24 protein-coding genes are annotated in these 41,769 nt (G+C 42.5%); 9 read left to right on the top strand and 15 right to left on the bottom strand.

Annotated features, from left to right (window positions below):
• Positions 1-182: 182 nt before the first annotated feature.
• From Q0954_RS16750 to Q0954_RS16740, 3 genes are all read right to left on the bottom strand, one after another.
• Positions 183-1,031 (bottom strand): ADP-ribosylglycohydrolase family protein, encoded by an 849-nt coding sequence (locus Q0954_RS16750; protein WP_299458645.1) that lies wholly within the window; start codon positions 1,029-1,031, stop codon positions 183-185.
• A gap of 69 nt (positions 1,032-1,100) precedes the next feature.
• Complete coding sequence (locus Q0954_RS16745; RefSeq protein ID WP_299458644.1) at positions 1,101-1,628, bottom strand: hypothetical protein; 528 nt, start codon at positions 1,626-1,628, stop codon at positions 1,101-1,103.
• Positions 1,629-1,729: 101 nt separating this feature from the next.
• Positions 1,730-4,738: a PAS domain-containing protein gene (locus Q0954_RS16740; protein ID WP_299458643.1), complete on the bottom strand. Its 3,009-nt coding sequence runs from the start codon at positions 4,736-4,738 to the stop codon at positions 1,730-1,732.
• A gap of 1,276 nt (positions 4,739-6,014) precedes the next feature.
• Between Q0954_RS16740 and Q0954_RS16735 the strand changes: the two genes are divergently transcribed.
• The 5 genes from Q0954_RS16735 (at position 6,015) to Q0954_RS16715 (ending at position 19,872) form a co-directional block, all read left to right on the top strand.
• A complete protein-coding gene (locus Q0954_RS16735; protein ID WP_299458642.1) occupies positions 6,015-10,301 on the top strand; it encodes a WG repeat-containing protein in 4,287 nt (1,428 codons plus the stop codon).
• Positions 10,302-10,881: 580 nt separating this feature from the next.
• Complete coding sequence (locus Q0954_RS16730; RefSeq protein WP_299458641.1) at positions 10,882-11,925, top strand: proline racemase family protein; 1,044 nt, start codon at positions 10,882-10,884, stop codon at positions 11,923-11,925.
• A 213-nt stretch (positions 11,926-12,138) separates the two neighbouring features.
• Positions 12,139-13,122 (top strand): ornithine cyclodeaminase family protein, encoded by a 984-nt coding sequence (locus Q0954_RS16725; protein WP_299458640.1) that lies wholly within the window; start codon positions 12,139-12,141, stop codon positions 13,120-13,122.
• Between the two features lie 67 nt (positions 13,123-13,189).
• Positions 13,190-14,326 carry a leucine-rich repeat domain-containing protein gene (locus Q0954_RS16720; RefSeq protein WP_299458639.1) on the top strand — a complete coding sequence of 379 codons (1,137 nt, stop codon included), beginning with the start codon at positions 13,190-13,192 and terminating at the stop codon, positions 14,324-14,326.
• A gap of 344 nt (positions 14,327-14,670) precedes the next feature.
• Entirely contained in the window at positions 14,671-19,872 is a 5,202-nt protein-coding gene (locus Q0954_RS16715; protein WP_299458638.1) for a GEVED domain-containing protein, read from the top strand.
• A 181-nt stretch (positions 19,873-20,053) separates the two neighbouring features.
• Here the strand turns inward: Q0954_RS16715 and Q0954_RS16710 are convergent, their stop codons facing one another.
• The gene (locus Q0954_RS16710) at positions 20,054-20,548 is read right to left on the bottom strand and encodes a hypothetical protein (RefSeq protein WP_299458637.1); all 495 of its coding nucleotides are present in this window, start codon (positions 20,546-20,548) and stop codon (positions 20,054-20,056) included.
• 300 nt (positions 20,549-20,848) lie between these two features.
• On the opposite strand from Q0954_RS16710, the gene Q0954_RS16705 reads away from it, so the two are divergent.
• Entirely contained in the window at positions 20,849-22,120 is a 1,272-nt protein-coding gene (locus tag Q0954_RS16705) for a hypothetical protein (RefSeq protein WP_299458636.1), read from the top strand.
• Between the two features lie 88 nt (positions 22,121-22,208).
• On the opposite strand, the gene Q0954_RS16700 is transcribed toward Q0954_RS16705, so the two are convergent.
• Complete coding sequence (locus Q0954_RS16700; RefSeq protein ID WP_299458635.1) at positions 22,209-22,844, bottom strand: protein-tyrosine-phosphatase; 636 nt, start codon at positions 22,842-22,844, stop codon at positions 22,209-22,211.
• A 106-nt stretch (positions 22,845-22,950) separates the two neighbouring features.
• Positions 22,951-24,582 (bottom strand): NADP-dependent glyceraldehyde-3-phosphate dehydrogenase, encoded by a 1,632-nt coding sequence (locus Q0954_RS16695; protein WP_299458634.1) that lies wholly within the window; start codon positions 24,580-24,582, stop codon positions 22,951-22,953.
• A gap of 1,096 nt (positions 24,583-25,678) precedes the next feature.
• Between Q0954_RS16695 and Q0954_RS16690 the strand changes: the two genes are divergently transcribed.
• Positions 25,679-27,049: a cystathionine beta-synthase gene (locus Q0954_RS16690; RefSeq protein WP_299458633.1), complete on the top strand. Its 1,371-nt coding sequence runs from the start codon at positions 25,679-25,681 to the stop codon at positions 27,047-27,049.
• 121 nt (positions 27,050-27,170) lie between these two features.
• Here Q0954_RS16690 and Q0954_RS16685 read toward each other — a convergent pair whose 3' ends face one another.
• The 6 genes from Q0954_RS16685 to Q0954_RS16660 all read right to left on the bottom strand — a co-directional run bounded on the left by Q0954_RS16685 (position 27,171) and on the right by Q0954_RS16660 (position 36,506).
• Positions 27,171-27,428, bottom strand: a complete 258-nt coding sequence (locus Q0954_RS16685; protein WP_299458632.1) for a hypothetical protein — start codon at positions 27,426-27,428, stop codon at positions 27,171-27,173.
• 152 nt (positions 27,429-27,580) lie between these two features.
• Positions 27,581-28,825 (bottom strand): phospho-N-acetylmuramoyl-pentapeptide-transferase, encoded by a 1,245-nt coding sequence (gene mraY / locus Q0954_RS16680; protein ID WP_299458631.1) that lies wholly within the window; start codon positions 28,823-28,825, stop codon positions 27,581-27,583.
• A 216-nt stretch (positions 28,826-29,041) separates the two neighbouring features.
• Positions 29,042-30,496: a UDP-N-acetylmuramoyl-L-alanyl-D-glutamate--2,6-diaminopimelate ligase gene (locus Q0954_RS16675; protein ID WP_299458630.1), complete on the bottom strand. Its 1,455-nt coding sequence runs from the start codon at positions 30,494-30,496 to the stop codon at positions 29,042-29,044.
• A 274-nt stretch (positions 30,497-30,770) separates the two neighbouring features.
• Complete coding sequence (locus Q0954_RS16670; protein ID WP_299458629.1) at positions 30,771-31,490, bottom strand: 2-phosphosulfolactate phosphatase; 720 nt, start codon at positions 31,488-31,490, stop codon at positions 30,771-30,773.
• Positions 31,491-31,651: 161 nt separating this feature from the next.
• Positions 31,652-32,749, bottom strand: coding sequence for a glycine cleavage system aminomethyltransferase GcvT (gene gcvT, locus Q0954_RS16665; protein ID WP_299458628.1), 1,098 nt, complete (start codon positions 32,747-32,749; stop codon positions 31,652-31,654).
• Between the two features lie 604 nt (positions 32,750-33,353).
• On the bottom strand, positions 33,354-36,506 hold the full coding sequence (locus Q0954_RS16660) for a glycosyl hydrolase (protein ID WP_299458627.1): 3,153 nt from the start codon (positions 36,504-36,506) through the stop codon (positions 33,354-33,356).
• 379 nt (positions 36,507-36,885) lie between these two features.
• Here Q0954_RS16660 and Q0954_RS16655 point away from each other — a divergent pair, with 379 nt between their 5' ends.
• Positions 36,886-37,434: an HD domain-containing protein gene (locus Q0954_RS16655; RefSeq protein WP_299458626.1), complete on the top strand. Its 549-nt coding sequence runs from the start codon at positions 36,886-36,888 to the stop codon at positions 37,432-37,434.
• A 620-nt stretch (positions 37,435-38,054) separates the two neighbouring features.
• On the opposite strand, the gene Q0954_RS16650 is transcribed toward Q0954_RS16655, so the two are convergent.
• From Q0954_RS16650 to Q0954_RS16640, 3 genes are all read right to left on the bottom strand, one after another.
• Positions 38,055-38,663: a Crp/Fnr family transcriptional regulator gene (locus Q0954_RS16650; RefSeq protein WP_299458625.1), complete on the bottom strand. Its 609-nt coding sequence runs from the start codon at positions 38,661-38,663 to the stop codon at positions 38,055-38,057.
• Between the two features lie 84 nt (positions 38,664-38,747).
• On the bottom strand, positions 38,748-39,350 hold the full coding sequence (recR, locus tag Q0954_RS16645) for a recombination mediator RecR (protein ID WP_299458624.1): 603 nt from the start codon (positions 39,348-39,350) through the stop codon (positions 38,748-38,750).
• Between the two features lie 254 nt (positions 39,351-39,604).
• Positions 39,605-39,877: an ATP-dependent Clp protease adaptor ClpS gene (locus Q0954_RS16640; protein WP_002695523.1), complete on the bottom strand. Its 273-nt coding sequence runs from the start codon at positions 39,875-39,877 to the stop codon at positions 39,605-39,607.
• Between the two features lie 157 nt (positions 39,878-40,034).
• On the opposite strand from Q0954_RS16640, the gene Q0954_RS16635 reads away from it, so the two are divergent.
• Positions 40,035-41,492 (top strand): sodium:solute symporter, encoded by a 1,458-nt coding sequence (locus tag Q0954_RS16635; protein WP_299458623.1) that lies wholly within the window; start codon positions 40,035-40,037, stop codon positions 41,490-41,492.
• Positions 41,493-41,769 lie beyond the last annotated feature (277 nt).

Genomic DNA, 41,769 nt, shown 5'->3' with positions numbered 1-41,769 from the left:
TAACCTTTTGCAATGAATTATGGGTATAATTAATTGAAATTCAATTTTTTATGCCCTTTTTAATTTCTACAACTTAATATACTTCAAATGGAACAAAAAATCGAGTTTTAGCCTCACTGTAATACAAAAACCGTAGAAGCTTGTTTCGTTATTGAAAAGCGAGCGTATGATTGCCCCCATATTTATAAGTTAGGTACTACTTTAAGCTCAAGCCAACGTTCGTTCAATGCCTGTAGGTACTCCAGCCCATACCTGCTCGATTCCAGGTTTTGATAAAGACAATCAGGCAGGTTTTTTTCTACCTGAGCAGTGTTTGACGCGGCTCCTAAGGCAATAGTGGCTACCGTGTCTACATCGCCCGTAAAAGCAACACAAGCCTTGAGCATATCGGCTAAATTATTGTATTTGCTGAGCGCTGTCAGGGCAGCCCTTACACTCATCCAGCCTTTTTGCCCTACAAACTCATCATACGCCACATTCCAATCGCCAGGTACCTGACTTACAATAAATTCACCCAAATCACTGAGATCGCCTATTTCATAAATACAATAATGGGTAGCCAATGCAGTAGCCAGGGCAGCTTGTATGCCCAATGGGGTATTGTGAGAAACTTTTGCTTGAATAGTTACTCGTTCTACCAATTCGGGCAAGTCATGGATAATCCCTAAAGGACAAGCACGCATGGCTGCCCCACTGGTATCGCTGTCAGGGTCAATATTTTTGAGAAACTCTGCCCCGTTAGCCGAAGCATTCAACGCGATTTTTACCCGCCTTGAGTATCCCTTGCGAGGATCACGGTGATACACTTCTACCAGTTTGCCAGCAATATTTTCAGGTGTCCATTCTGTTCCTTCTACCAATAACTCAGCAATGGCAATTGTTTGCTGGGTATCGTCGGTATAACTTCCCGGAGATATGGCGTCGTCTCTTACTGCTATATACTGCAAATGATTGTGCTGCTCTACCAATTCAGGGTCAGCAAATTCAAACTGTGCTCCGTAGGCATCCCCTATAGCTAATTCTACTAACATAAAACATGGGCTAAATGAGTGGTTTACAAATGCCTTAAGATATGCATTTACCATCATTATTCCTATTTTTCAATGCGATTCCTGCTTGTCTAAAGCCACCAGTATTTTATTTGCCCGCGATTTAAACCCTGCCGAAGCATAGGGAAGCTGGTGCTTGATTAGCAACTTGAGTTCGTTTGCCAGTGCAGGTTCTTTTTGAGTGATGTTGTGTAAGTTGGTCATAGCAAATACCTTGACCGCAATGGCTGCTTTAGGGTCTTCCATATATTTAAAACATACCTCGGCAAGCGTGCCTAGCAATGTGTCTGGCACTTCTACATTTTGGAGCACCCGCAAGGTATTACGCTGCACGGCTACGGGTACCTCCTCTTCTTGTAGGTTTTCTATCATAGACTTTAGGTGTGGGGTAAGCAACTCAGGGCGTTGGTCGGCACATTTAGACAGTACCCAGGCAGCCCTTTGCACCACCAGGTATTCACCTTGTAAAAACAGAGCCATCAATTGAGCAAAACGGCGAGTGTCTGCCCCAATGTAACTGGCTATAGCCAAAGCATTTTCTTTGGAGTTTTCTCTAATCAATTCGTCTTCGATGTTCATTGTTTTTTTAACTTTCTTTCGGTACAAACAGCGTTGAATGGGTGATAATGGCTGTTTTTTTCAGTGCCAAAAAGAAGCTACGTGGCATCCATCAACGTAGTCTACTCACCCGCCCCAATCCTTTGCTTGCTATCGGTGGTAATGTCAAGCGTGAGGTGAAGAATCTTAAATACTTTTCCTTCTTGATTTTTGACAGGAAAAAAGCTGCCCTGAAGTTTTATTTTTGATTGATCTTTTGCCACATACTCATAAATACCCTCAATGTGTTCGCCTTTGCCCAAGGTTTCCCAAAGCTTTTTGTATGCCTTAGTCTGGGCAAAACCAGCATCCACCAACACTTGGTGGTGTTGTCCGGCAAGCTCTTCTACACCATCGTATTTGGCAAATTCAAGAAACAATTCATTGACGCTTAATATTTCGCCGGTAGGCGCCAACTCCACTACTCCTGCAATCAGGTTTACTACCTCTAGTTGGGCGCTCATCTCATTGGTTTTAACCTCAAGTTCTTCGCGTACTTTTTCAAGGTCGGCAATATTTTGTTTAATCTGAGCAGCTTGCTCCCGTTCTTTGGTAATGTCATACGCCAATACCAAAATCTTAGACAAATTGTTGCGGGCATCGGTGATGGGGTAATAACTTCCCCTGAGCCACACTACTTTTTCATCCCTGGTCATTCCTTTGAACTCCCCTTCTACAAACTCGTTTTTATACAACTGTTGCCATAGTTTTCGGTAAGGTTTACTTTTGGCATAACCATCTCTTACCAATACCTCGTGGTGTTGTCCAACCAAATCGTTTTTAGCATAATTAAATATCTCGGCAAACTTGTCATTCATGGACAAAATAACCCCATCTCTATCCATATTAATCATGGCAATAGACAGGTTAATTGCCTGAAGCTGCCCTTGATACTCTTTTGCCCTGGTTTCCAGTTCATCCTGCAGTTTTTGCATCTGCTTAATGCTTTGTTGACTTTCCAACTCGCGGGTTTGTAGTTCTTCCAGGTTTTGTTTGATTTGCTGCTCTTGCAATTTTTGCAAGCTAATGTCCCAGCCAATCATCATAATGGTTTGAGCCATAGAGTGCGCACCGCTCACATCACGGGCAACACTAGGGGGGGCACTGTGGGTAGTAGTAGTCAGGGCTCCCTCCGATTGATGTGAAGTAGTGGGGAGTTGTTTGGTACCAGAGGCATATATTGGCTTCGTTGATGGTTTTTTCTTTTGTTCGGTGGCAAGGCAATAATAGTTTGCCCGTAGCCAAAATGTAGCCCCATCTTTAGTCACCAGTTTGTGCTCGGTTTCGTGGTAAGCTTCTTCGTGCACCTTGCGCCAAAACTGTTTATAGTCTTCAGACTCTGCCACTTTTACCGGCAACAAAGAGCTGTGGTGTTGCCCAACGAGTTCGTCTTTGGTATATTTAGATAGTTTAAGAAACTTTTTATTTACTTGAGTGATCTCTCCTTCTTCGGTATATTCTACTACCAACATAGAGAGGTTAATGGCATTAAACTGCGCCTGAAACTCGGCCGCCCTGCGCTCTATTTCCAATTGGGTTTGTTCTATTTGGGCGGTATTGCGTTGCAACTCATCGGTCATTTCACGCGATTGTTTCAAGAGTTTTTGGGTGCGCAACATGCTACGAATGTTTTGTAACATAGACGCAATATTTTTGCCCAACCGCTCTAAAAAATGGCGGTGCAACTCGCTCATCGCATTTAGGCTGGCAAGCTCCAGCACTCCCTGAATTTTTTCATTGTAAAGCAATGGCACCACAATCAGGCTTTTATTGCTTATTTTTGACAAGGCAGACTCCACCGTTGCCGAATCAATGGGTAAGTCTTCGAGGTAGTGGGTTTTCTTGGTTTTTACAATTTGCCCCAGCACCCCTTCGCCTATATAAAAGCTTGATTTTTTTACTGTTTTAGGCGTGCAGGCATAGCCACCCTTTATTTCTATCCGGTCTTTGTCTTCGTCATACACATACAGTGCTGCCTGAGAACCATTCAGTAAATCGGCAAGATTCAGCAAAACTACATCGGCGAATTCTTCCAGGCTTTTGTCGTAGTTTAAGCGCATCAAGTCGTCAAACTTAGACAAGTTGGACTCCAGCCATTGGGTGCGTTCCATGTCTTGTTGGCGTTGTCGCAACTCTTGCTCTACCTTTTTCATCGCCTCCTGGCTGTCTCTGATTTTGCGCGACTGTACGTTCATTTCGTCTTGAGTGGCTTGTAACTCTTCCATGTTTTGCCGAAGCTCTTCCTCGGTGGTTTGTGAGGTTTCGAGCGCACGCTGCAGATCTTCAGTCTTCTTTTTTACATTGTTTTCAAGCTCCTCGTTGGCTTGGGCTATTTGTTTTTGCTGTTCTATCAGGCTACGTTTCGACAACATCTCCTTGATGGTTTGAAGCTGCATAAAATACGCCCAGCTACTGCACAAAACCACCTGAATGCTCAAAATACCAAAATAAGCGATGAGGCGATCATATAAAATCACTTGTTGCTTTCCTTCGGTGGCAAAAAACAATTCACGGGTAGCTTTTACAAACTCGGTTTCCATTACAAAGTCGAGAAAACTACCTACGTTGGCTCCCGTAAAAAGCTCCACGTAACTCAGTACAATAGGAAGGGTAATGACCCCAAACAAAAAAATAGCTCCTGGCCAAATTGCCCTCCAGTCCTGGTACACGATCATAATGGTAAAGGCAATAAAAAAGAAAAAACGCCCTTCGTCTATTTTCTGCCCCTGTACCTGAAGCTGGTAAAACAATAAAAATGCAAACATCTGCAAACATATCCCTGCTATTACCCTGGTAAAAAACTTACGGGGGCGAAAGGTGACACTTAACCCAAACAACCCTACTGCAGTAAGCCCAGCAGTGAGGGTTTCTGCCCATACATTCTGAAAGATAAGGGCTATGATCAATGCAACTACCAGGTGCAAACCGATGAACACGGTCATCATTTTATCACCACGCTTATAGACCTCCTGCAAAGCATCTTGCACATCTTTTTTGGCAACTTTACCCTTCGGCAAACCGTCCTGATTGCCATAGAGGTTTTTTTTTATGTTCAGTTTTTGAGTAATTTTAGAAGTAATAGATGCCAACATTGTAAACCAAGTTCATTTTATAAAGGAATCGTTTAGGCGTTTTATAGTCTTATTCATTTCTGGTAACTAAGTAGCAGCAAGCAATTAGCTACAAGTAAAGATAACTCTCTCATAATATAATAGTTATACTTGCATATTAGGTATATTTAATTTTGTCTTGGTACATACTTATGAGAAATTTATTTTCACACCATTCCTAAGACCAATACTCCGCAGTGATTTTAGTCAAAATTGATTATTGATTACCTTCGGTGAGCACCGATATACATCGGTATCTAAGGACTCGCCAAAAGCTCGGTTATCAAATGGTTATAAGTTTAAAAACTATTTAATTTAGACGTAAACCTGAAACCCTTTGAAAAATAAAGCAAGTACGCAAATTTAATATACGCCATTGGTTTATAATGATTCATAGGGTAAACATTTACTCGAATCAGCTATGGACTACGGACTAAATGCTATGGACTATTGTAAGACAAGATCATAAGAATAATCATTCTCTAAAATACTTTTTTTGCTAAGAGAACTCATCTCGTCTCAGAATAATGAGTAGTTTTCACAAGTATTTAAAAAGACCAGATCAGTTATTATGCTATATACCTAATTATCAAATATTTAACAACTCATTTTTTATTTTTTTACTTAAGAGCTTGTTTGGACTTCATCCTTTGGAACTCTTGCGCGACTTTGACTGTCAGTATTTTGTTAAATTTAGCTTCGCAGAGCTCGGCACAGCAAAGCTGTAGCCATCGGTTATCCCCAATAGCGCTGCCCCGAATCAAGTTCGCATGCGTCAAAGCTTAATTTTACGAACACTTAAAATACCATCAAAATCATCAAAAATGACTCTTTTAGGCGCAACTCCTACGGAGCTGTGTCCCGCTTCGTTTATTTTTTCTACCAAGGTTTCGCCCCACTGGGGCTAATATTCGTAAAAAATGGCATAAAAACGAGCAAAGAGTTTTGAACGATTCCATAAAAATTGTGATTCAACACAACTTGAAGCTGGTTTTTACAGGCGGAATTTTAAGCCCTGACCAATGCGAATCAAGTTCGGGATTCCAGAACTATTGGCTCAAAATTAGTTTAAATGCTAATTTTCAAAGGTGAAACAGAGCTCGCTAAAGCTCGGTTTAACGCATCCTGACAGCAAACAAGCTCTAAGCTGTTTTCACGATCAGTATAAACCGCTCACTCTATTAAAGTTTACAGTTAAATGAAACACTTCGTATTAAAAAGTTTAGTTATTTCAAGCTTGTTGTTATTTGGCAACCTTATGGCTGCTCAAGCACAACCTCCCGCCCGCGAATATGGGTTTATCAACAAAAAAGGGAAAGTCATTGTCAAAATGAAATATGCCTATGCCGGCAACTTCTCCGAAGGCAGGGCGGTGATCAAAGTAGGCAAAAAATATGGATTTATTGACAAGAAAGGGAGAGAAGTGATCAAACCCCAGTTCGATAAAGCCCTGGATTTTAGCGAAGGACTGGCCGCAGTAAAAAAAGATGGCAAGTATGGTTTTATTGATAAAAAAGGGAAAATAAAAATAGATTTTCAATTCGAAAAAGCAGGTAAATTTTCGGAAGGACTTGCCGCCACCCGCATGGACTACCGCTGGGGTTTTATAGACAAACGTGGGCGAAAAATAATTGACTATCAGTATACTTATGTCCGCCCTTTTAAAGAAGGACTTTCAGCCATTAGCCAAAGCGGGAAAAGCGGATTTATAGACCGTGGGGGGCGCATTGTTATAGGGCGCTTGTATCGTTCGGTGAGCGATTTTAATCAAGGGCTGGCTTTGGTAGAAAAAGGATATAAAAAATACGGATTTATCGACAAAACCGGCACCGAGGTAATTCCGCCTACCTACCGCCGCGCCAAAAAATTTACCGAGGGGCTTGCCGCAGTCCAGAAAGATTTTAAATATGGTTACATAGACCTGACTGGTAACCTTACTATCAAAAACGACTATGCCAGGGCACAATCATTTAGCGAAGGACTGGCTTGGGTAAAAAAATCGTATAAGGCCAATTATGGTGCCATCGACAAAAACGGCAAAACCATTATTGAACCCCTCTACAAAAAAGCGAAGCTTTTTAGAGAAGGATACGCCATAGTAAGCAAAAACAAAAAATACGGGGTAATTGACCGCAAGGGAAAAGTAATTGTTGACTTTAAGTATGACCTCATCCTCCACTTTCACGAAGGTATGGCTCGTATTGTAAAAATAAATGAAGAATACGAGACAACCATTGAGACGCCTGTTGCTACTACTCGTAAGGTAAGGAAAAAACCACGAGTAATCACATCTTATCAATATGGGGTGATCAATAAAAAGGGGCAAACGCTCATACCCACCAATTATGCCAGGCTAGGCAGGGTATCGGAAGGGTTGATGATAGCCAAAAAAAACAAAAAAGGCTTGTACGGGTATATCAACCTTAAAAACGAAACAGTCATTCCTTTTAAATTCAAAAGAGCCTATTCATTCTCAGACGGGCTTGCCGCAGTAAGTACCAATAACTCTTTGTATGGCTATATAGACAAGAAGGGCAAGCTCACGATACCCGCCACCTATGATCGTGCCTATCCATTTTCGGAAGGACTTGCCGATGTGAAAGTCAACGGCAAGTATGGCTATATCAACAAACAAGGCAAACTGGTGATTCCTGCCGTTTACAGTTTTTCCTATAGCTTTAAAAAAGGAGTGGCAAGAGTAAAAAACAATGGCAAGTATGGCTTGATTGACAAAAAAGGCAAGCTTTTATTACCTATGGAGTATGACTATATAGGCTATGTGGCTGATAATTCATTGATGAAACTCAAAAAAGATGAAAAGTATGGTTTTGCCAATACCCAAGGTAAAATAGTAGTACCATTGCAATACAAAAAGGCGGGCAATTTTAGCCAAGGACTAGTGAATGTAAACAAAGATGGCAAATGGGGCTTTATTGATGCTACTGGCAGAACTGTAGCCTCGTTTCAATACGACTACGCCCATGAGTTTAAGGAAGGGCTGGCCGCAGTAAAAAAGGACGGAAAAGTAGGCTACATTGATACTAAAGGTAAGTTGGTGATTCCGATCAGGTATTACAACTATGGCAATAGGTTTCATGAGGGGTTGGTTTGGGTAAAGAAAACACTTTTGGGAAAGTATGGTGCCATTGACAAAAACGGCAAAGTAGTAGTGGACTTTGGCTACGCCGTAGGTTACCGCTTTAATAATGGGATAGCCATTGTAAAAAGAGCAAAGCTAAAAACGGGCAAATATGGCACTATAGATAAAAAAGGTAAGTTAGTAGTGGGTCTTAAGTATGACAGGTTATACTATCACGGCGAAAAAGGCCTGCTAAAGGTCTCTAAGATTACCCGTATAGTCTCTAAACCCACCCCTACTACCTCCACCAAAAGGTATGTGACTACTTCAACACAAGGCATGCTTAGTCCCAAGGGCAAACTACTGGTTCCAACAAAATACTACCGTTTGGGTACCCCTTCTAAAGGGCTGATAGCAGCCCGAAAAAAAAGCGGCGGAAAATATGGCTTTGTTAACCTAAAAAACGAAGTAGCGATCCCGTTTGAATATGACTGGGCAGGCGACTTTGGCAAAGAAGGGTTGGCACCTGTGCGTAAAAATGGCGAGTGGGGGTATATCAACACCAAAGAACAATGGGTGATTCGTGGAGGCTATACTTCGGTAAGCGAATTTTCGGAAGGACTTGCCAGAGTGAGGAAAGATGGTAAATACTATTTTATAGACAAAAACGGCAAAAATGTTTTAAGCGTTAATTATAGTTATGTTACTACCTTTGAAAACGGCTACGCCAAAGTAGTAGAAAACAAAAAATATGGCTGTATTGACAAAAAAGGTAAGCTCATAGTGCCCTGCGAGTATAACTATGTGATAGGAGCAAAAGAGGGCATTATAAGGGTAAAAAAAGACAAGAAATATGGAGCTGTCAATACCCAAGGCAAGCTCATAGTACCTTGCGAGTACGACTACATAGCAGCAGCCAAAGAAGGCATTATTAGAATTAAAAAAGACAGAAAATACGGCTATGCCAACCAAAAAGGCATTATTGTACCCACTCAGTATGACCTCAATCTGAGCTTTTCGGAAGGGCTCGGCAGGGTAGAGAAAGACGGAAAGTATGGCTACGTCAACAAAACGGGCAAAATAGTGATTCCTCTCCAATACGACTACGCCACCAAGTATAGCCAAGGGCTTGCCGCAGTAAAAAAAGAGGGTAGGTATGGCTACATCAATAAAGCAGGTAAAACAATCTTGCCTTTTAAGTACCCTACTGCATTTGAGTTTTCAGAAGGACTTGCCTGGGTAAAAGACCTTGGCAGTAATAGGTATGGCGCCATCAATACCCAAGGCAAAATGGTCATTTCTCCTGCTTTTCGTTACACCGAAAACTTTAAAAATGGAACCGCTATAGTGAGCAAGGGCAGTTATAGTTCGGGGTATGATGTGGTAGATACTAAAGGAAAAACACTCACCACTCAAGCCTACAAGCAGATACGGAGACTGGACAATGGTTTCTTTAAGATTACCCAAAGAACAAAAAAAGCCATTGAAGATCAACCAATTGTAAAAAAGCGGGTCAAAAGACCCAATATACGCTATGGGTTGATTGATATGAAGGGCAAGGTGGTCATTCCGGCAAAGCACTATTACTTGGGGCTATACAAGGAAGGACTCTTAAGGTTAAAAGTCAAACGTCATGGCGAATATGGCTACCTCGACAAACAAGGCAAAGTAGTGGTAGAGCCTCAATACCAATATGGTACTGACTTTTCGGAGGGGCTTGCGGCAGTACTACAAAATAAAAAATACGGTTTTATCGACAAAAAAGGCAAGCTAGTCATTCCTATCCAACACGAATTTGCTTCTAGTTTTAAAGAAGGGTTCGCCAGAATAAAGAAAGACGGCAAATATGGGTTTATTAACAAAAAGAATAAGTTGGTGATTCCAGCTACTTATGATTATGCAGCTGATTTTATCGAGGGGCTTGCCAAGGTACGAAAGAACAAAAAATATGGGTTTATCAATAAAAAGGGCAAGCTAGTCATTCCTATTCAATACGATTTTGCGTACTCTTTTTCCGAGGGGAAAGCTGCCGTACGCAAAGGTAAATATTATGGTTATATCAACACCAAAGGGGAAGAAATCATCCCTATAGTGCAGTCTTACTACCCCAGACGGTTTTCGGAAGGGTTGGCTTTGGTAAAGCAAGCGCGTAGGTATGGGTTTATCAACGCCAAAGGTGTGCTCACGATTCCGATGCAATACGAAGGAGGCAGTTCTTTTAAAAATGGGGTAGCCCTCATGAAAAAAAATGACAAATGGGGAGGGATCAACACTAAAGGTAAAGTAGTGATTCCGTTTGAATATGAAGATTACTATTCTTCTACTCAAAAACTATCTATCCTACAAAAGAATAACCAATGGGGAGCCGTTAATGCCAAGGGTAAAGTAGTTGTTCCTTTTAAGTACGACAAACTTAAGCCATTCTCCAATGGGTTTGCTGTAATGGGTGAAGCCGCCAAAGAATAATCAACGATAACCAATGCCCCCTAAACACCCAATCTGGCAAATGCTGGTTTGGGTGTTTTTTTATGGTGCATGGTACCTTTGGCTAGTGCATTGGGGATTAAATAAATGCACTAGTTGTAGACAGTATTATATAAGTTGTTTATTATCAAATAGTTTACTAATCTATGTTTTGACTTTAGCCTTCACTCACTCTATATTAACTGCTAAGGTGAAAGTTGATCGAACCACCGGGCATATGTCTGGTGGTGTGCGCAGGATAAAGTAGGGTAGAATGAACCCCTACTCTGCTCGATTGGTATCGAAAAAATTACACCAATTACCCTAAATAAATCATCCACTGTATATCTTTGGTTAATTATATACCAGCTTATAAGGTAATTTACCCTGATATTGCGATAAGTAAACCTACAAAAATAATCTGAGCCATAAAACGGTATCTTTGCCGAGTGGACTTCCTCAAAAAACAGTTCCATAGCTTTGGCTATGCAAAGGTTTTTTGACTCGCCCACTCAACAAATATTTTGTTTTATTGGCACATCTTATTTTTTCCGCTTTACTAACTTTATTTTTTCGAAAAACTATGAAACAATTTACCCCTCAAACAACCTGGCAACCACCCAGCCACTGGCAACAGATAAGTACCATAGATGCCCACACTGGTGGCGAACCTTTACGTATTATTATAGATGGTTTTCCTGAACTACTAGGCAACACTATTTTGGAGAAAAGGCGGTTTGCCCGCGAAAACTTAGACCACTTGCGTACTGCGCTTATATTTGAGCCACGCGGACACGCCGACATGTATGGTTGTATACTTACCCCTCCTGTATCGCCCGAAGCAGATTTTGGGGTGTTGTTTATCCACAACGAAGGCTATAGTACCATGTGCGGACACGCCATCATTGCCCTTACCAAAGTAGCGTTACAAACCGGCATGTTGCCTCAACAGCCCCCTGTAACTACTATAAAAATTGACACACCCGCCGGACTTATTACTGCTTTTGCTACTATAGAAAACGATGAGGTGACAGAGGTGCACTTCCAAAATGTGCCCTCGTTTGTGCTAGAGTTAGATGCCGAAGTAGAAGTGCCCGGACTGGGCACCATAGTGTATGACTTGGCTTTTGGCGGAGCTTTTTATGCTTACGTACAAGCTGACCAACTGGGACTCAATTGTACCCCAGACGAATACAAGGAATTGATAGACAAAGGGATGGAGATAAAACACGCCATTATGAAAAGTCGTAAGATTGAACATCCTTTTGAGCAAGACCTTGGTTTTTTGTATGGAACCATTTTTATTGCTCCACCATTGGGTGGAAGTGCTGACAGTCGTAATGTGTGCATTTTTGCCAACGGCGAAGTAGACCGTAGTCCTACGGGTACAGGGGTAAGTGGCAGGGCGGCTATTCATCATGCCCGCCAGGAGCTTGCTGTAGGCGAAAAAATGTATATCGAGAGTATTTTAGACTCACAGTTTTCGGTAAAAATAGCCCGCGAAACTACTTTTGGCACTTACAAAGCCATTATTCCCGAAGTATCAGGTACGGCATACCTTACGGGCAGTCACCAGTTTTGGGTAGACCCAGAGGATGCACACAAAGAAGGGTTTATTTTTAATTAATTGAAGTTGCAAGGAACAAACGACAAACATCAAGTGCCAGTTATATTCGCACCTGAAATACATAAACAACTGAAAATCAACCTTTTACACCTCAAACACTACAACTTGGGTTAATTAACTAAAGTAGTGCTCAAAGAAGTTAATATCTACTTTAGCTACTTGAAAACTAATACTGAAATAAGGCTAAACGACACAAAAGACAAGCTGAATACAATGCAAAAAATCAGAATATTATCCCGCCACGATGTACAGACAGCTTTGCCTATGGCAGATGCCATCAAAGCCATGCGCGAATCTTTTACCTGGCTGTATCAACAACGGGCACAACTCCCACCCAGAACCGAAATGACAATCAAAGATGCCAATGCTGATGTGTTGATGATGCCTGTATACATACCCGATTATCAGCAAATGGGGCTCAAAATAGCCAACGTGTTTCGAGAAAACCCTGCCCAAAACCTTCCATTGATCCAAGGCTTAATGCTGTTGATAAACACCCAAAACGGACAAGCAGAGGCCATCATGGATTCTACTTATTTGACCGCTATGCGCACTGCAGCAGGTTCGGCACTTGCCACCGATGTATTGGCAAACCCAGATGCCCAAACCCTGGCAATTTTTGGTACAGGTGCCAATGCCATTACCCACCTTGAAGCTTTGTGCCTGGTACGTGACATCAATAAAGTGTATATTTTTGGCAGGTCATTGGCAAAAGCCCAAGCATTTGTGCAAGCCCAACAAGCCCACTGTAGCGCCCTGCTGGAAGCCACTGATGACCTGGCTGCATTGGCCGAAGCAAGCATTGTTTGTACAACAACCAGTGCCTCTGCTCCCTTGTTTGATGCTGACTATATACAACCTGGCACCCACATAAGTGCCATTGGCACCTATAAGCCTCACCTACGCGAAATACCGGGCAAACTGGTGGCAAAAAGTAAAATAGTAGTAGATTACCGTGAAGCATGCATGAAGGAAGCGGGCGATATTTTAATACCTTTGCAAGAGGGCTTGATTGACGAGCAAGATGTGCTCGCTGAGTTGGGCGAAGTACTCGCTACAGGTTTAACCATCCGCAAAAGCGCTCAAGACATTACTTTTTATAAATCGGTGGGGGTGGGTACTCAAGACCTGACTGCAGCACATTATATTTTACAAAAAGCCAATGAGTTAAGTTTAGGTACATTATTAACACTCTAACTTCTAAGTAGCTGGTAAGCAGTAACATAGTGACCTAATAGCCAATAATAACCAACAACCAGTAAAAATGACCAACGCTGACGAAAACAAAATCATTGCTTTGCTCAACAGCAACAATGAAGTAAATGTTACACTTGCTTTTCAGTTGTGCCAGGGGGCAGGTGGGCACTACAGTCCCAAATTAGCGGCTTATTTGCAAAAATACCCTTTGCTTTGTGTACAGTATGGTTTTGAGCAAACCTATACTCAACACTTGACCCAACTAAAAATGGAGCAACATACCTGGAGTACTTTGCCCGAAGAAATACTCCAGCTTAGCCGATTGCAGGAGCTTAAGCTACGCAACAACCAACTACAGGCCTTACCCCATACCATAGACCAGTTGGGGCACCTTACCTCTTTAAATTTAAGTAAAAACCGTTTGAGAAAGTTGCCCGAAAGTATAGGGCATTTGCAACGCCTGCAACATTTGTGGCTATGGGGCAATCGTTTATCGGCATTACCACAGCGTTTTGCCCAGCTTACCGCCCTTAAGGTACTCTATCTCGACAATAACCTCTTAACCACCTTTCCTCAAGAAGTGACGCAGCTTATTCATCTCGAAAAATTATTTTTGGGGGGCAACGATATACAACACCTCTCTCCTGCTATAGGCAAACTTACACAACTCAACACTTTGTCGTTGGCAGATACCCTCATCAAAAAGTTACCCAACGAAATAGGCAAGTTGAAGCAACTTCAGCAACTCAACTTTGAAAATAGCAAGCTCGAAGCTTTACCCAAAACATTCGGTCAATTGGCTCAATTATCAGAGGTGTTTTTGGCGTACAATCAGCTGGAAGCCCTTCCAGAAACTATAGGAGACTTGTGGCAACTCAAAGAACTTCACTTGCAAGTAAACCACCTGACTAACTTTCCTAAAAGCATAGGAAAATTAACCTCTTTAGAAGTACTCGTGGCAGACGACAATCAGCTGGAAGTATTGCCCGTCGAAATAAACGGAATGAAAAACCTGCGAAGCCTGTCGCTCAGCGGCAACCAACTCAAAACACTCCCTATAGAGTTGACCCAAATGGAGCACTTGCACCAACTCAATGTACACAATAATCCTTTTGAATATATTGACCCTGAAATGATTCCCTGGCTGGAAGCAAGAAGTTTCGGGAATTCAGAAGAGTTACGACAACTAGCAGCTCAGGCATAGTTTCTTTTAGCCCTATTTTTCCCATGTTTTCAATACATGTTGGATCATTTTTAGCCTGTCATCTTGTTTTTTTATCGGTACATTTTCTTTTTTTAAAATAATAGTTTGTTAGATAAATCAAGGGTTATTTCACCTTTGATTTATACTATCATAGCATAGATTTGTACTAACTTAACCCTGTCTTATGAAAATATTTTTACCTGTATTACTTTGTTTATAGTTGGTAAGCCCAACAGGTAACCATCCAATCATACTACACAACTAAAATAAAGACAATGCTAACTTTAAATCAATCAAAAAAACACCACACTGGTAGGCAACGAGCACAACTTTTTACAATGCTAATGAAGCAAAATTCAAGAAAAGAATGGATAAAAACTGCCACTAAAAAATTAACAATGCTCTTATTGTTAATGATAGGTATTCTATGCCAGAGCCACGCACAACTAAAGGTACAACCCAAAACACTTCCCCCTCCCCAGCAACCTTATAAAGTTGATGATCATCAATGTTCCAGGATGCACGCCCACAAACAGCATGTACGGGAAAATCTGAAAAAAAAGGCAATAAAAATGCGTGCCAGCCAACATTTGCAAAAAATGAGTCGGGCAAATAGCCATAAGCGCCCATTTCACTTGTCTAGCATAGCTCCAGCAGGTGCCAACAATCATGAAATAACAGCAACTGGCTGCCAATATACCGCCACCCAATTGGCTGGCTTGAGTGCCACCCAATTGGTTGCCTTTTTGAAATCAAATAGCGATTATGATTGTATGGGAATGCCACTGTTTGAAATTGGAGGTCATTTGCCAAGCCTGTTTTCCAATAATAAAGTTCAAGCGGTTTTTCAGGAAATATACAATTTAGGAACTAGTTATGATGGTACCTTTGCCAGCGGCATATATGGTTTGCTCGTGTATATGCATGCAGCCACTTATCAAGAGTTTTATAATCCCAACTATGTTACCCTTAGTGCTGCTTCTAAAGCTTTATACAGCCAGGCATTAGGTGCGTTGTCGTCTAACAATCATTTGTTTGACCTCACCGATGAGGCTTTGACGGTATTGAAAGAATACTTTACTAATTGTGATTATGCAGGAGTTCGCCACCAACCATTTGTTTTGAGTGTAGTAAAACAAACCATGCGCAACCTGACCATCAACGATAACTGGAAACAGATCTCCGATGATCAACTACTGAGAACTTATGCTGGAGCATACAATGGTTTTTTCTTTGTGATGTTTCGTGGCAGTGGCGCACCTGATGATGGTGATAGCCAGTTTTGGACAGCCCTGGACAACGACCCAGAACTAACTTCTTTGCTGGCCAGTATTGGTAAAGACGCGGAACTATTGGCCAACCCCAACCTTAGTTTTATGGTAAAAAATGCCGTACAGGAATTGAGCCGAATGGCACACATCCCTGGGGTGATTAATCAGATAGAGGGCGAGCTTGCAGCCATTATCAACCTTTACCCCCGGCTAGATATCAAGTGGTTTAAAGCGACGCTTGCCTTGAACCAATACGGCAATTGTGCTACTTATGGGCTTTGTGAAGGCGAAGAAGCACTTAAAGAAGAGCTGAACCGTCACCTTTTTCCAAATGAGTACTCGCTGGACGATGGCAAGTTATTGGTAAAAACCCCCTTAAGTCATAAAGAAGTGCAGAAGCTTTACCACGCTGCCAAAGAGGTACAGGCACAGTTTTTTAAAATGTTGCAAACCGATCAACCTGTGGAAGGTGATGTAAACGAAACATTGAACATGGTAGTGTTTGGCTCTAAGAGCCAGTACGAAGACTATGCCTCTTATTTGTATGGCATTGATACAAATAATGGGGGCATATACATAGAGCGTCGGGCTACTTTTTATACCTGGGACCGTACCGTAGGTGTAGAAAGTTCGCTTTCGCTGGAATCGCTTTTTCGTCACGAATATTGTCATTATTTGCAAGGGCGTTATCTGGTACCAGGCTATTGGGGCGAAAACGAAATTTATGATAACAACCGCCTGGTGTGGTATGAAGAAGGAATGGCTGAGTTTTTTTCTGGGTCTACTGCTACTGATGGTATAAAGTTGCTTGCATCTAACGCAAATGTAGTGCGTGGTTTGGGTGGTGACTGGCCGAGCCTTACCGACTTGTTTAACACTAGCTATACCAGTGGCAACTTTCACCATTATCATTATGGCAACATGGCTTGGTACTATTGGTATACCAATGATTTTAGTAAATTGAAAACCTTTTTTGAGCTGACCCGAAGCAATGACGTGGCAGGGTTCGACAACCTGGTAAACTCACTTAAGTCATCAGGCGAAAGCCAATATCAAACCTTTTTGGGGCAAGTAAATACCAAGGCTGTCAATGGCAAAGAACCCAGCACCAGATGGTTGAACGACCTTCAGTTGATATTGGGCAAGCCAGCCGAAGTAAAGGCTGAGTTTAGCCGGATAACTGGAATCCAGGATGTAACAGCAAGCCTGGAGGCAAGCCTAATCAATAAAAGATTTAAAATTACCGGAAGCATTACTGGTAATGGTACTGCCAACAACAACACCACTGCTGCCCAAAGCACAGGTGAAGCCCTGAATGAGTTATTGAAGAACCTACGCAACAATAGCAAATTTAATAACTTCGACTACACCGTTGGCTACATTACCAATGTAAGCTTTGCTGGAGGAATACCTAAAGCTAATTTTGTAGTCACAGGGCCTTTGCGCAATCCTAACATAAGCAAAGATGCTGCTGCCAACTTCAAGGCAACCACCAGGGCAATATTAGTCGGCACAGAGCTACAGCTTGTTGATCAATCGAAAGGGCAGATAAATAACTGGACCTGGAGCCTGGTTGGAGGAGCACCTGGCATAAGTAATGTGCCTAACCCTACGGTATCGTATAACAACGCTGGCAAATACGATGTGGCTTTGACCGCTAACAGCCAAAACGGTACGACCAACACCACCAGTCGCAATGAGTACATTAGGGTATATGCCAAAAACAACGCAAACTATTGTACTCCTGCTACTCAAAATGACTTCACCTCTATTCACCGGGTGCAACTGGCAAACATCGACCACGCTACTGAGGGCTTTCCTGCCAATGGGTATGCCGATCATACTTCGGTACTAACTGAGCTTACTCAAGGGCAGAGTTTCCAGCTAACCGTTACTCCGGGTCATACCCGTTCAGACAACATAGGGGTGGGTGTCTGGATAGACTGGAACCAGGACGGTGATTTTGACGATGCCGGAGAACAAGTAATGATGCAAAAAGGGCGGTTTAATCAGGTAAAGGCAATGATACAAGTGCCCACCAACGCAGTGCGCGATATTGCTACCCGAATGCGGGTAAGGCTTAATTACCGGGTAGGCGAAAATCCTCAAGCTTGTGGTAATGATAATTTTATTGGTGAAACCGAAGATTACTCGGTGGTGGTGATTGATAAAGCTATAGTTGAACAAGCGCCTGTGGCATCGTTTACGTCTGAGGTAAATTATACTATTCGAGGCGAAGCACTCAAATTTAAAAATACATCATTGGGCAACCCTACCGATATCTTGTGGGAGTTCCCTAATGGTAACCCTGCCACCAGTACAGCAAACACCCCTACTGTAACTTATACTAATGCGGGGGTTTATCCTGTAATTTTGACGGTAAGCAATACCAGCGGACGCAACCAGACCATTGCTTATGTGACAGTGCGCCAAGGTGGTGGAGTCGATGGCGACTATTGTACTGCTTCTCACAACCGCGATGATGTGCATATCAACAACGTACAATTCAATACCATTAATAACAACTCAGGCTATGGCACCAACGGCTACGAAGACTACACTGCGCAAAGCACTACCTTGTTACGTAACAATCAATATGCATTGTCGATAGGTGCCACCAAAGACTGGGACCTCAATAGAGTAAGGGTGTGGATAGATTGGAATCAGGATGGAGATTTTAATGATGCCAACGAGCGAGTGTTAGATGTAAGCGGAACAGGTGCTCCTTATAATACATTAGTTGCTGTACCTACCAATGCCAAAGAAGGCGGCACCCGTATGAGGGTAAGACTAGCCTATGCCGACCATGCGGCACCATGTGGAGCGGATGGCATAGGCGAAACCGAAGACTATACAGTATATGTAGCGCCTACACTCAAGGCTCAGTTTACGGCAAATAAAACAACCATTGCTGCAGGTGAAAGCATCAGTTTTTCGGATGCCTCTACGGGTAACCCTACTGCCTGGAACTGGACATTTGCGGGAGGTTCATCTACCAGTAGCACATTGCAAAACCCCGTGATTACTTACAATACTCCAGGAGTATATGAAGTGAGTCTGACAGTAAGCAATGCCACAGGTGATCATACTCAAACTATAGCTGCAATGATTACGGTAACTGGTGACACTACTTGTACTTATTGCGCAGCTACAAGTAACAATTCTAACTATGAACACATTGCCAGGGTAAAATTGGGGGATTTTGACAATACTTCTGGTGCGGCTAACTATACCGACTTTACCGATAAAACGATTGTGCTCTATTCGGGCGTTACCCAAACCATAGCGCTTACACCAGGCTATTCGGGTGTTGCTTATGACGAATACTTCAAGGTATGGATTGATTTTAACGGAGATTGTGATTTTGACGATGCCGGAGAACTTGTGTATGTTTCTGGAGCTACTAAAACTACCGTTACTGGCAATATTGAAGTACCTGCTGGAATAGTTAAAAAGACCCGTATGCGTATAGCCCTAAAGTACAATGGCGCTGCCAGTGCTGCCTGTGGAAGCTTTGCCCATGGTGAGGTAGAAGACTATACGGTGCATATTATAAGTGATGGGGTTAATCCTTTCCCTGATTATTGCAAGGCAAGTGCACAGCAAACCAACACAGAGCACATTACACGGGTGCAAATGGGCGACATAGATAATGCGTCTGTTTCTAGTGGATATGCCAATTACCTGGATCAGGTAAACAACATCAGACCTGGCTCAAGTCAGGATATTACAGTAACTCCAAGTGTTAGTTGGACAGACAGCAAACTAAGTATATGGGTAGACTGGAACCAAGACGGTGATTTTGACGATGCCAACGAGAGTACAGTAGTAAATGGAGTTGGTCCTTATACAGTGAGCTTGACTGCCCCCAATAATGCGACTGTAGGCACCACCTGTATGCGCATTCGCCTTTCTTACGGTAGCTCGTTAAGTACTGCCTGTGGAGATGGTTGGACAGGAGAAGTAGAAGATTATAGCCTCAATGTAAGCACTCAAATGGCGCGAACGACTCAGGCAAGCTATCAGAAAAAGCAAGTAAAGGTATATCCTAACCCAACAACGGATGGACGTTTTGAAGTGGTATTGCCTGAGCGTTTACCTTTGGATGATGTCGTAAAGGTAAAAGTGTTAGATTTAAGTGGTCATTTGAAGCAAAGCTTTACTATGCATCAAGCCAAGGCTAATTTGCGTTTAAATAACCTGACCAAGGGAATATATATGCTACAAATTATCACAAAACAACGGACATACACGCAGCAACTGGTTGTGAAGTGATGATTTTTGATAAATAGATAGATGAAGTCCACTGATTGATATCTGATTTAAATCAAAAGTCACCTCTAGTTTGAGGTGACTTTTTTCGATTATAAGTACAAGGTTACCCAAGTAGATGCTCAAATTGGCTAATCGCCGAGGTTGGGCAAACGTTATAAAAAAAAACTCCCGCACTTAACGCTCACCTTTTTACATCTTTGGCTACCCCTTGCATTAGCTGAAACCCCTGTGTAAGCACTTCAGAAAGCCTTTTAAGCTCAGTTACTGTCCAATGAGGATCATAAGCTGAGGCAGGTCGGTTGTTACCTCCAAACAACTTATCATACACTTGATTGGTAAGCATATCCTTTTGTTGGTTGCCCAAAAAAAACTTGTTTATGCTACGGGCAATGTCGCCAAAGAGGTGCCACGCCGCCAAAAACTGTAAACGGTTGAAGTCTGCCTGCGGGTCTGACAACCAACCAAAGACAAGGTCTAGGTGGTGCAATACGGGAGGATCGGTTTCTAGTTGAATTTGCTTCGTGTGGGCATATTGTTTCAACGCTTCTTTACTGGAAAAAGTGGGCAGGTAAGACGGGGTTTCAAGATAAACCAAGTTTTGATCGGCTTGCACCCAAATAAGGTATTGGTCGGTTTGGTACAGGCGAAACCAAAGAAAGTAATAGCTTCTTTTCATTTTAAATTGAATGAATTTTAAATACACTCTAAAAACTTTATCGAATAACCCAAGGGTGGCTTTAGATGTTTTTGAGCCTTGGCAAATTGGGTGACCGTTTGAACGCAATAGCTGTCAAGCGATTGGGTTTTCTATCAAAATTACTGCCATTTGTATCATTTATCAACTTACCTAAAGCGCATAAAAACAAATAGTTACGTCCTTTCACCAAAAATAATTACTCCCTCAAGCAACCTTTGCATCCGGGCGGGGTGTCTTCAAAGCAAATACATTGAACCATATAAAAATACCATAAAAACCATGAATAAATTTAAACAACTGCACCACACCCAAGTAGTGGCAGGCTACCTGATTGTGCTCTTTTCTTTACTCTCCATGACCACCCTGTCGGTGTTGGCACAAGATGCCGGAGGCGGTTTCAACCTTGCGGTCAAGCATACCGGCATAGGCTTTGGCAATTCTAAAAAGTTTAACGGCATTAGACTAAATTATCGTGACTACCGCCTACAAAAAGTCAATGGGCTCAATGCCACTATTTGGACACCCTATGATATGGAGCAGGGCGAAGGAGGCAATGTCAATGGCGTAGCGTTAGGCGTGCCACTCACTGGCGCCCGCAACATTAGAGGCGTTGCCGTGGGAGTTGGTGTAGGTGCCACCGAATCGATATACGGAGCAACTATAGGTGTGCTGGGTGCCGGAGCCGGACGCCATGTAGTGGGCTTGGTCAACCTGGGTGGACTGGGGCTAGGGGCCGGGTACAATGTAAGTGGCTTGCTGAATATAGGAGGACTGGGGCTGGGCGCTGGCAAAAACCTGACTGGAATAAATGTGGGTGGTTTGGCAGCAGGTGCCGGAAAAAAAGTACAAGGCATCAATATAGGCGGGCTTGCTGTAGGGGCAGGCAAAGAAATCACCGGGTTCAACCTGGGCGGTTTAGCTGTAGGCTCAGGGGGCAATGTCAGTGGAATCAATGCCAGTTTTGGAGTAATAGGTGCGGGCAGCAAAGCAAGGGGACTCAATATTGGTGGTTTAGCCGTAGGCGCGGGCGACAATATTGCAGGCATCAACCTGGGTGGGCTTGCCGTTGGAGCAGGCAAAAACGTATATGGTGTCTCAGCTTCGGCCATTGCAGTAGCCTCGGGCGAAAGAACCGTGGGGATAAACGTGGCTGGAGTAGCCGTAGCTGCGGGTAGCCAGGTATACGGGCTCAACCTTGCCGGAATAGCCATAGGAGCAGGCGACGAGGTAAAGGGAATAAACGTAGCTGGGGTAGCCGTAGGTGCCAAAAAACTTAGTGGGCTGTCGGCAGCATTGGTAGTAGGCGGCAAATATGTACGTGGCGTTCACATAGCTCCTGCTTACCTCAACGTTGTAGATGGAGGCACTATGAAGGGGCTCGCCATTAGTGCATTTAACCACATCAAGGGTGAGCAAAAAGGAGTAACCATTGGTATCTTTAACTACGCCCGTAAACTCAAAGGTTTTCAGTTTGGTTTGCTCAATTACGTCAGAGACAATCCCTTATTGCTTCGTTTAATGCCTATTATGAATTTTAGTTTCAAAGATTGAGCATGACCTTGTGGCAACCACAGGCTGGTTTTGGCTAATCTTTTGGTTATGGGTATTTTGAGGCATTGCTGAAAAAGTTGTGAAAAAATCAAGCCTCCACAGCTTGACTCATCACAAAAAACATTTCCCGGGCAATTTGACGACACCTTTCGTTGTACTGCTTACTCTGTTGTGGGGTATTGTCATACGCTTTTGGGTCTTGATAAGGCAGCGAAAAACGCGCCTCAGCACCTATTACGACCGGACACCCCTCATCTGCTTGGGTACATACCATGAGGGCAGCAAAATTTTGGGTAGGGTTACTGGCATGTGCATACACTTTAGAGAAAGCTTCTATTGCCGGAAAATGGTCGCTATAACGACATTGATACAATGGATTTTTGACTTCAGTTTGACGACTTATTTCTATGCCAGCCGCTTGCAAAGCAGTCACTACATTGGGGTGAAGGGCGGTGGATTCGGTGCCTCCCGAAAAAGAGGTGAATTTACTGAGATGGTAATAAGCCGCTGCTATTTGTAGCCAAATTTGTCCCAAATGGCTCCGGCGCGAATTGTGAGTACAAATCACTATTACCTGCACAGGTTGATCTGTCTCCAGTTTTTGACGAATGTATTGGCTCACTTCTTTGAGCTGTTGTTGGCGATTGGTAGATATTTGCTCAAACTCTTGAGTAACCTCTGCCAAATAGACCGCCAAACGAGGGTAAAAAATGGGGGGGGGCATTGCTATAGTTATTTTAAAGTTGTGCAGGCAAGGTAGCAATAAACAAGTAATAATAAGCCACAAGGTACAAGCAAAAAGTAACCTGTACCTTGGAGCCATCATTTATTTACAAAATATAATCGGTACGCAAAAAGCTGGAATGTCCTTCTTTTACAATGCTCCGCACAATATCTTTGTTACTTTCCCGGTCTTTGGTAGCTACAATCGCCCGGATAGAAAACACCCGTAAAGCATCAGATACCGAAAGAGTACCCTCTGCCGAATCTTTACGCCCATTGAAAGGAAACACATCGGGTCCCCGCTGACATTGTGCATTGATGTTGATTCGGCTTACCTGGTGGTACAGTTCATCTATCAATTCTGCAATTTTTTGAGGGTCACGCCCAAAAATACTTGCCTGCTGCCCAAAATTAGAACTAACCACATACGCTATCACTTCCTCTATGTTGTCGTAAGCCACCACTGGTACTACCGGGCCAAACTGCTCCTCGCGGTATACCCGCATTTGGTCGTTGACGGGGTAAAGTATTGCCGGATGAAAATAGGTTTCGTTTACCTCTCCTCCACCGTACTCAGCATTCATTACCTGTGCCCCGTGCTTTTCAGCATCTTTTACCAACCCCGTCAGGTAATCAGTTTTACCAGGTTCGGGCAATGGAGTAAGTTTTACCCCTTCGTCCCAAGGCATGCCGGGCTTTAGGTGGTTTACTGCTTGGTTAAATTTGTCTAAAAACTCCTCAACTATAGAACGATGCACAAACAGAATCTTAAGAGCAGTACAACGTTGCCCATTGTAAGACAAACTTCCTGTAACACATTCGGTTACGGCATTCTCTATATCAGCATCGGGTAGTACAATGCCAGGGTTTTTAGCGTCCAGTCCTAGCACCGAGCGTAATTTGTGGGGTTTGGGATGCATTTTTTTCAGGTCATTGGCGCCTTTATTGGTGCCAATAAAAGCAAAAGCATCTACTTGCCCGGTTTCCATCAACGCCCCTACCGTAGCCCTGCCCCGACCATAAATAATATTAATTACTCCTTTCGGAAAAACGTCACAAAAAGCCTTGAGCAAAGGTCTGATCAGTAAAACCCCATACTTGGCAGGCTTAAACACCACCGTGTTGCCCATGATCAACGCAGGAATTAAGGTGGTGAAGGTCTCGTTCAATGGGTAGTTGTAAGGTCCCATACAAAGAGTAACCCCTAAAGGTACCCGACGAACCTGGGCAATGACACCACTTTCTATTTCAAATTTTGACGAACGTCTGTCCAGGTCTTTCAGCGCATTAATGGTGTCTTGAATGTAGGTAACTGTGCGATCAAACTCCTTGGTAGAGTCTGCCAGGGTTTTGCCAATTTCCCACATCAGCAGCTTTACTACCTCATCGCGTTGTTTTTGCATTTCGGTTACAAATACCTCTATATACTGAATGCGATCTTTTACTTTAAGCGTAGGCCAAAAACCTTGTCCTTTGTCGTACGCTTTGTGGGCAGCATTCAAGGCTTCGAGCGACTCTTTAGGAGTAAGCAAGGGGCTGCTGCCAATTATTTTTTGCTGACAGCCCTCCATAGTCTGAATGCATACTGGCGACTGTACCTGATTCATTGGCCCTTGCCATTGACGAAGTTCTCCATCAATCAAGTACTCACGCTGTTCTATAAATTCATTGATTTGATATTGGGTAGGAATGTCTTGTGCCGCCGGAAATATGCTCGGCATGGTAGTAGTTGTATCCATTTTTGATTGTATAATTTTTATATTGATATTTTAAATTCACTATCAAAAAGCCTGTTTTATCATAAAAAACAAAGCACTCAACTACTCTTTATTGATATTCTTGCATTTAAAATCCACTTATTGCACAATATGAAGGTTATTTTTAATTTTTCTACACAAAATAAAATTATACATAAATTAAGCAAAACAATACTATACTTAACTACAACAAATAAAATCAATATAAAATTAAGCAAAACAAGGTTTTGCAAAATAAAAATCAAAAAAATAAGTGAACACAAGATACAGGACAACAACCTGTATCTTGGCTAAAACAAATGAATATAACTTATACGATTTTAGGCATACACATACACTAACCTGACAAAACCAACCAACAAAGCCTTCCGTACACGTAGGTATTGGCTTGCAAGGAGCACTATCACCAGTTTGTAACAAGCACTGCCAAGCTATGAAATATATTGTTGAGCTAATAAAAACCAAGCACTACGCAGTTAGAAACCATTTACCAGAGCAGGTATCAATCCATTGCTGTAGATAAAAGCTTACAACTAGTGCATCAGGAGTGTATCAGGACACGGTTGATATGAGTGATGATGAATACCGTAAAGACCATTTGTAGGGCAAGAGTTTTACTTTGCTGTGCTCAACAATGGAGACTTTGTCAATGACTTGGCGGTAAGTCAAACTTTTGACGAAACAGGGAACTTAATTTTAACTACCAAGTATTTTACAGAAAAAGAACCTGCCTACGCCTGGCTGCTTACCCTCGCTTAGCACCTCTGTTTTTAGCTTTACCAAAAACCTCCTGGCTTACTTTTTCTAAAAGACCAAGGAGGTTTTTGTTTGATTATACACGATTTTTCCCTTCATCGATTCACCCTTCCTTTCAGTTTGGCTCCTCTTGGGGCTACGTATCTACCCCAAAGGCGCATTAGAAACATTGACTTCAAACAAGTACTTGGCTATCTGTATTCTCTCCTGTCAATTATCCCCTAAAAATAGTTAAAAGTTAGAAAATTTATAGAACTTTGTAACCACGATATGACAAACACAATCACAGAAGAATTATAAAGAATAAAACAGACTTTATTATATGTACTACAATTCCATCATCGAAACAATAGGAGATACTCCTTTGGTAAAGCTTGGCAAGATAGCTGAGGGCATCAAAGGAACTATATTGGTAAAAGTAGAATACTTTAACCCTGGCAACTCAGTAAAAGACCGCATGGCCATTAAAATGGTAGAAGATGCCGAAAAAGCCGGATTACTTAAACCAGGGGGGACTATTATAGAAGGTACATCGGGTAATACCGGAATGGGGCTGGCACTGGCGGCTTGCGCCAAAGGGTACCGTTGTATTTTTACTATGGCCGATAAACAGTCTCAGGAAAAAATAGATATACTACGAGCTGTAGGTGCCGAAGTACATGTATGCCCTACCAATGTAGCCCCTGAAGACCCTCGCTCTTATTACTCAGTGGCGCGTAAACTCAACGAGGATATTCCTAACTCGTTTTACCCTAATCAATACGATAACATGTCGAACTCGGCGGCTCATTATGAGACCACTGGCCCTGAGATATGGAAGCAAACCGAACACAAAATTACCCATTTTGCTGCGGGTGTGGGCACAGGCGGTACTATTTGCGGTACCTCTAAGTATTTGAAAGAACAAAATGCCAACATTGTATCGGTAGGAATAGATACTTATGGTTCGGTATTTAAAAAATATAAGGAAACCGGCGAATTTGACGAAAACGAGATTTACCCTTACCTGACTGAAGGTATTGGCGAAGATATTTTGCCTAAGAATGTAGATTTTAGTATGATTGATACCTTTGTAAAGGTAACCGACAAAGACGCTGCAATTATGACTCGACGCCTGGCGCGCGAAGAGGGACTGTTTGTGGGGTGGTCGTGTGGATCTGCCGTATATGGCGCCCTAGAGTATGCCCGCGAAAACCTCAAAGAAGAGGACACCATGGTGATTATACTGCCTGACCACGGTACCCGCTACCTTGCCAAGGTATACAACGACGAATGGATGCGTGCGCATGGTTTCTTAGAAGAACGCTCTTTTGCTACGGCACGCCACATTGTATCACGTAAAAACGGAAGTGGTAAGTTGGTTACTATAGACAAAAACTGTAAAGTGGCTGATGCTATTTCTACGATTACCAAAGAAGGGATTTCTCAGATTCCGATTACAGATGGCGAACAGATTGTGGGTAGTTTGAGTGACTCTAAAATTTTGGCTAAATTGATAGAGTCGCCCGACATCAAAAATCAATCAATAGACACTTTTATGGACAAACCATTTACCTTTGTGGCTATGGACAACACCGTAGATGTGTTGTCATCGTTGATCAACAAAGACAACCCCGCCCTGATGGTACGTGACGATGAAAACCAAATCCATATCATCACCCAAGCCGATTTGCTTACTGCAATGACAAGCTAAAACGGGTTTGTTTCTCTAAAAGAGCAAAAGCCTTGATAGTTGATAACCTATCAGGGCTTTTTTTGTTTGGGTAACACTTTACTCAGTTTGGGAAATTGCATTTTATTTTTGGATTGGTTCACTATGGGCTTTGCTCTTCACGCACAATCAAAGTAAGATTGCGAATGTTTTTTACCCGATACTTTACCCCTTTGCGCTTGCTGGGCAAGGCAAAACCTATCTGAATATCAAGCAGTTGTATACCTTTAGGCAAATCGCGGTGATAATAATGACGATCAGATATTTGGGTAATGATAAACCCTTCAATATCAAACTGTTCTATTACCATTTTCTCTACCTCTTCTTCGGTAAAATTGGTGGTATTCATCAACTCTTCCATAAGCCATTTACGCAGTTTTTTTACGCCTGTAAAAATCTGGCATTTTTTTATAAAAACAATGGATCACCAAGTAAAATTAGTGATAAGTAATGAGGTACGCTATAGAGCTTATTATTTCAAAAAATTGATCGTATAATTTCCTTCAACAGTTCTTACCTTAGCTTAAGCATGACCAATGTAAGTACGGCAAGTATAACACCCACTACCCAAAAGCGGGTCACAATTTTGGCTTCGTGATACCCTTTTTTCTGGAAGTGATGGTGCAAAGGAGCCATCAGGAAGACGCGCTTTCCTTCGCCAAACCTCTTTTTGGTATATTTAAAATAACTTACCTGAATAATCACCGAAAGGTTTTCGGCTAAGAAAATACCGCACATCAAAGGAATCAACAGCTCTTTGCGTACCGACAAGGCAAGCACTGCAATGATACCCCCCAGCGAAAGGCTGCCCGTGTCGCCCATAAACACCTGGGCAGGGTAAGAGTTGTACCACAAAAAACCAATGCAGGCTCCCATCAGTGCCGAACAAAAAATCACTAGTTCACCCGAATTGGGAATATACATAATGCCCAAATATTTAGAAAAGATCGCATTGCCCGATACATAGGCAAAGATAGCAAGTGTAACCGCTATAATTACCGAAGTGCCCGCAGCAAGCCCATCTACCCCATCGGTAATATTGGCACCGTTAGACACAAACGTGATGATAAATATAGCTACCATCACATACAAGACCCAAGTAAGGCTTTTGGGCAAAAACGGAATGATTTTGCCGTAGTCTAGTTCGTTGTTTTTAAAGAAAGGCACATTTACGGCGGTAGACTTTACGTCTTTGTAACGATCTTGGTAGCCATCTACAGGTACCGATGCGTTGTACTCTTGCGCAGCAGGATTGTAATACTGACGAACTTTTACATTTTCGTTAAAGTAAAGCACCAAGCCTACAATCAAGCCCAACCCTACTTGCCCAAAAATTTTATACTGTCCCTTGATTCCCCGATCGCCTACCAACCAGTTTCTTTTCTTTTTTATCAACTTGGTGTAGTCATCCAAAAAACCAATGAAACCTAGCCAAAGCGTAGAAATCAACAGCAAAATAACATACACATTGTCCAAACGGGCAAACAACAGCGTAGGAATTACGATAGAGCCAATAATGATAAGCCCTCCCATAGTAGGTGTTCCTTGCTTGCTATCTTCACCAGGCAAACCCAATACCCTGCTTTGCTCCTTTACCTGCATTTTTTTGAGCAGGTTGATAAGGCGTCTGCCAAAAATTGCCCCGATCAGCAAGGAGATCATAATGGTCATGCTTGCCCGAAATGAGATATATTTGAACAAAGTAGCGCCCGGAAACTGGTAATTGCTTTCTAAGTAATCGAATAAGTAGTATAACATTGAGTTTGCTTGTAGTTTAGATGTTGTTTCTCCGCAAAGGGTATTTTTTGTTGAAAATCTACCTATATATACCTGCCAGGTTTTATAGTATAGGCAGTTGAAATTTAATATTTGCGTCAAGTATTTTAAAACCTATAATAAAGAGAAGTCTACCCATACCTGCCAGGTTTTGAAAACCTGGCAGGTATAAAAAGCTGTTTTATTAAACACGTTATTTTATTGCAAAAATGTTTTAAGCACCAAGCGATCGTCAAACGGGTGGCGTACCCCTGCAATCTCCTGGTAAGTTTCGTGCCCTTTGCCTGCCACCAAAATAATGTCTTGCTTTTGGGCTAGCTCACAGGCTTTTCTGATGGCATCCTTTCGGCTTGCAATCAGCGAGGTTTTAGGCTCATCATCAATAGACACCCCCTGCTGCATGTCTTCCAGTATCTGCATAGGCGGCTCATTTCGCGGGTTGTCTGAGGTAAAAATAACCAAGTCGCTGTATTGGCAGGCAATCTGAGCCATGACAGGGCGTTTACTGGCGTCGCGGTTGCCCCCACACCCCACTACCGTAATAATTTTTTGTCCGCTTTGGCGTAATTCAAAAATGGTTTGTAATACATTTTCCAAGGCATCGGGGGTATGCGAGTAGTCAACCACCCCAGTAGCGCCCGATTCGCCAATAATCTTCTCAAACCTGCCCGGAACCGATGGCAAACCCGACAGCAAAGTAAGCGTTTCGGTGGTATCTTCGCCCAAAAGTACCGCAATGGCATAAATGCCCAACAAGTTGTAAGCGTTAAAATAGCCAATCATCTGAAACCATACTTCTACATCATCTATCTCCATAAACAAGCCCTGTAACGTGCTCTCTACCACCCTTGCCTTAAAGTCGGCAAATTGCTTGAGAGCAAAAGTGCGTTGGGTCTTGGCAACCGTATTTTGCAGCATTACCATGCCCCGTTTATCATCTGCATTTACCAAAGCAAAAGCCGTAGGTGGTAGTTGATCAAAAAACTGTTTTTTGGCATTGATATAATTGGCAAAAGTTTCGTGAAAGTCTAAATGATCGTGCGAAATATTGGTAAAAGCCGCTCCTGTAAAATGCAACCCAGCAATGCGCTCTTGTACCACGGCATGCGAACTTACCTCCATAAAGCAATGGGTACAACCTGCTTTTACCATTTCGGCAATCAGGCGATTGAGTTCCAGTGGGTCGGGCGTAGTAAGCCGGGCAGGTAAGGCAGTATCGTCAATGTAGTTTTGAATGGTAGACAATAACCCCACCCGATAACCAAATTTACGAAACAATTGGTGTAACAAGGTGACGGTAGTAGTTTTACCATTGGTACCTGTAATGCCTACCAGCTTGAGTTTTTTCGAGGGATGGTCATAATAATTAGACGCCAGCCAGCCCAAGGCTTTGGCGCTATTGGCTACTTGAATATAAGTGGCAGCATCGTTCAGGTTTTTGGGCAATGTTTCGCATACTACTACTTTGGCGCCCAAGGCTACTGCTTGTACAATGTATTGGTGTCCGTCTGCCTGTGTGCCTTTTACTGCCACAAACAAGTCGTTGGCTTGTACCTTACGAGAGTCAAAATGAATATTTTCAATAGATTCAGGAGCATTTCCTGTGGTTTGGATAACTTCTATGTGATGGAGTAATTCTTTTAAATTAGTCATTGCCTGTCATTCTTCTAATAGTGTTTTACCTCATGAGTTACTGAGTAGTATTGTCAAGGTAAAATTTATTGCAAGGTAAGAGAAAAAATGGCAGATTGTAAAGCTGGCTTTAGGTTTTTTTATATAAGATAAGACGAAAGTCAGACAAGGCTGGATAAAATCATTATCAAACTTTTTTACCTGGGCGGTAACGGTCAAACTCTCCCAATTGCCACAAATACAACTTACCCTTTAGTTTTATCAACCTCACCGCTTGCTGAAAGCTTGCCTTAGGTTATTGTGGCTGATAAACTACGCCAATGAGCACGCCATTTTTATAAGTTGGCACTAAATTATACTCATCTTTTTTCAGGCAAAACTCAATATCTTCGTCCCTACCCAGGCGCTGCAAACGGTTAAAGTGCAAACCTTCTTTCAAAAATTCCTCCATATTGGTTTCGTGGGTTTGGTAAAGGCTTTGTACGGCTACTGCCGAATCGTTTGCCAGCTCGGTTTCGTTTGCCAACAAATGTGCCACCGCTCCCGCAAAAAGGCTGTCTTCGGTATTGATGCGCCCCTTCCATCCGGCACAAAGCAGTAAAATATCCTGGCTTTGGGCACGCAGATATGCTACCACCGCCGACATATTAATAAATGCGCCAATAATAATTTCGTGCGCTGCTACAGATTTGGTAATTGCCAGCGTTCCGTTGCTGGTAGTCATGGCCAGCTGCTGCCCCGAATAGTCGTGCTTAAGATAGTTGAGCGGAGAGTTTCCCAAATCAAAACCACCCGGCTTTTTGCCATTGCGTTCGGCAGCCGTCAGGTAGCCTTTTTCTTTCAATGCTGAGCATTCTTTGAGTGTAGCCACAGGAGTAATACGACTGATGCCATTGGCAAGTGCCGATACCATGGTAGTGGTTGCTCTGAATACGTCGATGACTACTACCACCTTGCCTTCCAGCGAATAATGCTGTAATAAGTCGGGGGTAAGACAAACTTCTAATTGTTTCATTGTATTTATTCTCAGTTGTTAGCTTTTAGCCACAAGTAAAGCAGGTTTAGGTTTACCTGTAGTTTGTGCAGGAGTTATAAATGTTGATATTTTATATACAAAAACTCCCCCTTAAGAAAAATGAAGGGGGAGTTTTTGATTTATTGTCCAAAGCTTATCGCCTAAATAAACGGCAACTTAATCACCTCTGCCTTAAGCTGTTTGTTGCGTACCTGCACCATTATTTCGTTGCCTGGTTTGCTTAATTCTTTGGTGACATACCCCAAGCCAATGCCAATGTTAAGCGAAGGAGACATAGAACCAGAAGTTACCCTGCCTATGTTTTTGCCATCGGTGTTCAGCAATTCGTAACCGTGGCGCGGAATACCCTTGTCTACCATCTTAAAAGCTACCAATTTGCGTTTTACACCTTCTTCTTTCTGTTTTTTAAGCGCTTCAGAGTTTACAAAATCTTTGGTAAATTTAGTCACCCAACCCAGACCAGCCTCTAGTGGAGAGGTAGTATCATCTATGTCGTTGCCATACAAACAATAACCCTTTTCGAGACGCAAAGTGTCGCGTGCTCCCAAGCCAATGGCCTGAATGTGGTAGTCTTTGCCTGCTTCAAATATTTTGTTCCAAATGGTTTCAGCGTGCTCATTAGGAATATATAGTTCTACACCGCCCAAGCCAGTGTAGCCAGTTGCCGAGATAATAATGTCGGGCACACCAGCAAAAGTAGCTTTCTCAAAAGTGTAAAACTTCATATCGTCTAGTTTTACGTCGGTAAGCGACTGTAGGGCTTGAGTGGCTTTAGGACCTTGCACCGCAAGCATAGAGGTTTGGTCAGACAAATTGGTCATCTCTACCCCATAAGTATTGTATTTGCTTATCCAGTCCCAGTCTTTTTGTACATTAGAGGCGTTTACTACCAGGTAATATTCATTCTCGGCAATCATATAAATCACCAAATCATCTATAATACCGCCTTGTTCGTTGGGTAGGCAAGAGTATTGCACCCTACCAGGGTAAAGCTTAGAAGCATCGTTTGACGATACTTTTTGGATAAGGTCTAGCGCTCCTTCACCTTTGAGCAAAAATTCGCCCATGTGCGATACATCAAACACTCCTACGTTTTCGCGCACCGCAAAGTGTTCTTCTTTGTCTGAAGTATAACGAACGGGCATAGAGTAACCGGCAAACTCTACCATTTTACCCCCTAAAGCTACGTGAATGTCGTTGAGGGCAGTTTGTTTTAAATCGGTGGTTTTTAAATCCATAATTATATAAAAGCTAAAGGAGTTTGATTCAATAAATGTCCAGTTTTGGCAAGAGTACCCTCAACAGGTGAAGAGCGGCACCGCGAAAACGAACAGTTATTACGATCAGGTTCCAAAATGTCAATTCTTTCACTGAAAAATAGAAACACCCACACCCTGTCAAGGCGAAATACTCTTTAGTCGTGTGTTTCGGTCTCAATTTTAGGGCTTTTTTTGTTGGAAACCAACCACAGATAAATTTCTGCTCAGATGTGGGTAATTTTGTGTAAAAAAATGGGGAGAGATTTTTATATTTTTGCTGGATTATTGGAAATTTTCAAAACTTCGCTGGCAGGCGACATAACTTATGACTGGCAGGTGTTGGTCTGGCTAAAGCCTTAAGACCAACACGGGGAAGTGGTTGTTTGAATTGAATTGTCTACTTTCGCTGGCTTAAGGCGTAGCGTAACTTAAGCCTGTTGATAATTGAAAGTTTGTAACTTCCTTGCTCCTAAAAGAACAAAATAGACAGGCAAAAAAATCCCTGTCTTTGATCAAAACAGGGATTTATTGAATTTATTCGTTTGCAATTGCAAACTTGTCGCTTGCAGCTAATCACTTATCACTACTCTTTTGCTTCGTCTGTAATCATAATCGCCGGAATCTGTTTTTGTGCTACCAAGTTGTTGAACTTAGGCACCTCCTGACTGATGACCCTTTTCAGTTTATTAAGCTGCACATTAATTTTAGCTGTAAGATCTTTTTTTACCTGCATCAAACCACGGGTAGGTCTACTATCGGCAAAACCAGCATAAGTGGCCAAGGTACTTAGCTTGTTGTTTAGGCGAATGGGGTAGTTCAAGGGATCTTGTCGGCTACGGTTTTGGGTTTGATACAAAGCCTTCTCTATAGCGCTTATCTTCTTGATCATTGCCTTGCCCATTTCCTTGACATCCTTCATTTTGGCGTTGTCACCCAGGCGAGCCATTACCCCACCAATGTCTTTTTTCATCTTGCGAATTTGCTTGATTGCCTGGTGGGTTTCGGTGAGTTTGTCACGTACTTCTATCAAAAACTTAAACTGTGCTTCAAGATCGGCTTGCGATGCCTCAATGCGTGGGTCTTTGACAATGTCAAATTCTTGCGTTTGGGTTTTGCCTGCGGCCGTTAAACGCACCTTATACTTGCCTGGCACAGCCTTTGGGCCTTTGGTACCACCAAACCATAACACCATCCCCTTGAAGCGTTCGGCACCCTCATAGCGCATATTCCAGCGGAAGCTGTTACTTCCTTTTTTTGCCTTGAGTTTTCTTAAGGTGATCCCATTTTCTTTGCGTGGCTTTTTACTCTTATTTTTTTGCGTAGTATACTTAGCAATCAACTTACCGTTGCCATCCATCAACTCTAGCGTTACAGGTTGGTCTTTGCCCGGTTTATCTTTAAGGTAATAGCGAATGCTCACCCCACGCGAAGCCCCACCGCTGTAAGCATTGCTTGGCTTGAACAAATAAGTGGTGCTTTTCTTTACCTCATCGTTGAACTGGTGCAAAGGAGTTACATCGTCTAGAATCCAAAAAGCACGCCCTTGAGTAGCCGCAATCAAATCGTTGTTTTTGATGGCAAGGTCAGTAATAGGCACCTGAGGCAAGTTAAGCTGCAACGATTTCCAATTAGCCCCATCGTCCAGCGACATATACACCCCATACTCAGTGCCAGCATACAGCAAACCTTTGCGTTTGGGGTCAGCCCTTAGCACCCTGGTAAAATGGTTGCCCTTGATTCCGTTGGTAATTTTCTTCCAGGTTTTGCCATAGTCAGTAGTTACATACAAGTAAGGTTTAAAATCGTCTAACTTGTAGCGCGTGCCCGCAATATAGCAACCACCCTTGATGGTGGGGTGAGGTTCTACACTGTTGATCATCATCCATTCAGGCATTCCTTTAGGCGTTACATTTTTCCAGGTTTTGCCCCCGTCACGACTCACGTGCATCAAACCATCGTCTGAACCTGCCCATAACAGCCCCTTTTCGTAAGGCGATTCGCAAGCCGCAAAAATAGTCCCGTAATATTCTACACTGGTGTTGTCTTTGGTAATAGGTCCTCCCGACGATTTCATCTTGGTGGTATCGTTTCGAGTCAAGTCGCCACTTATTTTTGTCCAGCTATGCCCCCCATCGGTCGTTTTAAACAATACTTGAGCAGCAGCGTACAAGGTTTTGGCATCATGCGGAGAAAAGAAAATAGGGAAATTCCATTGAAAGCGGTATTTCAAGTCTTTGGCGCCCCAGCCCATAGGATTGTCTGGGTACACATCTACCGATTTGAACTGCTTGGTTTTGTGGTTCATCTTGATCAAAAAACCGTCATAAGAACCACCATAGACAATGTCATTATTGGTAGGGTCAGCCACAATGTGTCCACTTTCGCCCCCAGCGGTGCTTTCCCAGGCGCGGATGTTGCCAGGGCGTGCTGTGCTCAATATTCTGATGGCGCTGTTGTCTTGTTGTCCAGCATATAGTCGGTAAGGATAGTGATTGTCAACTGATACTCTGTAAAACTGCGCAGTGGGCTGGTTCATATAAGTAGACCAACTTGCCCCGTGGTTTTTAGACACTTGCGCCCCTCCGTCATCTGCCACAATCAGGTGCTGGTTATTATCAGGCGAAATCCACAAGTCGTGATGGTCGCCGTGAGGTGTTTTAATAGACTGGTAGGTTTTGCCCCCGTCCTTTGAGCGATGAAAACGAACATTGACCACATACACCATGTCCAGGTCTTTGGTATCGGCATAAATGCGGCTATAGTACCAGGCACGTTGGCGTAGTTTACGTTCACTGTTTACTTTTATCCAGGTTTTGCCAGCATTGTCAGAGCGAAAAACGCCCCCATTTTTGTGCTCTATAATCGCCCATACCCGATTAGAGTTTACCGGAGATACCGTTACCCCAATCACACCTAACAAGCCTTGGGGCAATCCCTGCGATTTTTTGTGTAAATTTATCCAATTGTTGCCACCATCGGTACTTTTCCACAAGGCAGAACCTTTGCCGCCACTCTCAAGACTATACGGGGTTCGGCGGATGCGCCAGGTACTGGCATATACTACACGAGGGTTGTTAGGGTCAAGTATCAGATCAAAAGCCCCTGCGTTTTCATTGGCAAACAAAATCTTTTTCCAGGTATTGCCTCCATCCTTCGAACGATACACTCCCCGCGCTGGGTTAGGACCAAACAAGTGCCCCAAAGCTGCCACATACACAATGTCAGGGTTTTTTGGGTGGATGCTGATGCGTCCGATATGACGTGACTCCTTCAAGCCCATGTGCTTCCAGGTTTTGCCACCGTCTACCGATTTCCACACTCCATCGCCGTGCGATACATTGCCCCGGACAGTGGTTTCGCCTCCACCTACATAAATCACGTTATTGTCGTATTCGCTTACTGCAATGGCACCTATAGAGCCTCCGAAAAAGCCATCAGAGATGTTTTTCCAGGTAGTACCAGCATCGTTGGTTTTCCATACACCGCCGCCAGTAACTCCCATATAGTACAAGTCAGGCTTGCCCGGTACTCCAGTAACTGCAGCGGCCCTTCCACCTCGGTTAGGACCTATGTTGCGCCATTTCATTGACTTAAAATATTTCTTTACAGTGCTTTCAGGCGTGTTTTTACTATTTTTTTTCTTTCTACGCTGTGCCTCAGCTATGGTACTTATACCAAGGCTCAATGCCAACGTTATACACAATAGATTCCATTTTATTGGGTAGCGTTTACTCATTATGTCGTTGTTTTATAAAACATTCTAATAGGGAATTTAAAATTAGGAATTAAATACTTAAGGCAAGGTTCTTAAGAAATAATTAACAAGTGATGAAGTTTGTCAGGTCAGTAAATAATGTTTTATGTATGTAGCATCTGGAGTACTTAAGGGAAGTAAAGAAAGTTCATCGTTTTTTTCACTTGCAGGAGATTTCGCTTATCTTCGTTTCGCGCGTGCACTTAAAAATCACAAATTAAATAAGCTTGTTTTTCTGAAAAGTAACTGCTTGGATTGGTGATTGTTTGCTGATCAAAACAAGGGGTAATCGATTTCGGAAGAGAGGCTTTATTCTACCCTCAGCTAAGTGTTCTTTTTGTCCATTCCTAAATAAAGTAATATGTGGAATCAATCGATTTATTTAAAAGCCATTGAGTTTGCCGGAGATGCACACATTGCCCAAAAAATACCTGGAAGTAATCGTTCGTATACTACCCACCTGGCAAGGGTAGCTATGGAAGTAATGACTGCCTGGGTACAAAGCCCGGTTAAATTTGACGCAGACTATGCCCTACAATGTGCCCTGTTGCACGATACTATAGAAGATACAAAGGTGACTTATGCACAGGTAGCCAAGGTTTTTGGCCAAGAGGTGGCAGACGGAGTAATGGCGCTTACCAAAAACGACCAGTTGCCAGGCAAAGAAGCACAAATGGAAGATAGTTTGCGGCGCATTTTACGGCAACGTGTCGAAGTACGCATGGTGAAAATGTGTGACAGAATAGATAACCTCAGCGAGCCTCCTTATTATTGGGATTCCCCAAAAAAGCACCGCTACCAACAAGAGGCACGGGTGATATTAAACACTTTGCAAGGGGTAAACCCCTATATCGAGCAACGTTTGCAGGAAAAAATAGACCATTACTCTACTTACATCAACGAAGCATAAAAAGGACTATGGAGCAACAGACATGCTTACTTGTTACCCCTTAGGGATATGTCAAAAATAAATTTACACTCTAAGGGGTGATTTTTCGCCTTGATACTTCGTTATTTTTATTACCCGTAGCGCTGCTATGGGCGCAAAAAATAGCCTCGTCTCAAAACAAAACCTCTACCTCAAGAATGGTAATTTAATTTCTCACCATTCCTTAGGAACGATGCAAAAATAAAGTTCTATAGTTTAAGGAAATATTTTTTGGTCAGGCGAGGTCAAAAAACGCGGCATAGCCATAGCTATGGCAAGTTTTTTAACGAAGCATGTCCAAAAAAGATGAGGTTAAAAATGCGTATTTATTTTCAATACTCCGCAGTGATTTTAGCCAAAGTTGATTACTGATTATCAGTAGGTTATGATTTTAAAAACTATTTAATTGCACGTTTAGACCTAAAACTGAAACCCTTTTAAAAATAAAGTAGGTAAACAACTTTAGTATAAACTACTGATTTACAGGGCTTAATAAGGTAAACATTTACTCGAATCAGCTATGGACTACGGACTAAATACTATGGACTATTGTATTTTGACACCGTTCCTTATAATAAAAAGCCAGGTGTATGCTTACCTGACTATACCGAAGAGTTTTGCGAACGCAGTTTTTTGGCCACTGTTTGGCGGGTTGTACCTGTCAGATCAGCAATATCTTGTTGCGACAAAAGGTTGAACACATTATAAGCGATCCCTCTTTTGTCTGCTACTTCGTGCGAAAGCTCTTTTTGTAGGTTTTCGATGCGGGCTTCAATATTGCCACGGGTCATGTACAGCAAGCGGGTTTCTGCCTTGCTCCATCGGCCTACTACCGTAATATTGAACCACTCAGACACGGTAGGATCATGTACAATTAAGTGTTTGAAAAATTTGAGTTCAAATACAGAGGTTTTAGCACCACTGATGGCTTGCGCAAACTCAAAAAACGGCACGTCTTCGCCCAGGTAATTTAAGTTACCAAAAGTTTCGCCGGGGGTTAGAATATCATAAATTACTTTTTCGCCATTGTTGGCATAGCTCCCTATTTTTACCACCCCTGATTCTATCAAATAAATATAGTTTTGAGGAGAATTGGGCAAATAAACATATTCCCCTTTTTCAAACTCTTTGAGTTTTACCTTATCGTCGATATCATACTTAGCAGAAGTAATAAGGTAGTTGTACAATGAAAAATCCTGTGTTAGAGCCATAGTTTATCAGACATGCTTTGAGTCATACTAATGAGTTAACTTTACTACGAAATATAATGAGTTTGTGCGACTGCCTTGGTTTGCTTATTCATAGGTAGTTCTACCAATGATGCTGCGCCCCAAGGTTATTTCGTCGGTATACTCCAGTTCGCTACCAATGGGTACCCCTCTGGCAATGGTGCTTATTTTAATTTGATGTTCCCGGAGCTTTTTAGTAAGATAAAAAGTAGTGGTGTCGCCTTCCATGGTAGGGCTAAGTGCAAATATCACTTCCTTAATTTCTGACTTGGCCACTCTTTCCAGCAAAGATGTAATGTGTAAGTCGATGGGTGAGACTCCTTCCATAGGGGAAATAACCCCTCCCAATACATGATAGAGTCCCTGGTATTGGGCAGTATTTTCTATTGCCAACACATCTTGTGAGTCTTCTACCACACATAACAATGTACGGTCGCGTTTGTTGCTGCTACAAATGTTGCAGGTGGGGGTGTCAGAAATGTGGTGGCACTGGTTACAATACACAATGTCGCGGCGTAATTTCAGGAGTGTGTCGGTCAGTGCAACCGTTGATTTTTCATCTTGCTTAAGCAAATGAAAAACTAATCGCAAAGCAGTTTTTTTGCCTATGCCAGGCAACCCGGCGATCTGGTCTACTGCATCTTCGATTAGTTTAGAAGAAAATATCATAAAGTACTTTAAGAAAGTAAACAGAGGTAATGAACAATCATTCAAAAGTAAGTCAATCCAAAGAAAAAACCGACAGGTTTCCCCTAAGTTGTCTTAAAAACCTGTCAGGCTTTTGTCCGCACCTCTGGGTAAGTTTGTATGGACTGGATTACTTTCATAATGATTATTATAAATAACACTTGAATAATAATTGCCTGCTTTTGTGTTGATTTGCCAAAAGCAAGACATTTATTGTAGGGTTGTGTTATTGGTCGTTATACAATTTCAGCCGAGATTCCACGGTCGCAGATAGCGTCACGCATAGGGCGTAGTTTATTGAACTCACCTACTTTTACCGAACATTTGCCTTTGTAATGGATAATCCAGGTACATTGTTCGGCTTGTTCGGGGGTATGGTTACACACTTCAATCAAGGTATTAATTACATGATCAAATGTGTTAATATCGTCATTGAATACTGTAAGTTGACGTTCTTCTACCGTTACAACTTCTTCTTCCAGAAGTTCGAGTTCTTGAGTTTGTGACATGGTTCTTTCGAGTTTTAAACTAAGATTTAGCAAAATTAAAAAAAAATCAGGAGTTTTGGCAGTTGAGATTTAAATAAATTTTTTTGGAAAACTTGTGTAAAAGGCTTATTGACAGTTTTTTTGACAAGTGTTTATGGCTGTTTTTACCCCCAAATTTATGACTCCCGAACTCGTATTTATTGTAGTACTTGCCTATTTTTTGGTGCTGCTGCTCATTTCAGCGATTACTTCCCGCGGCAGCAATTCACAATCTTTTTTTACTGCCGACAAACAATCACCCTGGTATTTGGTGGCGTATGGTATGATCGGTGCTTCGTTGTCGGGGGTTACCTTTATATCGGTGCCAGGCGCCGTGCTTTCCAATCAATTTGCCTATTTTCAAATGGTGCTGGGCTATTTGTTGGGGTATTTTATCATAGGTGCCGTACTTCTACCTTTGTATTATAGACTCAACCTAGTGTCTATTTATGCCTACCTTGAGCAACGATTTGGGTTTTGGTCGTATAAGACAGGTGCTTTTTACTTTTTGCTTTCGCGGACTATAGGCGCTTCATTTCGTTTGTTTTTGGCAGCAATGGTGCTGCAGTTGGGTCTATTTGAGGCTTGGGGAGTAGCTTTTTGGCAAACCACCATCATTAGCATTGTACTCATCTGGATTTATACTTATCGGGCGGGTATCAAAACCATTGTATGGACAGATACCCTGCAAACTACTTTCTTGCTGTTGGCGGCAGTCGTAAGTATTTATCTCATGAAAGAAGACCTGCAGTGGAGCTATAGTACTCTGGCGCAAAAAATAGACAAGAGTTCCTTTTCAAAAATATTTTTCTGGGAAACCAATTCTCCTAAATATTTTTTCAAGCAGTTTTTTGCGGGTGCTTCTATTGCAGTAGTCATGACGGGGCTAGACCAGGATATGATGCAGAAAAACTTGACTTGTCGCAGCCTCAAAGATGCCCAAAAAAACGTTTTTTGGTTTAGCATCGTCTTAGTCATTGTCAACTTCATCTTTTTGTCTCTGGGAGCCTTGCTGTATGTGTATGCTGCCGAAAAAGGCATTCAGTTGCCCACCCAAACCGACAAAGTATTTCCTTTTCTTGCTTTCAATCATTTTGGTTTATTTGCTGGTATTTGTTTTTTACTGGGCATCATTGCGGCCACTTATTCCAGCGCCGATTCGGCACTCACTGCTTTGACTACCTCTTTTTGTGTAGATTTTCTCGACGCTGACAAGAAAGAAGAAGCCACCCGCCAGCGAATGATTCGACGAGTGCACATCGTTTTTTCGGGGGTATTGGTAGTAGTGATTGTATTGTTTAAAGCCATTCAAGATGCTCACCCTGAGAGCAACGTTATTGGTAGCTTGTTTACTGCGGCGGGTTATACTTACGGACCTTTGCTGGGTTTGTTTACCTTTGGTATGCTCACCAAAACCGCAGTAAAAGACCGTTGGGTTCCTTTGGTATGTATAGCATCTCCGGTGCTGTCTTACGTTCTTAACCTTTATTCACCCGTTTGGTTCAATGGTTTTAAATTTGGTTTTGAAATACTCATTGTCAATGGCATCATTACCTTTGTAGGCCTTTGGTTGTTGTCTAAGGGTAAATCAGAATAGCGAATTACGGGTTAGGCAATTACGAATTGGTCAATTACAAATTACGAATTACGAATTGGGCGAAGCCATTCATAATTTAGTCCAGAGTCGGGAGTCAGTAGACCATAGTTTTTTAGTGTCACTTTGCGCCAATTCGTGATTTAGTCCAGAGTCGGGAGTCAGTAGACCAGAGTTTTTTAGCCTCGCTTTGCGCCAATTCGTAATTTAGTCCGGAGTTGGTAGTCGGTAGCCCCCACAGGCATTGCCTGATCTTCAGGCAACTACCTGATCTAGCGTT

It is taken from the genome of uncultured Microscilla sp. (assembly GCF_947493425.1).
Taxonomy (GTDB): domain Bacteria; phylum Bacteroidota; class Bacteroidia; order Cytophagales; family Microscillaceae; genus Microscilla.
The sequence above is the reverse complement of the archived record's forward strand: the minus strand, read 5'-3'. Positions and strand labels throughout refer to the sequence as shown.

Bases quoted from the DNA above. Each gene is read 5' to 3' on its own strand.
- Q0954_RS16750 (WP_299458645.1), bottom strand. From the start codon at position 1,031: ATGTTAGTAGAATTAGCTATAGGGGATGCCTACGGAGCACAGTTTGAA.
- Q0954_RS16745 (WP_299458644.1), bottom strand. From the start codon at position 1,628: ATGAACATCGAAGACGAATTGATTAGAGAAAACTCCAAAGAAAATGCT.
- Q0954_RS16740 (WP_299458643.1), bottom strand. From the start codon at position 4,738: ATGTTGGCATCTATTACTTCTAAAATTACTCAAAAACTGAACATAAAA.
- Q0954_RS16735 (WP_299458642.1), top strand. From the start codon at position 6,015: ATGGCTGCTCAAGCACAACCTCCCGCCCGCGAATATGGGTTTATCAAC.
- Q0954_RS16730 (WP_299458641.1), top strand. From the start codon at position 10,882: ATGAAACAATTTACCCCTCAAACAACCTGGCAACCACCCAGCCACTGG.
- Q0954_RS16725 (WP_299458640.1), top strand. From the start codon at position 12,139: ATGCAAAAAATCAGAATATTATCCCGCCACGATGTACAGACAGCTTTG.
- Q0954_RS16720 (WP_299458639.1), top strand. From the start codon at position 13,190: ATGACCAACGCTGACGAAAACAAAATCATTGCTTTGCTCAACAGCAAC.
- Q0954_RS16715 (WP_299458638.1), top strand. From the start codon at position 14,671: ATGAAGCAAAATTCAAGAAAAGAATGGATAAAAACTGCCACTAAAAAA.
- Q0954_RS16710 (WP_299458637.1), bottom strand. From the start codon at position 20,548: ATGAAAAGAAGCTATTACTTTCTTTGGTTTCGCCTGTACCAAACCGAC.
- Q0954_RS16705 (WP_299458636.1), top strand. From the start codon at position 20,849: ATGAATAAATTTAAACAACTGCACCACACCCAAGTAGTGGCAGGCTAC.
- Q0954_RS16700 (WP_299458635.1), bottom strand. From the start codon at position 22,844: ATGCCCCCCCCCATTTTTTACCCTCGTTTGGCGGTCTATTTGGCAGAG.
- Q0954_RS16695 (WP_299458634.1), bottom strand. From the start codon at position 24,582: ATGGATACAACTACTACCATGCCGAGCATATTTCCGGCGGCACAAGAC.
- Q0954_RS16690 (WP_299458633.1), top strand. From the start codon at position 25,679: ATGTACTACAATTCCATCATCGAAACAATAGGAGATACTCCTTTGGTA.
- Q0954_RS16685 (WP_299458632.1), bottom strand. From the start codon at position 27,428: ATGGAAGAGTTGATGAATACCACCAATTTTACCGAAGAAGAGGTAGAG.
- mraY (WP_299458631.1), bottom strand. From the start codon at position 28,825: ATGTTATACTACTTATTCGATTACTTAGAAAGCAATTACCAGTTTCCG.
- Q0954_RS16675 (WP_299458630.1), bottom strand. From the start codon at position 30,496: ATGACTAATTTAAAAGAATTACTCCATCACATAGAAGTTATCCAAACC.
- Q0954_RS16670 (WP_299458629.1), bottom strand. From the start codon at position 31,490: ATGAAACAATTAGAAGTTTGTCTTACCCCCGACTTATTACAGCATTAT.
- gcvT (WP_299458628.1), bottom strand. From the start codon at position 32,749: ATGGATTTAAAAACCACCGATTTAAAACAAACTGCCCTCAACGACATT.
- Q0954_RS16660 (WP_299458627.1), bottom strand. From the start codon at position 36,506: ATGAGTAAACGCTACCCAATAAAATGGAATCTATTGTGTATAACGTTG.
- Q0954_RS16655 (WP_299458626.1), top strand. From the start codon at position 36,886: ATGTGGAATCAATCGATTTATTTAAAAGCCATTGAGTTTGCCGGAGAT.
- Q0954_RS16650 (WP_299458625.1), bottom strand. From the start codon at position 38,663: ATGGCTCTAACACAGGATTTTTCATTGTACAACTACCTTATTACTTCT.
- recR (WP_299458624.1), bottom strand. From the start codon at position 39,350: ATGATATTTTCTTCTAAACTAATCGAAGATGCAGTAGACCAGATCGCC.
- Q0954_RS16640 (WP_002695523.1), bottom strand. From the start codon at position 39,877: ATGTCACAAACTCAAGAACTCGAACTTCTGGAAGAAGAAGTTGTAACG.
- Q0954_RS16635 (WP_299458623.1), top strand. From the start codon at position 40,035: ATGACTCCCGAACTCGTATTTATTGTAGTACTTGCCTATTTTTTGGTG.